Raw genomic sequence first — 57,671 nt, 5'->3', positions numbered from 1 at the left:
AACCTGCATTGGCTGATCCGAATTGCTCATCTGCTGGTGGGAATTGGAGCGATGGCTCTGGTGCAGGCAATGGAGAAGCGTTACCGACTCCGCAGGCAGGCCATCTCTGGAGAGACTTCCCCCCAGACAACGACGTTTCAAGCCACACGATAACATGGCGACCAAGAGCAGCGGATCGATGAAGGAACACCCTCCGGCCCGCTCTCCTGGTCGGTTCGCGATTGAGTCACTCATTTCCCATTCGATCGATCCTCAAAGCAGGGGGAGGCCAAGCAAGAGGAGAGAAACCATGAATCAGCAGTTGAGGTACAGCCTTGAAGGTAATTATATGAATCAGGGAGAATTGGATGCAGCCATCGCTATGGCAACCTCCAGTGGAGCTTTCCGAACAAGAGGAGCAGATCGTGAAACGGATACGACGAGCAAAATTGTTTGTATTTCTTCGCGCCCATCGGCACGAACTTCTGGGGGAGGCGTTCCAACAGGAATTGGCGAGTTTGTACCAGGCGAGTAAACGAGGTCAGCCACCCATTGCTCCAGCACAACTGGCGCTGGCAGTCATTGTGCAAGCCTACACGGGTGTTTCTGATGATGAGGTCATTGAGGCAACGTTGATGGATCGACGGTGGCAATTGGTGCTCGACTGTTTGGACACTGATCACGCACCATTCAGCAAAGGAACGTTCGTCGCTTTTCGGAAGCGCCTCATCAACGCCCAGATGGATCGACGACTCATTGAGCGAACCATCAAGCTTGCCAGTCAAAATCAGGAGTTCGGATCACGAGCCTTACGTGCGGCATTGGATAGCAGTCCGTTGTGGGGAGCGGGACGAGTCGAAGATACGTACAATTTGGTCGGCCATGCACTCAAAAAGGTCTTGCGTCTGGTGGCCGATCAGCAGGAGAGGGAACTGGTTGAAGTGGGACAAGAGGCTGGAGCAGAAGTGATCTGTGGATCAAGCTTGAAGGCGGCGCTCGATCGCGATTGGGATCAACCTGGACAGCGAGAAGAAACATTAAGCTTGGTTTTGAACGTGTTGCAGGCGGTAGAAAGCTGGGTGCAGACCCTGCCTCAAGATGAGATGGAAGTGGTAGAACCATCTCTAGAAATCGCCCGGCAGGTGAAGGAGCAGGATGTGCGAGTCGATGAGGAAGGGCGTGCGAACCTGATCAAAGGCGTGGCGAAAGATCGACGTATCAGCGTCGAAGACTCCGAGATGCGTCACGGACGCAAAAGCCGCAGTGTGCGCGTGGATGGGTACAAGCGGCACGTACTCCACGATCTGGACACCGGCCTCATCCGCGCAGTGGGTATTACTTCAGCGAATGTGCCCGAAGCCAGCGTGACCGAAGCCATCAGTGAAGATTTGGCTCAACAGGCGGCTTCCTTGAAGGAACTGCATATCGACCGGGCGTATTTGAGCAGCCATCTGGTTCGTGAGCGCGGCGGCGACCTGGAAATCTATTGCAAAGCTTGGCCAATTCGCCAGGGCAAGCGCTTCCACAAGCAAGCCTTCACCCTGGATTGGGAACGACAGATCATCCAGTGTCCCGCCAAGAGGGAAATGCCCTTTGTTCCTGGTGGCGTGGTCCATTTTCCCAAAGAGGCTTGTACGGAGTGCCCTCTGAAAGCCCAATGCACCACCAGCTCCAAGGGCCGCAGTGTCAGCATCCACCCTGATGAAGCCTTGCTCATCGAGTTACGAGAGCGCCAACAAACTCCGCAAGGACGAGCCCAACTGCGCGAACGGGTCGCGGTTGAGCATACGCTTGCTCATGTTGGTCGATGGCAAGGACGGCGCGCTCGGTATCGCGGACTGCGCAAGAACCTCTTCGATTTACGCAGGTGTGCCGTTGTCCACAATCTGCACGTCCTGGCCCGCTCCCAGTCGCTTCAAGCCGATCTTCAGGATGCAGCTTGAATTCTTGACCGAAGCTCTAGGAATGATCTTCGCGCAAGGTGACGTCGCGTCGCCAATGCAGCCGGTTTTGGTGAAGCGAAGCGGCGGAGGCGCCTCCGCCGCTTCGCTTCACCAATGAAATATCACGGGAGGACTAAGGATATGACTGAAGCGCGGACTATGCTGGAAATGGAAGGAGGGTCCGATTTGAGCTCTACAGATCAGTTCATTTTATCCTTTATTGGTGCGAGACAGAACATCGGGACTCTCTATTGATCCCAAGTAGAGCACAAAGGAGCGGAAACGTTCATTTCCTTGGGGTTGACCGTGATTCCCCGGTAGAAAGGCCGAAACGATGCTCAGAGCGAGATTTCTTTTCTTCCTTGCTACTGGTCTGCCATTCTAAACCTACTCAAAGGTGCTTACACACCATCGAACAGGCTCAATTGCTGCACGTGCCCCTCACAGGATGCCTCCATGGCATCTACGCCGCTTTGGGTCGCCTGCAGCACACCGCACTCGGTAAGCCGAGTGTGTGGCCCTCGCCGGGCAAGGAACCTCATCAAGATGTTGACGGCGCTATTGTCGTCTCGATCCATGCTGAGTCCACATTCCGCGCACTGATACGTTCTTTTCCACAGGGGCATGGCGTGCAGATTTCCACAGCCACTACACTGCTTGGACGTGTTGCGCTCATCTACGAACTGAAGCTCTTTCCCATACAGCTGGCATTTGTAGGTGAGCATCTGGACAAAGGCAGACAAGCCCCAGTCGTTATAGACTGCCCGATTGAGCGCCCTGTTGCGCTCCTGATGCTCTTTCATGACCATTTGCCGTTGAGAGAGATCCCCCACGACGACAGTTCTCTCAACCAATCGCCGTGCGATGAGATGCGACGCCTTGTGCAGGCTATCGCGCTGTTTGTTGCGCTTCTTCTGCGACACGCGCTTGTACACCTTGCTCAAGTGGATATACCGACGCGACTTCTTCTTGCACGTGCCGCGTTTCGAGCGAAGCCGATCCAACTGTTTGTTGTACCAACGCGAGCCTTTGAACCCACCGATGTGATAGATCCGACCCTCTTGCGTGACCCCAGTTGCCAGCGTCTTGATGCCCAGATCGAAAGCCACGGTGTCACCATCGCGTTTGGCTTGCTCGGGCTGTCGGTAGCTGAAAGAGGCGTAGTAGTTGCCCCTGCCATCGCGACTGATGGCCACCTCTCCAAAGCCTTCGGGAGGCAGTTCCGTGAGTGCGGCACGGATGGCAGGAAAGCGTTTGTGCTTGCCCTTGCCTCCTGTGGGCAAGATGAGCGTGTTTCCCTCACGCGTGAGATACATCGCCGGATAACACAGGGTAAAGAAGCCATGGCGAGGTCGCACGCGGGGAAAGCCTGGGGTTTCCCCATTGGCGACCCGACGAAAGAAGGCTTTCATGGCTGCATCCAGGCGATAGTAGACTTCGGCAAGCAACTTGCCATACACCTGATTGAGTTCAGGATCATAGGCACGACTCTCGGCCAGCGTTTTCTTGCAGGCGTTGAAGCGCCACGTCTCTCCGTCTCTGAGCCTCATGACCCACCAATTGTAGAGGCCTCTGCATTTGCCTTGCATGAACTCAAGGGTGGCCGTGTCTTGCTCGCTAAGGTCAAGCTTGATCTTTTTGCAGAGGAGCATGAAACCCCTTCTCTTTCAACACCACCCCGAAAGGCGGAAAACATCTTCTCTTGCCAGAAACAGAAGATGCCCTGATGTAGAACATTCTTTCTTATTTGATGGGTGTATCATACGATACTATCGTCTCTCTGTCAACGCATACGAATGTGTGCAACAAGCGCACGTTTGATCATGTTTGCGCATCGTTTTGATTGCTGTTCTTATGCTCCTTACCCTTTCGTTCCTCGCAGCTTGCGGCAGCCCTGCGCGTTCCCTTCGCACCCACCTCAACATCGCCTGCCTCGTTAGAGCAGGTCGATTGGAACAATTTTACCTATACCTTTCCCTGCTATTCGGATCATCCGATTGCCGTCAGAATCAGAAATGGCAGTGCAGAGCTGAACCATGTTCACTACTACATCCGCAAAACGGTTTTTGGCGATCTCACGGGCCATGGTCAGCCAGAAGCGGTGATCCTGTTCCAGTGCACGGCGGCTGACGCAGCCCCTGCTCAGGTCTTCGTCTATTCGGGCACAGCGCAACATCCCTCCCTCCTTGCAACGCTCCCCGCAGCAGGAAGGCCCTGGTTCGATGTTCAGCAAGTCAGGATCACCAACGGAACGCAGCAACTCTCCGGCTACGGCTATAAACTGCAAGACCCCCTCAGCAGTCCCAGCCTGTGAACCACGAGAATCTATCGATGGAATGGCTCCAGCTTTGTCGTTATCGCGACACACTCGTCGCCTCTTGCAATGCCAACACCGTGATAGGCATTCATGCCGGGGTTCTTGACTCTCCACCCACCTCAAAAAACAATACGCTCCTGGTATTGTTTGAAAAATGTTATGATACCGTTAAAGTGATTTTTGGGAGTCTCTCTTGCCTATGTCCCCCAACCAGCTTCTCGAGCGCGGATAATAGCCTGGGCGCGCGTGGCAACCTGGAGTTTGCTGAAGATATTAGAGACGTGATTGCGTACAGTTTTGGGGCTGAGCACGAGGCGCTCTGCGATCTCGCTGTTGGTAAGGTGCTGAGCAATCAAGGCGAGGATCTCTTGTTCGCGTTCGGTCAGTTCAGGGAAAGCCTGGGCAGGGGGCGCGGGCAGGGGTGCGGAAGGTTTGAGCGTGGCAAAGTAGGACATCAGGCGTTTGGCGATGGTAGGCCCGAAGATAGCCTCTCCCTGGCTCACGCCGCGAATGGCGCGCAGGATTTCGGCCTTGAGCGCGCCTTTGAGAAGGTAGCCACGCGCGCCAGCCTGCAGAGCGGCGAAAACGGAGTCATCGTCTTCAAACATGCTCAACACGAGGATGCTGATATGCGGGCTGGAAGCAAGGATGGAGTGTGTTGCCTCGATGCCGTTGCCATCGGGCATATGCAGGTCCATCAAAATAACGTCAGGCTGCAGGTCTGCAACCCTGGCAATGGCCTCTCTGCCTGTAGCGGCCTCGCCAACAGTTTCGATGTCGCCTTCCGAGCGCAAGAGCGCGCGCAACCCTTCGCGAAAGGGTGCGTGATCATCGGCAATCAGTACGCGAATTGGCTCCATAACTCGATTACTCCTGCTGTTTTGTTTCAAGTGGCAGAACCACGTTTACACGGGTTCCACCCGATGGCACGTTCTCCACGCTGCAAGAGCCGCCCAGCTCAGCAGCTCGCTCGCGCATAGAGCGGATGCCTACGCCCAGCGAGGGCTCGGCGGGCAGGCCGCGCCCATCGTCCCTGATCGCCAGGTTGAGCGCGTCGTCACAGTCCAGCTGGATCAGGCACGAGCGAGCGCCCGCATGGCGCATGACGTTGGTGAGCGCTTCCTGAATAATCCGATAGGCCGCGACCTCGACCGCGGCTGAAAGCTCCGGCAGGCGCGAAGGCGCGTCGATAGTCACACGCAGGCCGGTATGCTCGTAGTGCATGATCTGAGCACGCACAGCGGCGATCAGGCCGAGGTCATCGAGAGCTGGAGGGCGCAGATCATAGACCAGGCGGCGGATATCGCTAATGGCCGTCTGGGCCTGATTGATCAGGCCTTCCAGCAGGAATACGGCCTGGTCAGGTTCCGTTGAGATGGCATCGCGGGCCGCTTCGGCCTGGAGCGTGATCGTGGCGAGGGCGGGACCAAGCCCATCGTGAAGATCGCGGCGTAGGCGACGGCGTTCCTCTTCACGAGCCGTTACAAGTTGCGTGCGAGATTGCTGTAAATCGCCGGTCAGGAGCTGGAGGTCGGTGGTGAGGCGAATGGCGTGCGCGGCGATGCCCGCTTGGCGCGCCAGGTCATTCAACAACTGGCGATCAGCGGCTGAGAATGGTTCGGCCGGTCCACGAGGCGCGAGAATGAGTTCGCCAATCTGCTCACTTTGGTAGGTAAGCGACAGAGAAAGAGGCTTCTCTCTCAGTTCGCCATAGGATGCTGTGGTCAAGAGTTCGCTCCCCTCTTTCAAGGCGATCGCGACATAGGGCAACTTGAGCGCCTGGGCAACTGTCTCCACAATTGTTGGCAGAACTGTTTCGGGGGCCAGCGCCGCTTCCAGGCGGCTTCCCAGGCGCGAAATAACTTTGTACGGATCGGTGCGTTCCCCATACAGCAGGCGATTGACGACCTGCTGGAGACGTTCGCGCAGCGGCTGAAAGAGGACCGCGACCAAGCCGGTCGCCAGCAGCGAGATAAGCAGGTTGCCGCTGGCTTGCAGCAATGCGCCAAGCCCGACAACGACCAGGACATAGAGGGCGACCACGAAGGCAGTGAGTGCGCCATAGATTAGTGCGCGTTTGATGATGATATCGATATCCCACAGATGCGAACGCAGGATGGCAACGCCGATGGAGAGCGGGATAAGCGAGAGAAAGACGTAGAGCAGGCTACTCCCAATCAGGTCGGGAATGATCGGCAGCAGGATCACCGATGCCACGATCATCAACGAGAGAAAGCCCAGCAGGGCCAGGGAGAGACCGAAGACGACCCACTTCGTTTGCCGGCGCTGCTCAAAGGTGGAGACGCGCCGATAGCGATACACTTGGGTAACGACCATGCTCAGGAGTAGGCAAAGAAAGATCACGAAGTCGGGGCCGGAATTCGTGGTGATCATACCCAGAATCAGATTTTTGACGGCCCAGTACAGCACCCAGGCCAGCGCAATCCAGAACACCCAACGCGGTGCGAAATGTCCCGAGGGGAACAGGTAGAAAAAGAGGCCAATACAGCAGTTGCCGAAGAACGCCATCACGAGCGAGAGAATGTAGAGAACCAGCGAAAGCGATGGCTCCGGGTTGAAGCCGCGGAAGATCGCGCCAAAGGTCACCAGAGACAGGGAGCCTAAGAGCGCTATCCAATCGTCGGACCGGCGCCAGAAGATCACCACACCGACAGCAATATAGATACATTCAAGAAAGATCGACCACGCGACGCCCAGATAGGCATAAAAATCGAGAGAGAGGCCCAGGTTTTGCAATTCGCGCGCCTGGACCGCGGTAAGGCTGCTATTGTTGCTACAATCGGCGGCGGAACAGACGACGTGGGCATCGGCGAAGATGAAAGGGATGCTGGAGATGAAGAGGCCGACAGACAGTGCGAGCACGACCAGCCAGAGCGTCCTGGCCAGGATCAGCCAGCCTCCTCGCAGGCGCGCCTCAGCCTGACTCTGCGCGCGTTGAGGCGCGCCTGACTGCGTATGAGCTTGGTCCAGATTCATGTTGCCTACCCGCCTTTGCTGGAAATCGATTCAACGAGGCGATTGTTTGCTCTTCATTCTACCCAAAGATGGGCTGCATGTATAGTGTCAGGGCTACATATTCGTATCAGGTGTTCTTTTTGGATCGATTTTACAGAGCCAGAGAGAGATGCATTCAGGTTGCATAGTCTCCTCGATTACGGTTACCAGATGCTCGCTCAACTGATTTAGATCGACCTCGCTTTGCAGGGTAGTGCTAAACGTCTCCAGCGTCCTGGCCGCGTCGTACTTGCGGCGATAGAAGCGGCGATCAATCAGCGCCTGGATACGTCGGCGCAGAGGCTGGAAGAGGAGCGCGATCAACAGGGTAGAGCCGACAATGGCAAACTGGTTCCCGCTGAGAAAGATTTGCAAGATGGCCTGCAAGGCGAAGATACTGCCGCCATAAATCAGCGCCAGAGAGATGGTCAGAATACCGTAGACCAGTGCGCGATTGATAATAACATCGATGTCCCACAGGCGCGAACGCATGATGGCAACGCCGATAGAGAGTGGGATAAGCGAGAGAAAGACGTAGAGCAGGCTACTCCCGATCAGGTCAGGAATGATCGGCAGCGGGATCACCGATGCCACGATTATCAACGAAAGAAAGCCCAGCAGAGCCAGGGAGAGGCCAAAGACCACCCATTTCGTTTGCCGGCGCTGCTCAGGTGTTGAGACGCGCCGGTAGCGATAGATTTGCGTGGCTACTACGCTTAGCAGCAGGCCAAGAAAGAAGACAAAATCCAGGCCAGAGTTGGCGAGAACCGTACCCAGAATCAGAGTTTTGATAGCCCAGTAGACTCCCCAGATCAGTGCGAGCCAGCGTACCCAACGCGGAGCAAATGCTCCGCTGGGAAACAGGTAGAAAAAGAGACCGATGCAACAATTGCCGAAGAAGGCCATCACGAGGGCCAGAACATAGAGAAACAGAGAGGCCGAGGGGTCCGGATTGAAGCCGCGAAAGACCGAACCAAAGGTCACCAGCGTCAAGGAACCTAAGAGCGCCATCCAGTCATCAGCTTTGAGCCAGAAGATTATCACGCCGATTGTAACATAGACCACCTCAAGGAAAATCGAGAGCCCGACACCCAGATAGGCATAAAAATCGAGAGAGAGGCCCAGGTGTGCGAGCTGGCGCGCCTGGTTCAGCGTGAGACCGCTGCTGCTGCATTCGGCAGCGGAGGGACAGATGATATGGGCGGCAGCGAAAGCGTCCGGGATGCTCGCGGCAAAAGTGATCAGCGACGCAGCAACCAGGAGCAGCCAGAAGATTCTGGCAACCAGGAGCGGCCTGCCCTGCAAATGTGATATCGTTGTGCCAGGCTGCCTTGAAGGCAGGACCTGGCTCGATGATGGTTGAGTCATATTTATCCTCTTACGCTCGCTGGTAAACGGCAGCACTGACCGAGGTATCGGCCTGCTTCGGCCACAGACCAATGGTCAGCCAGATCAGTCCGATCAAGACGATCACTGTGCCCAGATCACCGATGGGGCCCTGGAGGAAGCCACCGGCGAAACTGACCAGAGCGCCGATGATGAGCACCAGGCCAGACCAGCGAGGTGGGACGGCGGAGCGCAGAATGGCGATGCCCAGCAGGACGCCACCTATGAGCAACATCAGGCCGTCAATCGTAAAGAAGATGAACAGTGGAGCCGGGGGCGGACCGCTCACGAGCGACGGGTCTTTGACAGCCAGGTAGGGAAAGACAAAGGCGAAGATGGGCTCCGTGGCCAGGGCCATGAGGAAAAAGAGCGACGTGCAAACAGATCCGATCAGCCCCAGAACTCCAATTCTCTGGTTGCCTCCAAGAGAAACGCCGGGCAGACCCAGCACTACCAGCATCGCGCCAATCAGGCGGATCAGGGCAGTGGCAACGCTGAGCGTATCAGCCGGGCCGGAGTCTACAAAAAATCCCGGCACAATGCCGACGATCACGATAACGCTGCCAGTGAGCAGGCTCAGCCCGCTCAAACGCTTTAAAGAAGTTGATGACATCGGTGATAGCCTCCTTGCAGGTTTTTCCTGCTTCCCATTGGTATGCAGACACGCTCTGCCGCATGCCTGCGAGAGCCGCGCCGGGTGCAAGAGCCGGTGCGACATTCACAGGTGAAACGTTTTTCATATCGATACTTCAATGGTACTGGAGAGGCTATTGCCTTGTCATGGGACAACGACCCAATTCTTGCGGGCTATTTGTCCTATGGAGAACACTCAATCGGGATAAATGTCCCAACGAGAGGGAGGCCCAGGATACGCATAAAATGTATCGCCAGAAGCGATTTTTACGCGTACCGATGAAGTACCCCTGTCAAGGGGAGATATTGTCAACTTATTCGTCGGAGCGCAGTGTATTGTCGAGTTAGAAGGAGGGAAAAGCTGGAGAGCAAGACGCGAATGGGGGCGAATGGGAAGTATGCTGCTTGATTTCCTCTGGTTACCTCGTTCCACACCAGAAAACGATCCTGTAAAATGGCACGATATTCCCCGGCGCTCAAATGGTGACGGCGAGGTTGGAAATGCCCTGAAATGGGACCAAAATGGGAACGGGTTGGAATGCACTCGCCCGTGTTCAATATCATTCACACCTATAGATTTATAGGTTTACCTGTGGCTCTCCACAATAACTGCCTACCAATCCCTTAGCGGAATTTAGAGGGGCTTTTCTGTCAGTGCCCCTGATTGATCACTTGGTTGCCACTATTGCCGGAGTTATCCTGGTTGTTGCCCCAGTTGTAGCCCGAGTTGCCATCATTTCCCTGAAAAGAGCCATAATAGTAATTGTTATTACTATTAATACCATCATCGTTTCCGCTGCTATATTGATTATTCTGTGGATACCATGCTGCTGTGCGCTTCGAATAAGCAAATGCAGTTAGAGGTAAACCTGTCAGAAGTATTATTGAGATGGTCAGGCTTATAATAATGAAGCATAAACTCTTTTTGGGGGAAGAAAGTATCATTATGCTCTCCTGTCTAACTCTCCCGAACAAAAAACCTTTGATAGAAGACTTCTACTCTCCGTTAAGAGCCCCCGCTTCTACCAGTGTATCGCGTGTAAGAAGAGGCTGATTTGTATGTGTTGGCGCAGAGCGTTACAGGTTGATCCGTGGCAGAAATGGGCATGGCTCCTTGACCAGGATCAGGGGAAGGTGAGTCGCTGGTAGGAACAGCTCACCACAGGATCCTCGGGCGCTGCCGTCGAGCTGCGATGCCGTACTTGCGCATCACGCGTTTGACTCGGTTTTTCCCGGTCGCAAGCATCACAGCGAGCTTGCGGTGCCCCATCGTGTCATCGACTTCATGCAATGCCTCGATGCGCACAGCCAGAACTTTGTCCATCCTGGGCCGCTTTGGCTACACGTAGAGGCTACTGCGAGCAATGCCCAGCGTACGGGCCAGCTGACTCTTGTTGATCGGACGGCGCGGCGCACACAGATCTGGCGAGCCAGTTCCGCCTTTTGATGTGCGCTCAATTGCCCAACAGACCGCGGGATTTTTTTAGCAGTTCGTTCTGCACCGTCAACTCGCCAATGATCTTTTTGAGTTCTTCGGGCGATTCTCCAGGAGCCGGAGGGCTTTGCTGCTTCTTCTTGCCCTCAAAGGCTCCTGGACCATTCTGCCGAAATTCCTGCCGCCATCGACTCAGGACAAAACCGGGTACATCGAATTTTCGGCACCCTGCCTCAATGGTGGTGTCTCGCTGGAAGCTTTCCATCACCACCTTAAACGTAAAACTCCGAGGTGTACTGTTTGCGCTTGCTTGCCATGATTCGTACCTGCTCTCTTCGATTAGTATCTATTTTACCAGGTACGCAACACATTATTCCCAATGCTCCTGAAGTAAGAAGGCCTCTGAGGAATAATGAACGGTTTTGCACGTTAAGGAAATTTTGAGCATGAGAGAGCACTTCCTCTTTTCTTCAAAGATCCATTAGCAGAAATAATCTCTGGCAAATGCCAGAGATTATTTCTGCTAATGCTCTCTACAACGCTGAAATTCGATTTCTGCTAAGGTCACTTTCTCTCAAACGTGCATTTTCGTTCCGCTGCACCTCAGAGGCCTATATAACCTCTTATAGCGCTGATTACTTCCCGCTTGTAGCAGTATGAGCAAGCCAAAACACATATTCCTATCTCAATTTTGCTGTGCTCATTGTCTCGCTCTTCCCGCTTTTTTCCTAGCTTGGCCCAATGCTACGCAAGCGGTCATGAAGTGCACAAGAACTCGCGATAGACAAGAACGATCCCGATCCCAAAGCGCTGGCGTGTTACGGGATGCTCTCGGCAGAGAGCGGTCGCATGCGCCTGTGTTTCGTGCCAGGACGCCCCGTGAGCCAGGTGACCACCGATTTTCTAGAGTGGGCAAGTCCATGCGCAGGGAAAACGCGTGCTGCTCCTCATTTGGGATAACGCTTCCTGGCATGTGAGCAAACGGGTCAAAACCTGGCTTCGTGAGCACAATTACCTGGTCCAGCAACAAGCTCACGCAGGTCAACCCGGAGTACATCTTATCCCATGCTGGCTCCCGATCAAAAGTCCGTGGCTCAACCGCATTGAGCCAGAGTGGGTTCACGGCAAGCGAGCGATCGTCGAACCTGCTCGGCTTTTGACGGCGGCGGAGCTTCGGCAACGGGTGTGTGACTACTTTGGCTGCGAACAAGCTGATCTTCTTACCCATAACCGCGTCTGAAAGCCCCTGGCTTCAGCCATGGGGATGAAAGACGCGTTCCTTTTTGGAGAGGGGAAGAAGAGCAACGCGTTGGGGTATTCTCCTCTTGACAGGAGATACAAAAGTGCTGTACACTGGAACTCATGTTCAAGAGCATCGAAGCAATCGGAACGTGGTTTTTGCGTGCCATTCTCATGTGGTCTGGTGTCCCAACTATCGACGCACACTGCTTGTCGGGACCATCGAAACCTGCTTCAAGCAGATCATTTGCCAGGTCTGCGAAGAGCTTCAAGCAGAGCGAGAGGTGATGCCAGATCATGTGCATCTCGCGGGTCAATATGGACCTCCTGTTTGGGATCCATCGGCTGGTGAAACGCATCACAGATCGTTCCTCTCGATGCTTGCGACAGGAGTTCCCGCAACTCAAGCGAGCATTGCCCACGTTGTGGACGAATTCCTCTTGTGTCAGCACATCAGGTGGTGCTTCCTTGAGCGTCATCAAGCAGTCTATTGAGCAACAAAACCATGTCTCACAAGACATTTCACTACCGGATCTATCCGACAAAAAAGCAAGAGACGACCCTCACCCACTGGCTACAACTGCTGTGTGAGACGTACAACGCCGCCTTGCAAGAACGCCGGGATGCCTATAGAATGGCGGGGAAATCGATCGGCTTTTCCCATCAGTGCGCCGAATTGCCCGAGTGCAGACACATGCGTCCCGATCTGGCTGAGGTGCCTTCCCAAGTTCTCCAAGATGCGGTCAAACGCGTGGATCTTGCCTTTGATCGATTTTTCCAGAGATGTGCGAGTGGAGAGAAGCCAGGCTATCCCAGATACAAGTCTCATGTTCGCTATGATAGCATGACGTTCAAGCAATACGGCAATAGTTTCGACGTTGCAGCGAGCGCTCAAAAGAACCGGGGAACGCTCGTGCTCGCCAAATTGGGCCAGGTGAAAATGGTGATGCATCGGCCCCTCGCCGGAACGCCAAAAACAGCGATTGTGAAGCGGACGCCTACAGGCAAATGGTTTGTCTCGATCTCGTGTGAAGATGTGCCAAAGGGAAACGTCCCTCAATCAGACAAAGAAGTCGGCATCGATGTCGGGCTCAAAACCTTTGCCTATCTCTCCGATGGCACGTCTCTTGAGAATCCACGCTTCTTCAGGCAAGAAGAAAAGAACCTGGCGAAGGCACAACGCAAGCGAGACAAAGCCCCGAAACAATCGCAAGAACGAAAGAAGCTCAAGAAACGCGTGGCACGCGTCCACGAACGGACAAAGCATCGCCGCAAGAACTTTGCGCACCAGCACTCGCGCAAGATTGTCAACACCTGCAACCTGATCGCCGTAGAGGCGCTGATCGTGCGCAACATGGTCAAGAATCCGAAACTGTCCGCATCCATCGCAGATGCAGCGTGGTCGCAGTTCTTTGCGTTTCTGTGCAGCAAAGCGGAAGAAGCTGGCCGCACAGTGGTCAAAGTCAACCCAGCCTACACCAGTCAGCGATGTTCCTGCTGCGGGCATGTGCAAGAGATGCCGCTCTCTGTACGGATCTACGAATGTCCCAACTGTGGACTCGTGATCGATCGCGATCACAATGGCAGCAAAAATATTTTAGATGAAGGTTTAAAGGCTGTGGGACGACACAGCCGCGTCATTCCAGAAGCCCCCGGCTTGTAGCCGTGGGGAGTCGTCACCTGAAGTGATAGCCCCCTGGAAAAGGAACGGTCAATTTCTTTCCTGAGGCAAGGAGACTCTTTATCGCAGAGGATAAACCATATTTGTGGCTGCCATTCTAAACCTACTCAAAAGTGCTCACGCACTCTCAAATAGATTCAATTGCTGCACTTGCCCCTCACAGGATGCCCTCGTGACATCTACGCCGCTTTGGGTCGCATGCAGCACACCGCACTCAGGACGAGCCTGAGCGTGTGGCTCTCGCCGAGCAAAGAACCTCGCCAGGATGTTATGAGCACTATTCTCATCTCGATCCATGACGAGTCCACATTCGACGCAACAATAGGTTCTCTTCCACAATGGCATGGCTTGTAGATTGCCACAGCCACTACACTGCTTAGAGGTGCTGCGCTCATCTAAAAAGTGAAGCTCTTTCCCGTACAACTGGCATTTGTAGATCAGCATTTGAATGAAGGCGTACAGCCCCCACTCGTTATAGACCGCTCTATTGAGATGCTTATTGCGCTCGACATGCTGTTTTGTGACCATCTGCCGTTGGGAAAGGTCTCCAACCACAACGGTTCTTTCAACCAGTTTGTGGCTTATCAGGTGGGATGCTTTATGCAAGCTATCCTGTTGTTTCTTGCGTTTCTTCTGCGAAACGCGCTTGTAGACTTTGCTCAGATGGAGGTACCGGCGTGACTTTTTCTTACATTTGTCACGTTTGGATCGAATTTTGTCCAGTTGTTTATTGTACCAGCGTGCGCCTTTGAAGCCACCAATGGTATAGATTCTCCCCTGTTCGTTGACGCCTGTTGCCAGTGTCTTGACGCCAAGGTCAAAGGCAACCGCTCCATCTGTCTCATGCTGTTTTTCGTCCCGCTCTCTTACAAATGAAGCAAAGTAGTTCCCTCTGCCATCGCGACTAATAGCCACTTCTCGAAAGTGTTCCGGTGGTGTTTCTGTCAGACGTGTAACGATATTGGGGTATTGTTTGTTTTTGCCCTTGCCTCCGGTGGGCAAAATGAGCTTATCGCCCTCAATTTCGAGATACATGGCAGGATAGCAAAGCGTAAAAAAGCAGTGCCGAGGGCGTACCCGTGGGAATCCGGGCGTTTCCCCTGCTTTGACCCGACGAAAGAAGGCTTTCATGGCTCCATGAAGGCGAAAGTATACCTCTTGAAGCAATTTGCCATACACCTGAACCAGTTCAGAATCATGCTGCTTACTTTCTTGCAAGCTCTTCTTGGCCTCGTAGAGATCCCACTTCTCGCCGTCTCTGAGCTTCATAACCCACCAGTTGTACAGCCCGCGACACTTGCCCTGCATGAATTCAAGGGTTGCGGCATCTTGCTCAGACACGTCAATTCTGATTTTTTTGCAAAGCAGCATCTTTAATCGCTTTCTTGTAGGAACGCAGGCCATGTAACCTGGCAGAGAAGACCGTCACTATGGCAATGAGGTCGCGTACCAATTCTTGCTCAGGGGAAAGATTTTCACCATTGATGACGAGAAGTTCGGTGTGGTGTCGTTCGCAAAAGGCTTCAAAGTATTCATACCCAAAGCGAACCAAGCGATCTCGATGAGCAAGAACAATACGTCGTACCTGACCAAGTTCAACCATCTCCATGAGGCGATTGAATTGCTGGCGTTTGTAGTTAAGCCCACTGCCGATATCCGACATCCATTCATCGACCTTGAGTGAATGTTGATGACAATAGGCTTCTAACGCTTTTGTTTGGTTGGCTAAATCAGGTTTTTGGGCAATCCCAGACACACGCGAATATGCAATGGTAAGTCCCTGCTCCGGTGCTTTTAACCCACGATACTCAAGGTACTGGTCATGAGTGTAATAGCGCCTATTCGATTGTGGGGAACGATGGGCAACCAACTTACCTTCGCGGTCCCATTTTTGCAGCGTTTTGGTGGACTTGCCAATAAGTTTCCCAAACGCCCGAATGTCATATATATTCCGAATAAGCACATTTTAACACAATTGAGTGCCTATGTCAAAACTGTTTTCTTTCTCCTTTGGCTGTCAACAGATTGACCATCTCGCACAGATGATCACTTGAACCTGCACTAGCCACCATCCGCACCAGCCGGCAGCGCTCCTGCGGTGTCGACTCCCGGCACGACATCGACACCGAGCACAATCACCATGAGTTGGCCGCCACGCTGCACGCCACCGCCGCGTCGATGCTGATCAAAAGGCTCACGGCTGGTTTTGGCAGTCGTGTGGGGCGGTGGCGGTGGCCTTGGTGCCCAGGTCGTCAGAGCGTCCAGCCGCAAGCCGGGACCATTGGGCAGTGGGACGTCCGTCCGTGCGGAACTGTTCGCCGGCGTTTTCCCACCGTTGCGGCCAGCCAGTGGGCGAGTCTTCCCAGGTTTCCTGCCGGCCGTACACGGTCATGTCCAACAGCCCGTAGCTGGGGGCCATCGCCTCCACGCCGCGGCCGCTGGTCCAGTAGGTTTCGAACACGCGGTCGCCGTGCCGCAGGTAGCACACCAGCATGCCGAACCAGCGCCCGGCGAGCAGGGCGTCGGCGGAGTCTTGCGCCGAGTACCACGGGACGTCCCACCCCATGAAGTCGCGATAACGAACGCTCTCCTCGTACGGACCTTGGCAGAACGTGGTATAAGTGACGTCGCGAGAATGCAGGTAGGACAGCTCGCGAACATGGCCATTGAAGAAGGTGCAGCCCTCACACTGGGCCCCGGAGGGTTGACCGGTGTGCCACATGTGAAAGTAGGTGATCAGCTGTCGGCGACCCTCGAAGACCTCCAGCAGCGTGACCGGTCCGTGCGGACCGATCAGCGTGATGGTGGGGTCCACCTCCACCATCGGCAGAAGCCTTCGAGCTGCCGCGATCTCATCCCCTTGGCGGGTGTGCGCCTTTTCCCGAACCAGCAGCGTGTCCAGTTCCGCCTGCCAGGTGGCCCGGTCGACCACCACAGGCAGCGCAGAGGTGTCGCTGTCTGTGATGAAATTGTGCTGATCAGATGTATTCATAGGTGTTTCCTTCTTTCATCTCCCTCTTGCATTCAGGATGACTGATGGGGAGAATAGATCTTCTTGCAATTTGCAAGTACATCTATTCTACTGGCAGAGAAAGAAAAAAACTTCTCCCATCTTGCTCAAATCCTCGTTCCGCTGCCGAAAGCCTAGCAAGCGTACTGCTCACTCGCCTTAAGCTGATCAACATGCTTCCTCGCCTCTTTTTCACCAGAAAAAAGTATGCTGAGAGAGCATGCTTTTTTCTGCTCCTTTCCCCAGGAGGTCGATGGGCCCGTCTTCTCTCTCTACCACCTTAGCATTTTCTGCCAATTGGCTACCTCACCATCTTAGCGACAACATGGGGCCATTTTATGAGTGAAGCACGTGTGCCAGTTGATGAACGCCAGCCTGAATCTCCTGCTCATTCACTGCCCCATAGCCGAGAACGAGACCGCCTCGTTGAGGTAAACCCAGCGCCAACTTGGAAAGAGGCACTACTTCGAGTCCACGTGCTCCTGCCCGTTGTGACATCCGCTGGTCATCTATTTCTGGTGGTAACCAGCACAGAAGATGCAAGCCTGCCTGAGGCGGCTGTACTTCCACCAGGTCTCCAAGTTCCCGCTGAAGCAATTCGATGAGTATGGCTCTTCTGGCCGCATAGATCTCTCGCATATGCCGGATGTGATGCAGAAAATACCCTTTGGCGATAAACGCTTCCAGGATCAGCTGCTCAAGAATAGGCACATGGGTGTGCGTACAACTGCACAGATTGGCAAAAGGTGATATAAGCTGAAGCGGCACGATCAGATACCCTATGCGTAATGCTGGAAAAAGAACTTTGCTGAATGTTCCAATGTAGATTACTCGCTGAGCGGTATCGAGTCCCTGTAATGCATCGAGCGGTCGACCACTAAAGCGGTAATCACTGTCATAGTCATCTTCGAGAATCCAGGCATTGGCCTGGTTCGCCCATTGGAGGAGGGCAACGCGTTGCGACAGATTCATGGTGACACTCGAAGGAAATTGATGAGATGGAGTGACATAGGCCAGGCGAGCTTGTGGGTAGAGCTTTTGTCCTACTTCGACATTCATCCCTTCTGACGTCACGGGGATAGGAGCCAGTTGTGCGCCAGCATTACGTAGGGCTTGTTGCGCTCCTGGATATCCTGGATCTTCAATCCAGGCAAGCTCCCCTGGATTGAGGAGGAGGCGAGCTGCCATATCTAACGCTGATTGCGCGCCTGGCACAAGAAGAACTTGCTCTGCCTGGCAATGCACGCCTCGTGTGATGCTCACATGAGAAGCGATCGCTTCGCGCAATGGATAGTAACCTACAACCTCCTGATAATCGGCCACGCTTCTGAGCGTCGATCGTGCGCAGTGGGCAGCAACCTGGCTCCACTGCTGAAAGGGAAATGCGCGCAGATCAGGGACGCCCTCGCGAAAAGCGCGTGGAGCATTCGGTCGAGGATGGGTCAGCGGAGAACGTACAGGTGCCTGGCGCGTTAAATCCTCTCCCAGGTGAGACAAGGAGAAGGGAGCGTGTATGCTCTCGTCAGGAGCTGTTTTCTTCTGGGGAGCTGCTCTTGGAATGAAAAAGGTCTCAGGAAGGTCACATGCCACCCTGGTCCCTTGGCCAACCTTCCTCTCAAGATATCCTTCAGCACAGAGTTGTTCGTAGGCATTACTTGCTGTATTACGAGAAATACCTAACTCACTCGCGAGAACCCGTGTTGATGGGAGGCGTTGGCCTAGCTGTAATTGACCACTGAGGATAGCATGGCGTAGTCGGTCGTACAACTGGCGGTGCAATGGCATCGTTAATGCGCGGTTGAGCGTGATGTCTGCTGTATTTTGAAGTGTGTGTTGTCTTTTCGACATGGCTGAAAAGGAAATCTCCACGAAATGGCTCCATCATGTTTGTAAAAATGACCCTTGAAAGGGCTCTCTTTCTAGACTATGCTTCTCTCACAAGCTACAAGCTACGACTGATCTTCTTTTAGAAAACTCATCTGAAAAATACACAAGCGACGCTTCTCTTCGTCCTGAATAGGGCATTTGACAGGCCTCCTACAAAGATATGGAGGAAAACCACTTGCCACCGATCCAGTCGCCTTCTATCGCCAGGTACAGCAACACTGGGACAGCCGTGCGAAGTAGAAGCACAAGATGGCTGGACAGTTCAAGCTGGCTTGGACTGTCCCCGACGAGGAGTCCGGCGTGGTCTAGAAAACTGAAGAAAAAAAGTACTCAGCGTCGTTCGTAGCATGGCAGATTTCCATCATAAAAGAGATGGGCCGTTAAAGAAGACAGAGGAAGATCAAAGATATGGAACCTCTCCCCTGCCGTTATCACACCTTTGGATCTGTTGAAAGCGATCGTCAAGAAGTGCAGCGTTTGCAAAAAGCGCAGCTGGAATATGGGGTCTATGCATGTATTCCCGGAACCCAGCATACCTATGAAGAGGTGATCCAATCGCTTGTCGGGCTCGATTTACGCCGGCAGTACGAAGAACGCAGGCAAAGAAACCACACGTACGAAACAAAGCGGCACATAACCATCAAGATGAAAAGGAGGAACCAAAAGGAGACTCCTGATGAAACAAGAGAACGAGCTATACAGCGGGACGTCTGGACCCACAACCATGGTGCTCAAGAAGACCATCGCTGAGAAGAAAAAATGCATAAACGGACTATAACATAAGTATACAGCAAGAGGAGATAAAACGAGAGAGGCCATGACCACAAAAAACATGTGCAGGCAATCGTTGGGTAATTGGGATTGATTGCTCTAGGAGAGGCTCAATTCTACTGGGGAAAGGAGAGAAAACAGATGACGACCATGCAAGAATTGCAAGAAATCGTCGAGCAATTGGGATTGATTGATCTAGGAGAGGCTCAATTCTACTGGGGAAAGGAAACAATGGAGAAAGACATGAACGACAACAAGCGAAAACAACGCCTTGACGCGAAGGCACCTATCGAGAGCCATTCTCTCTCTTTGCCGACCATGTCATGACTCCCCAACGGATTCGGCTTGCCCCCAGGGGAAAGCTGTCGGCTCCTCAGCAATGTGGGTCATCTCCGTTATTGGTTTGGGCTTCCTGTTGAAGGAAGGCTTGATCTCCAAACGCTCATGATGAGCCTTGATCTCATCCTCATGCGTTTCGAGAGAGGCATTGATAGCTTCTTTGCGACCACCCACCAATTTCTGGATAGCGAGGGTCGTAATATGCCAGCGCTCTGCTCTAACGGACGGTGCGTCTCATTCCATTGCATCAGCGTATACACGGCACGTCGATAGCGCTCATTACCCGCTTCAGGGGCCTTCATCTCTGCGAGTTTGGAGGTGGATAGCGGCATAGCGTTCGCTGTCATGTCGTCTGGCCTGGCTGCGCAGGTGGCGCGCCTCCCGCTCTCCTGCTACCAGGAGATAGGACAACAGATCGGAGGCTCCCGTCTGTGCCATGGCTTCTTGTAAAGAGAAACAGGCAAGAATCGATCTTCTCACCTGTTTCGTTGCGCCGACCTTGGGATTTACAAGACCGGCGATTGCTCCAGCAGACTGTCTCGTTCATGCTCCCTGGTTTCGGGCGCTTGCTCGGTGGTTCGCACAAAGGCCTTGTCGCGCCTGCCAGGCAGCACCAAGCCAGAGATGGCCCCCATGAGGGCGAGAGCAGAGGCGACGCTGATCGCAGAGGCGAAGCCGTTGCTGAACGCCTGGGCGGAGCTGAAGCTTCCGACCCCGGCAAACACCGCAGCCAGGATTGCGACCCCGAACACCCCGCTGAGCTGGCGCAGCATGCTGAACGTGCCGGACGCCTTGCCAATCTCGTGAGCTGCGACCGAGTTGATGACCGCGTTTTGGGTCGCAGGGATTGCCATCGAGGCACCACAGCCAGCAATGATAAGCGGCGCAACGAGTTCAGGGTAGGGAAGGTCGGGCCTGGCGATCAGTGCGATCCAGATCATTCCGGCTGCTTCTGCAAGCAGCCCAACGACAATGAGCACACGCTCACCCACCCGGTTGACCAGGGCCCCTGCGATCGGGGCGACCACGAACAGGGTGGCCGTCCAGGGGAGCAGGCGCAGCCCGGAAGCAAGGGGCCCGTAGCCCTGCGCGGTCTGCAAGAACTGCGCCATAAAGAACACGGCACCGTTCATTGACGCGAAGAGCAAGAAGTTCGCCGCGTTGCCCGAGGAGAAGGCGCGCGAACGGAAAAAGCGCATCGACACCATCGGCACGTGAACGCGTAGCTCCCAGGCCACGAAGGCCACCACAAGCCCTGTCCCGGCCAAGAGCGTTGCGACGACCTCAAAGCTCCCCCAGCCCGCCCGGTTTCCACGCACCAGCCCCCACGCCAACCCCAGGGCCGCGCCGCTCACCAGCAGCAAGCCACCGAGGTCGAGTACTGTGCGTGGGCCCCTGCTCTCCGGGACGCGAAGAGACACGAGGACAATGACCAGCAGGCCGATGGGGACATTGAGCCAGAAAATCCACCGCCAGGCAAGACCTCCGGCGATGGCGCCCCCCACTACTGGGCCAGCAATGAGGGCCAGCCCGGTCACGCTCCCGAAGATCCCCAGGGCTCGCCCTCGCTGCGCAGGCTCGAACGCCGCCGAGAGCAGCGTCAAGGCCAGCGGCAGCATCAGCGCCGCGCCACACCCCTGAACCGCGCGCGCGGTGATCAGGGCGCCGATGGTGGGTGCGAGCGCACAGGCTGCCGAGGCTGCCACGAACAGCAAGAGGCCTGCAACGAACAGGCGCCGACGCCCAAAGCGGTCGCCCAGGGCCGCGCCCGTCAACAGGAGTACCGCGAACGTCAGGATGTAAGCGTTCACCGTCCACTCCAGCTCCTCGATGGAGGCCCCCAAGTGCAGACGGATCGTGGAAAGCGCAGTCGAGACGACCTGTACGTCGAGCGAGATCATAAATGATGCCACCGATGTGAGCGCCAGAACCCAGATGCTCGCCGCTTTTTTGCTTTTTTCTTTCATCAATTTCCTCTTTTCAATTTCATACAAAGACTCCCCCTGGATGTCGAGCACAGGAGTAATTAAGACAAGATCATCATCAGAGAAGGTCAAAGGCTCGCGCCAGACCAAAGGAAGGTTGGTGCAGCACGCGCAGCGATGACTTGCTTCTCAATCGAGATAGACACTGGTGAGACTGTGAGGAAGAGCAAAACTGTGCGGCCTGATTGGGGAGAATTGCGGCTTTGCTCACACTGGGAGAGAGCAGAGAGAGGCGCACCGGTCGATCTTCGATACAATGGGTGAGTACTGAAATCATCAGATGCAGAAAACTCCTCGGTGAGACCGCACAGTTTTGCTCTTCACTCCAGTCTCATAAGTAGACATCCAGGCGGAGGCGACACGACAAGGTTGGGTGATCTGACACTTATCCTGCGTCTGCATCATCCAAGCAATCAGGTCGGGCTGATCAGAGGAGGGCCATGCTAAAGAACTTTGCCCTCAAACATCCCGCCTTCGTCGGTCGATCAGTCCGTGACGTAAAAGCCGAAGCCGACTTCTACGAGAAGACATGCAGGCACAATCCTGCAAACATACTATGGAAGCATCCATGTGTGATAGAATCGAGAACAGGCATGTGGTGTTCCAGACACGCCCCTGACTGATCACGCTTATGATCAGGGAAGGATCAAGACAGAGATGAGGGAAGCAGTGTGACATCTGAACAGAGGAAGAGAGAGAGCCTCTCTGGCAAGGCAAACCGCGTGGATGAAGCCCTGGTCACGGGTCTGGTGACTCAGAGCCCATCTGACATCAGCTCCCTGATTGAACCCTATCGCCGGGAACTGCACCTGCACTGTTACCGTCTCCTGGGATCCCTGCACGATGCCGAGGATGCAGTGCAGGAAACCATGCTGCGTGCCTGGCGGCACTTTGACAGCTTCAAGGGCTCTGCCTCGCTACGCACCTGGCTCTATACAATTGCGACCAACGCTAGCCTCGATGCCCTCAAGAAACGCTCGCGGCGCACGCTACCAACCGCAGCCTCTCCTGCCTCCGACCCGTTGATTCCAGTTGCGCCCAGGAGTGCCGAGACGCTCTGGCTTGAGCCTTTCCCTGACAGTTGGCTGGCATCGGTGGAAGAGCAGGCGGAGAACCCAGAAGCACGCTATACCAGATCCGAGAGCGTCTCGCTGGCCTTCCTCACCGCCCTTCAGTTGCTCCCACCCCGCCAGCGGGCCATCTTGATCCTCTCGGATGTGCTGGACTGGCGTGCTATCGAGATTGCGCACTTGCTAGAGCTCTCGGTGTCAGCCGTCAACAGTGCCTTGCACCGCGCCCGTGTGACCCTTGCGAAAAACTATCATCCCGGTAAACGAGAGCAGGTGCGGGTTCATCAGGCTGATGCGGAGACGAACGCGCTGCTCTCTCGCTATCTGCAAGCATGGGAGACAGATGACGTCGCCGGGCTCGTGGCGCTCCTGAAAGAAGATGCCATATTGAGTATGCCACCGATCCCTTCGTGGTATCAGGGTCGAGAAGCGATTCGCGTCTTTCTTCTTGCGAGATTTGGAGTGCAGAACCGGTGGCGGATGGTAGCGACGCATGCCAATACACAGCCAGCATTTATCTTGTATCGAGCTGACGAAGCGAAGAGTCTCTACCAAGCTTTCGGGGTCCAAGTCGTCACCCTCGGTAGTTCGCGACTGAAGAGGCAGATCGCCGAGGTGACGATCTTTCGTAGCCCAGCGCTCGTGACCGCTTTCGGATTCCCGCTTCAACTTCCTCAAGAAAGTTAATCTCCCGCGCTCGCAGCCCTTCCCCCCAACCTCCAGGTCTCCCATATTGACACATGAAGATTATTAGTATTCGTGCATATAGCATATATTGCCTTATTATTTACCAATCCCTGTAAAATTAAATAAAGAGCATATTATTTATTACAAGGAAAATGAGCATATGTTGATACACAAGCATGTGGCTGCGCAGCTTTTTCTATGTGCGGCGCTTCTAATGCTGCTTGCCGGACAATCGGCTTTGACATACGCCAAAGTGGCACATCCATGGCGTTCTGACACGCCTCCCAACTGGCCCCTGGTGCTAAACGAAAAGCAAACGCTTGACCAGGCTCTGGCCAGGGGGTTACAGATCTCGACGGAGACCCTGAGTACGGCTGATGGGTCTCAGCATGCCAGTCTGTTGAATGTCGACCTCTCCGATCCTTATCTACGCCTGGGGGTCGTGCAGGCCAACGATCAACTGTTGAGCCGGGGCGAGACGGTTGGCTCGATGGCGAACCGCTCGCAGGCGATAGCTGGCATCAATGGCGACTTCTTCGAGATCAACACGACAAGCGCTCCAATCAATATGGTGATGATCGATGGCGAACTCTGGCAGAGCCCGACCCCGCCGTCACGCAATGCCAATGATTTCGCCGTCTTTGGCATCAATAGCGATGGGAATATGGTCATCGATCATGAACAGTTCGGCGGGACCGTCAGCACTGGCAGTGTCAGTCACCCCCTCAACGCGGTCAACCGCTACGCAATTCCCAGAGATGGCGGCATGCTGCTGGTAACCTCCCGCCTCGGCGCTATGAGTGTGAGTGGATACACGGTAGCGCTTCTCAAGCCGGTTGATGGCTCTCGATACATTGTTACCTCGCTCCAAACGAATATGACAACGCTAAACAAGCTTACGGGCGATCAGCAGGCCCTGGTAGGCGGCGGTGAGTCGGGTCGGTGGCTCCAGGCCAATATCCACCAGGGAGAGACACTGGACATCACCCAGCAGCTTATGCCCGATAGTGATCTGCGATACGCCCTGGGTGGGGGTCCACAATTGGTCAAAGACGGGCAGATCCCCAATGCCAGCGAGCTTGGAGATAGCGCCGCCGTCAATCCGTTGACCGCCGTGGGCATCTCGCGAGATGGCAGGCACGCCTTCTTCGTCGTCTTCGATGGGCGCGAGGCGGGAGCAGACCACAGCCACGGCCTGACGCGTTCACAGATGGCAGGTTACCTGCTAGAGCATGGAGCCTACCAGGCCCTCCTCTTTGATGGTGGTGGCTCTGCCGAGATGGTCGCGCGCCTGCCGGGGCAGGACAGGGTATCAGTCATCAATACGCCTTCGGACGGTCATGAGCGCCTGGTCGCCAATAGTCTGCTGATCTATAAAACAGAGCAGCAGGCCAGCCAGCCATCAACACGCCGCTACCGTTGACACTCCCCCAGATAAATCCCTGTCACTTCTACACATGCAACAATGGCAAATGGGAGGCAGCATCAGATGCGGAACGGGAAAGCTTGAGCTTTTCTATCTCTATCTGTCAGCTCTTCTTTCCAATACAGCTTCTTCAGCCACGTTGCAAAATCACGTTGTTACTTCGAGTGAGAGTGGTCTGTGACTGACTGCTCTTCTCGAGGTAAAAGATATTCTTCCCCGGTCGCGCCTTCGGCTTTCCGCTGCTCCAATGGGCAGATCCATAAAGAGAGCGAGGTTGGCTGTATGGTCTCTTGCACCACGGCCAGCAACTGCTCGCAGAGCTGATCCAGGTTCACCTCTTGGCGCAGATTCGCACTAAAGGCTTCCACCGTCCTGGCAGCATCATATCTGCTGCGATAGAAGCGCAGGTCGATGTTCCGTTGAATGCCATGGCGCAGCGGTTGGAAGAGGATAAAAATGACGAGAGTCGAGCCGACCAGAATGAGTGGAGACTGCGCTGCCTGCGGGCTGAAGGACGCGAACGCAAACTGTAAGCCGAGGATCAGGCCCACATACACCGCAGCCAGAGTGGCGGTGAGCAGCGCATAGACCAGCGTACGCCTGACAAAGACATCGATGTCGAAGGCATTGGCGTACAAGACAGCCATCAGAAACCCCGCAATATTGATGCCACAGCCAAAGAACCCCGCGATATTGATAATGAGCAAGGCGGGCGCGTCTGCTGGGGCGAAAGCAGGGACAAGGAAAAAAAACAGAAGAAGGAAGAGGATGAAGAGGCTCAAACTCGCAATAATCCACTTGGTAGCAGCTTGCTCACGGGCGGTCAAGAGGCGACGGGAGCGATAGATCAGGATTCCCACCAGAAGAGGAAAGCTGAGCATGGTGAACACCGTGTTGATCAAGGCAAAGACCGGAGTTGTGAGGAAGGCAGAGAGCACGACGACCAGGCAGTTGATCAGATAAAACCCGAGCACCCAACGAGAGCCAAATCGGCCATTGGGAAAGGTGACAAGTGCATACATGCCGAGCAGGCCCATTCCCAGACCGATCAAGAATTGTGTGGGTGTATACAGGACAGTATAAGCAGCAGCAAGGGCTGGATAGTCGGCTCCCTCATAGGCCGATAAACCGACGAGAAAAGCGCTCATGCCCAATGGGACCCATTGGCCAGGCTTCTTGAAGACGATGAGCAGCGCGATCCCGACACTGACCAGGATATAGAGCACCTGGATCACTGTATAGAGGGTGGCATAGGACGGGATGGAGAGGCCCAACTGCTCCAGGGCGCGCATATTGCCGGGGGTGAGCGCACACCCATCGAGGCAAACCGTGTGCAAGTAGGCGTAGCCCAGCGGGAATCCAATGAGATGGCCAGCCAGGATGAGCAGCGTATAGATGAGAAAGCCAATCGTCATGAGCCGAACTGTGCCTGGACGATGGGGGGTATCTAATACCTTACGCACAGAGCTATCGAGTGCAGCCGTCATAATCATCTCCTGTTGAACACGGCTATGGCTAGCAATCGCTCTATCCAGCCAAACGTAGACGGTAACTGCTTTGAGTATAGCATGGCATCGTCTGAAAAACGTTACGATCGCTCGGATGCATAAGAGCCACGATATCCTTCACAGAGTCATTTTGAGTCGATGCGCAGCATTCCCGCTGTGCGCGCTCGCGAGCCGCGTGGGAAAGCAGCCAAGCTCTTGCTCTGTGAACCATGTGATATTCATGTGTAGCATATGTTGGTCGCGAAAAGCAGAGGCAGGAGCGCCGAAAGTTGCGCAAGAGACAGGACACGACGGGCCTCTTTCGTATTGAGCCGCTTCAGGCCACGAATAGTCCAGGTGAGACAAGAATGTTCTTGAGATCGAGTTGCATGTCAATAACCCCATGCATAAATGCAGGGGCTTGCCCACATCCTAGGACTGGGCTTCAGGGCTGATTGACAGCAGCCCACTACCCCGAAAGGCAGTATAGCGGTTGCGAATGTTTACCGCCGCATTGACGTCAGCATGGTCCCTGTGACCACAGTGAGGGCAGGAGAAGGCATGACGTTTGCGCACCCCACGCAAACCACAGCGAGAACAATTCTTACTCGTGTAGGCAGGATTCACCTGAGTCACACTCAGCCCACATTCCTGGGCTTTGTTCTCCACACAGGTACGAATGAGGTGCCGTTGCCACAGCGACATTCGACGTCGAAGTGCCTTGCCTTTGAGCGTGCCCTTCTCTGGTTTGGGCAGATGCAAGTCCTCAAAGACAAGCACGGCATTCTCAGGGGCAAAGGTGATCAGTTGCCTGGCTGTTTGTTGGGCAAAGGTGCGGGTACGATTGCGTTGGGTGCGACCAAGCCGTTTGAGAAGACGCCGAATACTGCGTGTATCCTTCTTCTCTGCCTTACGGATCGCATGTTTGCGCTGGAGGCGAGCGCGGGTCTTGGCGGTACGTCGATTCTTGACTTTGACGTCTTTCCCTCTCACAAAGAGGGTGCGCCCATCGGGGTCAACGGCGACAAGGGCATTGGTTTCATTGAGGTCAATGCCTACTGGGAGAATCCCTTGAGGCTCTGGGGCGTCAAGGGTAAGCGTCACACGCCCAATGAGCTTGCCATGGCGCTTGATAACGGTGAGGCTATCAATCTCAATGGCTTTCATAAAGGTCGTCTCAAAGTCTTGAGGGAGCGTATACGTGAGGTGTTTCCGTCCTGCTACCGTCCAGAGAGAAAGGGTGCCATCTTTGCGAAAGTCAGCGTCACGCCCACGCTTGCCGACCAGGAACAACGCACGAGCCTTCTTGAAGAGAAAGGGGCGTTGTGCAGGTTTCTTGTTGGATTTGGCGCTGGCATAGGCAGCGGAGACAAGACGAATAGCAGATATCGTCATTTGTGCCGAGAGCGAACCTTTCACCTGATGGTAACACGCCCGTTGCAACGCGAGAGCACCAAGAGGTTTCCCACCATTGAAACACGGTTCAGAGAGGGCATGTTGCACCTCCCGAAACACATCAATGGTGTGCTCAAGGTCGCTGTCAGGCTCTATGACGATGGGAACGGTTCGTTGTATCTGCATACACCCATTTTACCACTAAACAACAGTAGTGTCAATTTCGCATGTGGTATCTGCGGCAATTCCTCCCTACGGCTCAAGCCGAGGGCACCCTTGCCGCAATCCTGGTGGTAATAAGCGCTAAGAGTGGTTCTTACACCGGAGCCCTTTGTTTCCCTTCTAAGTGTTGATGAGTGGCCTTCCTTTCCCATCAGAGGCGTAGACCTATGGCAAGACCTTTGACAGGCTGCCTCAATCGAGGTAGAATGGGTTTAAAGATAAATAAAGGGTAAGGCACCCCTGGCTCTGTCCCGCGTGCTTCACGAAAGCTCACGAAAGACGTACCGGAGGTGTTATGCTACCACGACTCTCAAGACTCTTACAACTATCAGGAATCCCCAGGATACAAGGGCGCGAGGCCCTTGTTCTTGCATTTCTCATAGACGCGCTTGGCACCGGACTCTACCAGCCCTTCTCGCTGCTGTACTTCCAGAAGATTGTGCAACTCGACCTTCCGGCCATCGGAGTCGCGCTCACCGTCGCCACCATCCTGACCTTGCCGATAAACCCAATCACCGGCAGCCTTGTTGACCGCTTTGGGGCCAGGCAGTTCGTTGTGATAAGCCAGCTTCTTCAGGCGATAGGCTTCCTGGGCTACCTCTTCGTTCGCACCATCCCCCTGCTATTTGCAATGGCATTTCTTGTCACTGCTGGCAATCGCATCTTCTACGCGGCCGCCACGACGCTGATCGCCGAAGTCGCGGGCCACGATGAGCGAGACCGCTGGTTTGGATTTGTAGGGGCAACACAGAACATCGGGCTGATTGTGGGCGGCCTGCTGGCGGGCCTCATTGTGACGTTTGGCGGCTCCAATGGCTATCGGGCGCTCATCCTGGCGAACGTATGTAGCTTCCTCCTGATGGCTCTTGCGCTCTGCTGGCGTAGAGATGCCCATCAATCCAACAACCAGGTTGAAGACCTGTCCAGGGATCGGGTTGAGGGCCTGCCCGATGATTCGCTTCGTGGGAGTGCTCTCGCTGACGAGCGGATTGGATATCGCGCCGTCCTGGCGGATCGTCCGTTCCTTGTGCTGGTTGCGTGCAACGTCGTCTTCGCACTCTGCTCCCTGATGATGTCGCTTGGGCTGCCAATCTACGCGACGGAGACCCTGAAGCTTTCAACGGCGACGGTGGGCGCACTGTTCGCCTTCAACAGCCTGCTGGTGATCTGCACGCAGACGGTGACGGTGCGGTTCCTGGAGTCCTTTCGTCGCACACGCTCCCTGCTCGTTGCCTGCCTGCTATGGGTTGCAGGCTGCATGTTATTTGCGCTAGCCCCGCTGATACCAAGCATTCTACTCATCCCCTACCTGTTTGGCACGGTCGCCATCTATACCTTCGCAGGTATGATCGCTGGCACCATATCGGCGGCTCTGGCAGCAGCCAGCAGCCCCGCGCATACGCTGGGGCGTTACATGGCTCTCTTTGAGCTTGCGTGGGGAATCGCCGGTGCCATCGCTCCGGCAATGTTCGCGTGGCTCAACGTTGCCGGCCCATCGCGCACGTGGATAGCGCTGATAGGACCGATGCTTATCGTCGGCCCGCTTCTGCTCTGGCTCGAAGCGCATCTTTCGGTGCGTGCTCTCTATGTTCGCCGCTCGGTCGAGATGCGTTCCGACAAGCAAGTCGCCCGGCGCTCGGAGCGTGCGCCGAGGTGAAGCCCGCCGAAAAACACAAGCAGGCCCAGACCCTCTATCAAAGGAATCAAGGAAACTCCAGGAACTCAGGCTTATGACGTTTCAAAATTGGGGATGACTCATAGATACAAAAATGTCACACCCGAGCCGCGCTCGCCTGGCGCATAATTTCACGCAGTTGATCAAGGTGGTCTGCATCGTGATACAGACCCAGGATAAAGCGGCCAACGGCGTTGAGTTCGCCAGCTTGCGGGAAAGGTGAATAGGTGATATCCAGGTGAGGCTCGTCAGGCCACGCATCGAGCATGGCTTGACGCATCCGACGGCTCTCCTCAAGACGCTGGCGCACCTGGGCGATACTTGTCACGCTCTCCCATGGCGTCTCGTAACGCGAACGACCCTCAACCGGCAGGCCACGAGCCAGTACGAGAGCCAGCGCAGCTGCCTCTTCGGACGAAGCGGTGGCATGAACCACCACGTGGCCCAGAGTCCACGCCAGGGTGGACTCTTCGGGTTTACCAAAGGTATCGTTCGCGTTGGGGTCTACCGGCACGAATGCCACGTCCGCGTCAACTGCGTCAATGACGATCCCCTGCATTACATCGATCATTTCATTGGTAAGTTGATAAAGATCGGCCTTTGTCAGACCAGCAGCCACATCTGCAAAGCTCTGAGAGCCGCTTTTTACTGCATTGAAATCGAGCATAGGGGTTTTCTCCTTAAATGACATTTGTTGAAAAATAAAAGAATCTTAGGTCTTATCCTAGCCTGTTTTTTTGAGCAAGCTGAGATTGTTCATCTCTCTACAAAACACTTTATCAAAGCAGCCTATTCCATCCAGAATGGGGCTACGTCTCAAGGAGATGGTGAGCACATATGAGGGTAGATACTGACCGCTTTTGGTGGTAGCATGTCGAGAAAAGAAGCAGAAAGGAACACATGTTATGGCTGAACAACCGATGGAGACGACGTTGCGTACCGCTCTGTGGTGGCAGTTCGGCGCGGCTATCGATGTGCTTAAAAATGCCCTGGTAGCCTGCCCTGCCTCGCTGTGGAAAGAGCGCCTCTGGAGCGCGCCCTCGGACCACTCCCTCCCGCCGTGGCTCCCACCGGAATTCGCTCATTTCTGGTATATCGTGTATCATACGCTCTTCTGGCTCGACTTGTATCTCTCGGGCTCCCGGGAGGAGGACTTCGCTCCCCCCGCTCCCTTTATCTGGACTGAGGGCAACCCCGCCGTGTCGCCCGAACGGCCCTATACGAAGGAGGAGCTGCTCGTCTACCTGGTGCAGATACGCCAGAAATGCCAGACAACGATTGCTGATTTGTCAGACGAGAAAGCGCATCAACAGGTCGATTACCCTTGGACCGAGGGAAAGCTGGTGAGCTATTTAGAACTCCTGTTGTACACCATGCGCCATGTCCAGGAACATGCGGCCCAACTGAGCCTCTTTCTCGGACAACACGGCATCCCAGACGAGGCACTCGACTCGGTCGCGCGAGCGAAGGATGCACCTAGCATCTGAGGCGCGCAAGGCGAGAGTGGGTGTGGTCGTCGGGACGACGCGCCCAATCCCAAACACACGTCTTCCAACGGAGAAGATAGGAATGGTTTGATGATTTCAACAGAAGGAGCATAAGAACAGCAATCAAAACGATGCGCAAACATGATCAAACGTGCGCTTGTTGCACACATTCGTATACGTTGACAGAGAGACGATAGTATCGTATGATACACCCATCAAATAAGAAAGAATGTTCTACATCAGGGCATCTTCTGTTTCTGGCAAGAGAAGATGTTTTCCGCCTTTCGGGGTGGTGTTGAAAGAGAAGGGGTTTCATGCTCCTCTGCAAAAAGATCAAGCTTGACCTTAGCGAGCAAGACACGGCCACCCTTGAGTTCATGCAAGGCAAATGCAGAGGCCTCTACAATTGGTGGGTCATGAGGCTCAGAGACGGAGAGACGTGGCGCTTCAACGCCTGCAAGAAAACGCTGGCCGAGAGTCGTGCCTATGATCCTGAACTCAATCAGGTATATGGCAAGTTGCTTGCCGAAGTCTACTATCGCCTGGATGCAGCCATGAAAGCCTTCTTTCGTCGGGTCGCCAATGGGGAAACCCCAGGCTTTCCCCGCGTGCGACCTCGCCATGGCTTCTTTACCCTGTGTTATCCGGCGATGTATCTCACGCGTGAGGGAAACACGCTCATCTTGCCCACAGGAGGCAAGGGCAAGCACAAACGCTTTCCTGCCATCCGTGCCGCACTCACGGAACTGCCTCCCGAAGGCTTTGGAGAGGTGGCCATCAGTCGCGATGGCAGGGGCAACTACTACGCCTCTTTCAGCTACCGACAGCCCGAGCAAGCCAAACGCGATGGTGACACCGTGGCTTTCGATCTGGGCATCAAGACGCTGGCAACTGGCGTCACGCAAGAGGGCCGGATCTATCACATCGGTGGGTTCAAAGGCTCGCGTTGGTACAACAGACAACGAGATAAGCTACGTTCGAAACGTAGCAAGTGCAAGAAGAAATCCCGTCGCTCTCTTCATCTGAGCAAGGTGTACAAGCGCGTTTCACAGAGGAAGCGCAACAAACAGCGCGATAGCCTGCACAAGGCGTCGCATCTCATCGCACGGCGATTGGTTGAGAGAACTGTCGTCGTGGGGGATCTCTCTCAACGGCAAATGGTCATGAAAGAGCATCAGGAGCGCAACAGGGCGCTCAATCGGGCAGTCTATAACGACTGGGGCTTGTCTGCCTTTGTCCAGATGCTCACCTACAAATGCCAGCTGTATGGGAAAGAGCTTCAGTTCGTAGATGAGCGCAACACGTCCAAGCAGTGTAGTGGCTGTGGAAATCTGCACGCCATGCCCCTGTGGAAAAGAACGTATCAGTGCGCGGAATGTGGACTCAGCATGGATCGAGACGACAATAGCGCCGTCAACATCTTGATGAGGTTCCTTGCCCGGCGAGGGCCACACACTCGGCTTACCGAGTGCGGTGTGCTGCAGGCGACCCAAAGCGGCGTAGATGCCATGGAGGCATCCTGTGAGGGGCACGTGCAGCAATTGAGCCTGTTCGATGGTGTGTAAGCACCTTTGAGTAGGTTTAGAATGGCAGTCAGGAACAGAAAGCAAACAGAGAGAAGTATAGGGATACATATCAATTTTTTGCAAGCACAGCCATTCATTTCTACCGGAGGCGCGCCTCCGGTAGAAATGAATGGCTGTGCAAAGACATGACGCGCACCCGAAGTTGGGTGGAGATAGTGACCGGTGCTTTCTCGCCACGATCTCTGTAACAGAAGCAGAACTATACCTGTTTGCGCCAGGAATATTTGGGATTGTAGCCTAGTAGTTTGCGGGCTTTGTCGATCGAGAGCAGTGTCTCATGCTCGCCGACTCCCTCACGTAGTGGCACGCTGGGGTAGACTTCGGCCATTAACTCGCTGTTGGTCTGATTCTGTGTAGTATCCGCAGCGGCAATAATAAAGGTTTCAGCGCCAGTGATATCGGCTTCGAGACCCAGGCGGCAACTCTGTGCGACATCACGGGCATCGACGTATCCCCACAAATTCCATTTGCGCGTCAGTACGTCCTCTGAAAACGATGGAAAGCGAGCGTAGTCGTGTGGCTCCATGATATTAGAGAAGCGCAAACCTACAAAAGGGATGCCACTCCAGCGGTTGAATTGCCGTGCCATCTCTTCACTAATGACTTTGGAGAGCGCATAGCTGGACTCTGGATAGAGAGGATGCTGTTCATCGATAGGAGCATAACTGGGTTTCTCACGGTCGAAAGGCAGGCCCAGTGTGGTCTCACTTGATGCCCATACAACGCGCTTCAGGCCTAATGAAACAGCTGCGCTAAAAATATTGTATGTACTGAGCGTATTATTGCGAAAGGTTGTGCCCTCTGTCTGCCTGCCAGGTGCCGGGATCGCGCCGAGATGCACGACGCCATAGGCTCCTTGAAGCACCTCGATGGTCTGCCCCAAATCTGTCAGGTCAACTTTAAGGAATGGTGAAATCTCTTCACGAGGTGGCACCAGATCGACATTGAGTACTTCATAATTATGATCTATGAGCTCGCGAATCACGGCTCTCCCGGCCTTGCCACTACCGCCGGTAACAACAATCTTTTTCATCAGACCTCCCGCTTCTGGATACCCCTGCCTAGAGGCATGGGAAGGAAAGAAGCGTTCCTTCCTCGGGGAGAGGAGTAGCGTTGCCGGTTGCTCCGTATGCCTTCAACGCAACAAATGTCGTCCGCCTTTGGGAAGAGTCGACCCGCCTCCTTGCCTCAGCGGATCGGCGTACCGGGCAAGACCACTGATAATCACCAGAGTGGGTTGTGCCATCTCCCAAACAGGCCACGTGATCATGCACTAGGAACCGGCAAAGGGTTTCGCTCGACGAACTGGTGCTGATGCCAGTATGGATAGATACCCACGGATCTCTCCTCTGGTACCTCCCTCTTATGAGGATGACACTCTTATGGGACATTATGGTGGTACTGGTAAATTGGGCAAAACTTGAGTCTGGCACACATTTGGTGATTCGACTTTCCCAACGCTCTCCTCTTTCAGGCCAGCGGATGCAAGATCACCACAGGAATCTTGCGGGTGGTGCGTCTGGCATACGCTTCCCATGGAGGATTCTGGGCAATTAGCCGCGGCCACAGTTGAGCGTACTCCTCCGGTCCGGCCACGGTGGCCTGCGCGGCCTGCCGGTGGCGTCCAATCTGGATGCGCACGTGAGGATTGCTGAGTACGTTGTGATACCAGCCTGGATGACGATCTTGACCGTTATTACTGGCCACGATCACATAATTGGCTCCATCAGGCATATACTGCAAGGTGTGACTGCGCTTCTCGCCGCTTTTGCGCCCGGTTGTATGGAGTACTAACATTCCCATTTTCCCCAGGCGACTTCCCAGCCGCCCGTCGCTCTTTTCATAGACCCAGGTCATCGTGCGATCAACCAGGGTCACCACAAAGTGAGAGATAGCCATCAGCATAAAAACCTTCCTTCCCAGTCGTAACTCAGGCTTACTATAGCACATGGCTGCTCATTTCAGCATGGCATGGGACCCTGGCCAGGGACGGCAGAGATCATTTTCAGAGCCCTGAATCGAATCACCAAATGTCATACTGCTGGCGAACCTCACAGAGAGTGATGAGACAGCCAAGCAACAGAGACACTGTGACCGGCTCGGATCAACGAAGACATATGAACCAGGCAAATGGGCAGCAAAAGATGCATATGTTGATCTCTGATACATGATGCTGAAGATCCAAGGGCCTTCAGTGTGATTGAAATCCAGACGCGCTTTTTACGATGCCTTCCTGATGCGATAGGGAGGGATTCGCCAGCAGTGAGTCGTACCAAGAACCAAGTTTTACCTAATTTACCAGTACCACAAGAGGGAACGTCCTACGCGTGAGCAACACGGCGAATCGCCTCGAACTCGTCCTGGCTCAGTCTGATCTTGGCAGCCTCGACGTTCTCTTCAAAGTGCTTGACCGAAGCGGTGCCGGGGATGGGCAGGATCGTTGGTGAGCGTTTCAGCAACCATGCCAGGGCAATCTGGCTGGATTGTGCGTTGTAGCGCCTGGCAATCTGATCCAGGACACTCCCTGGACGTGCCAAGTCACCGACCGACCGAGGATGCCAGGGAATAAAGCCGATGTTCTCTTGTGCGCACAGATCGATCAATGCTGCGGTTTGCTGGATGTCTATCCCCACAGCCTGTGGTTGCTCCAGATTGTAGTGGTTTTGCACCGTCACAATGGGTACAATCTTCTGCGCCGCCGTAAGCTGATCAATGGTCACATTGGAGAGACCGACATGGCGGATCTTGCCCTCAGCTTTCATCTTGGCGATCTCACCTACAGAGTCTTCAAACGGCACGTTCGGATCAGGATAATGCAATTGATACACGTCGATCTGATCAACGCGCAGACGTCGCAAGCTGCCTTCCAGATCCTGGCGCAGGCGCTGTGGACGTCCATCAGGTCGAAACTGGTTAGGGCCAGTACGTAGCAAACCACCCTTCGTGGCAATAACCAGGCCCTTTGGATAGGGGTAGAGAGCTTCGGCAATCAAGGACTCACTGATCTCGGGTCCATATGCTTCGGCGGTATCAATGAGGGTGATCCCCAGGTCCCATGCGCGCTTCAAGACAGCGATTGCCGCATCCTTATCCTTTGGCGGTCCCCAGATGCCCTCACCAGTGAGGCGCATTGCCCCAAAGCCGAGACGAGAGACCGGCAAATCACCACCAATCGCAAAGACACCGCTTGCTGCCGCGATTTGCTCGTTTCTGTTCTCCATCATATTCTTTTCCCTTTCTGGAAATAGAATTACATCATAAAAACGTGCATAGTAGTCGAAAAAGGCAAATCAGATGCGTATCTGTCACACAATAGATGACGTATCTGACTGGCTGCGTTCCTTCTCCACATGTTCATAGATCGAAGCCTACACCTTTGAGTGCACTCTTAGTCAAGGGGTCTGGCACTCTTGCTTGCCTTCGTTAAGAGACAAAAAACTCCACTTTCCTCTTGACTGAGAGTGCACTCAAAGATGTATGTTTAATGCAGACAGTATTGCGTCTTCCTCTCTGAAGAGGTCAAAAGTGACAGCAGGAAAGGGAAAACAGCGGAAAAGCGTCTCAAACGGTTGCAACGTCGCCTCTCCAAGAAACAGAAGAAATCAGCTAATCGCAAGAAAGCCCGTCAAGCCGTCGCCAAAGCGCATTTAAAAGTCCAAAGGCAGCGTGAAGATTTCGCCCGTAAGGCAGCGAACGCGCTCGTCTCGTCTCACGACCTGATTGCCTTTGAAGACTTGCAGATTCGCAATATGGTGAGAAACAGGCACCTTGCGAAAAGCATCAGCGATGCTGGATGGGGACGGTTTCTCGCCTGGGTGAACTACTACGCCGCTTTGCATGGTATCCCTGTGATTGCCGTTTCACCTCACTACACCAGTCAAAACTGTTCGGCGTGCGGTACGCTCGTCAAGAAGAGTTTGAGCGTGCGTACCCATGTCTGTACTGGCTGTGGTGTGGTACTAAACAGGGACCACAATGCGGCTTGTAACATTTTGCAAAAAGCTCTCAGTACCGTAGGGCATATGGGAACTGATGCACCTTTGAGTGCTTGAAACGCTTCTGGACAGGATGGCCTCTACAAGCTTTTAGCAATGGGAGTTTGCAAGTTGCCTGGGTGAAGGAAGAATCCCCCTGGATGTATCCGGGGGAGTGTCAATACACAAGTGGATCAACCTCAAAAACCCTCTACGAAAAGCTCGGTTTTATCGAGAAAGAGCAGAAGTTGGTATACATGGTCTTCTCGTGGAACCACAGTCAGAGATTTTCGAATAATGGCTATCTCATTCCAACTCATAATGGCTCTTTTTCACAAGCCACTTTCATGATAAAGTCTCCCTTAAACGATACGATAGAGACAATGAAGGAAAGTTAGAGATGAAGATATTACTTGTGGGTGCTGCAGGAGTTATTGGGCGCAGGCTCATCCCTTTACTGGTCGAGTCAGGCCATGAAGTGATCGGAACGACACGCGCAATCGAGAAGAGAGAGATGCTTCAGAAACTAGGCGCGTTTCCCGTAATTGTTGACGTGTTTGATCGCGAGGAACTCTTCAAAACTATGCGCGAGGTACAGCCGGACGTGGTCATCCACCAACTTACAGACCTTGGTATGCGGGATCTCGCGGCAAATGCCCGTATACGACGGGAAGGGACGCGGAACCTGGTTGACGCTGCCCATGAGGCGGGAGTGCGCCATCTCATCGCACAAAGTATCGCCTGGGCTTACACGCCCGGCAAGGGGCCAGCTGATGAGGGTGTTCCCCTAGACATCGAAGCCCCGGAACCGCGCTGCACAACTGTTGAAGGGGTCCAGGCGCTTGAACAGGCGGTTGGCGAGATGGAGCGAGGTATCGTGCTGCGCTACGGACTACTCTACGGGCCTGGAACATGGTATGCTCCTGACGGCTCTATTGCAGAGCAGGTAAGACAGGGCCAGGTGACCGCCGATGAGGGTATAACCTCCTTCCTCCACGTCGATGACGCCGCACGTGCTACCTTGCTCGCTTTGGGCTGGCCTAGGGGCGTCTTCAATGTCGTGGACGATGTGCCAGCCCCCGGCACTGCCTGGCTCCCAATCTACGCAGCGACCCTTCATGCCCCACCCCCGCCCATAAGCACAACCCAACCCCGTGCCGCTCGCGGAGCAACAAACGCCAAAGCCCGCCGCCTCTGTAACTGGCAACCCTCCTATCCGGACTGGCACGAAGGCTTTACTCGCGCCGCGCAGGAGTAATGCGGCAACAGACAAAGCCAGCCTGAATGAAAGGATACAACGCATGAACTATTTTTCGCGAAGCAACGTTGCCTGTTCTTGCGTCCAGGTCAGTGCCGCCTGAACAAACAATTGCGCTCCCGGAGAGGCCGTGTCCCGCGAGCGAACGGCGAGTCCAATTGGGACATATTGTGGAGGATCAAGCGAAAGAGCAAGCACTCCTTCAAGCTTCTGTGGAAGCATCATACGCGGCATAAGCGTAATCCCAAGGCCCTCTCGAACCATAGCAACGATCGTGGTGCTGTCGCTGGCTTGATAACGCACATGTGGCCTGGCTCCGCCTGACTCAAAGTTTACCATCTCCATTAACTGAGATACGCATCCAGTCTTTGCCATAATCAGCTCTTCGTCGCGCAACGTTCCTGGAGGCACGGCGGTCTCCGTGTGAAAACGATGTCCCGGTGGAACGATCACACACAACTCGTCCGTCGTAATCAGCTTACTCTCAAGTCCACACGCAGAATGAAACACGAAACCGACATCAATGACGCTGTTCCCAAGCCACTCACTCACTTCTTGCATGGCGCCTTCAAAGAGCACTACTTCAATATCAGGATACAAGGCTCGAAAACGCTTCAATACACTGGCGAGTACCTCTGGACACATCGAGTGAACCGTGCCCAGCCGGAGTTTTCCTGAAACCTCGCCACGAAGAGCCTTTGCTTCTTGTTCAATTGCCTCCGCCTGTGCCAGGAGCGCGCGCACACGCGGAATGACCCTTTGACCAGCAATAGTTAGCGCGACCACCCCTTTGCGGTTGCGTTCCAGGAGAGTGACCCCTAGCTCGCTTTCAAGGGCTGCCAGGGCATGACTTACCGTTGATTGCGTTAAATCAAGCGAATAGGCAGCTTCAGTGAAGCTCCCCGTTTCGACCAGAGCGACAAAACACTGGAGTTGTGAGAAGTTCATATGGTTAATTTTCATAATATTATGGTTAATATGATTTGCGTTCATTATATCAGATCCAGTATACTCCTGGCAATTGACCGTCTTGCATAGAGGCTGAACAGGAGAAAGAAAAGCATTATGCCTATCCTTGACCTTTCTATTGACGAAGTGCTGAGCACAACCCGCGCGGTACGCCGGCGCCTGGACCTCACGCGCTCGGTAGAGCCAGAGGTAATCCGAGAATGTCTGTCTCTCGCCGTGCAGGCTCCGACTCCAGGCGGTATGCAGAACTGGCACTTTATCGTTGTCACCGATCCGTCCCAAAGGGAAGCCTTAGCTGCGCTCTATCGCAAAAGCGCCTCTGCTCCCGGTGGGCAGGAGGATATGCTCAAACAGGTAATCGCCTCCGCGAACTCAGAAAAGGAGGCAGCAGACCTGATCAGGAAAGTAGCCCCGGCACGGTATCTGACCGAGCACATACACGAGGTTCCCGTGTATGTCATCCCCTGCATCGAAGGGCGAGCCGAGCACCTCTCTGCCGTTGAGCAAGCTGCCCACTGGGGTGGCATCTGGCCTGCGACCTGGAGCTTTATGCTGGCCGCACGGTCACGTGGTCTGGGTACCGTTTTGACAACGCTTCACCTCGCATTTGAGCAAGAGGCAGCGGACATACTGGGCATTCCTTATGAGCAGGTGATGCAAGTAGGGCTCATCCCCGTCGCGTATACACTGGGAACAACATTCAAGCCAGCAGCACGCAAACCCCTGGATACCGTGCTGCATTGGGAACGGTGGACACCAGAACAGGAAATGAGCATATCCAAGAGCGATGAAAACCGATGATAGAGCAAAGTGGTTTAGATGGGCTTCGTGATATCAGTACAGAGAAGACGCATGCTTGGGAATGTGAATGTTGTCGCATTTTTGCCCTCCAGAAAACAGATGCGAGAGAAGCATCTGTGATGCATCGGTTCTGGCCCAATGGCAAAGGGCGCGAGCAAGATGAGCGAGAGTGGTTGTATTGCTTACAATAATGCCTCCTCATTTCTTTCGCTCCATTACATTTGCATGGAGAGGTTTTTGGTTAAGAAGTCATGCGCCAAAGGCGCATCACCCAGAATGAAAACGGGGTAGAGTGAGGGGGTGAAGGTCCTGGCGAAAGGACGGGCTTAGGTTAAGGCCATCGAGCTTGGTGTTGTTAAGATGTCCCAAGGTGCCTGGGTGAACCACCCTTTGTCGCTCGCGATCCGAAGCACGCAGAAGAAAATACGCAGAAATGGCACCTCGCAAGGAACCTTCGAGAAGCGTTAAATGTGAGAAAGAAAGCAAAGGAGGAAACGCCATGGAAGTGCTTTATCCACGCTGCTGTGGGATTGACGTCCATGATGACTTCGTTGTGGCTTGTTTTAGCCGGGTAGAGCGGGGACAACGGAAGAAAGAATTGCAACGCTTTCGGGCAGTGACAAGGGATCTGATTGCCCTGCGAAACTGGCTCCTGGAAAGAGGCTGTACCCACGTGGCCATGGAGTCAACGGGTGTGTACACGCCTCCCCCAATGTTGCCAATTGAGGGAGGCCCCGTTACCAGAGGAAGCAGGAGATATCGGGCTCACACGGAAAACGACGCGGATCTGCTGCTCATCAACCTCAATCCGTTTGACCAGAGCACGAATAACCTCCCGGCGCGTCTGAAAATCAGCGTCTTGTAGCTCGTCTTTGACTTTGGCGGCAAACGTTTCCAGACGTCCCAAAATCACACGCACCTCCTCTTCCACCTCGGCTTCTTCTTTGAGGCGTTGCAGTTGTTCATCAAAGTGCTGGAGCCGTTCACGCATGCGCATCACTCTCGGCTCAAATTCCTGTTTGTCAATCAACCCATCAGCATAGCTATCAATGAGGCGTGCCATTCCTCGGCGGAGCTTGCCCATCTGAGCTTCCAGACTTTCCTGCTCACTAGGCGTCTGTTGCGGTTGCAGCCGTTGCCGATATTCCTGCTCTAGCCGGTCTGGGTCCTCCAGCAGTTGGCAGACCTCTTGCCAGACCGCAGCATCGGCTTGGTCCATGCGTACCTCCTTGTTCCAACACACGCGCTCGAAGCCCTGTCGCGGGACGTTCATTGCTCCCCCACAGCGATAATACGCGTTACGCTCATCGTTGGTTCGTCCACAATACGCATACCCACACCTTGCACAGACGAGCAAGCCCTGCAACAAGTAGCGAGAGCCTTTCGCAGGAATGCGAGCTCGCAGCCGATTCTCTTCCAATTGTTCTTGCACGGCATCAAACAAGGCAGAAGCGACCAGCGCAGGCACAGGGATGGGAATCCACTCGTCCTTGGGTGCATCGTTTCCTGCGTATCCACGCCGGGATTGCTCCGGCCTGCCTCGTGGAGCCCGCAAACGCGGCCCAACAGGGCGCCAACGGGTTTTGCCAAAGGCCGCTTCGCCTTTGTAGGCGGGATTTTTCAACATATCCCAAATGGTCTTGTGATCCCAGTGTTCTTTGCCGGTCTGCGTATGGATACCAGCTTGGTGAAGACGACGACACACTTCATTGATCGTGCAACGTTCCTGCCCTACCCACGCATACACCTGTTGCACGATGCGAGCTTCCTCAAACACGATTTCAAAGCGAGCTTCTCCGCCTCCTTCCTGTTTATGCACATAGCGGTACCCATAGGGCGCATGACAGAGGATACCAACCCGTCCCTCTTGAGCAGCATGGCGCTTGCCCCGTCGGCTGCGTTCGAGAAATTTCGCCCGCTCATACTCAGCAATCACGCCTTGTACTTGCAACAACAACTGATCTTCTGGCGTCTGCCCAAGCGGTCGATTCAGGAAGATCACCTCGACACCCCGTTGGCTGAGTTCTTCGACCAGTAAGACCTGGTAGGCATAATTGCGTGCGAAACGGTCAGGGCAATGGATATACAATCGGTCCATTCCTCCCGCTGCTGCCACATCGCGTAAACGCTCCAGCGCTGGTCGGACCAGCGTCGAGCCACTGTAGCCATCATCGACAAACTCGAGAATCGTGGAGAGATCAAAGCCATCGGCAATGATCCTCGCACGGATCTCCGCCAGTTGGCTCTCAATGGTTTTAGCCTCTGCTTGTTGCTCGCAAGACACACGGGCGTAGAGGGCGACTTGCATCTCATTCATGGCTCACTCCTTTCTCGGCAATGAGGAGACTTCGGCTCCCGTTCCATGGAATGGGAACTGGCTGCTGCACGATGGTGAGACGTCTTCGAGACAAAGGAACCAGAGACGCATAGGCAGCCTGGAGGAACTCGTGTTGAAGTCGATGGGGCTCAAACATCACTATTACCTCCAGCGCTTTGTTGGGGCAAGACAACACCTTGGACATGGGCCACTCCCGGACCCTGTGGATAGGAGCCTTCGTGAGACGATGCTGGGCTGTGAGGTGGAGCTTGTGGCTGGTCTCCAGTGTGAGCGCGAAGGTGGACTCGCAGGATCTCTCTTGTATACTCCCAGTCTAGCACTCCCTTGGTAACATTAGGGGTGGCGTGTACTGGCGTCCGGTGTATGATCGGCTCTTTGGCTTCTTCGAGTTGACGGTGGCGAATGCCCAGCATATGAAAGCGGTTCCGGGACACAAAACGGATAAACAGGATGCGGAATGGATTGCTGACTTGTTGCAACACGGCCTGCTCAAGAACAGTTTTGTGCCGCATCGTGAGCAGCAAAACCTGCGTGGCTTGACGCGATTGCGCACGACGCTTGTCCAGGAACGGGCTCGGTTAGTCAATCGACTCCACAAGACCCTCCAAGAGGCCAATATTAAGTTGAGCGGCGTCTTGAGCGATATCGTGGGGGTTTCCGGCAAAGCGATCTTGCATGCCTTGGCGGCAGGAGAGACTGATGGTCATCGGTTAGCTCGCCTTGCTCATCCCAGCGTACGATGTCCCCACGATCAACTGGCAGATGCGCTGGAGAGTGAGATCGGAGAACATCATCAGTTCTTACTCCAAGAGCTGCTGACCTTGATTGAAGGGTTGGATCACTCAATCACCCATTTGGAGCACAAGATTGAAGAGCGGTTGCAGCCTTTTGAGAAGACGCTTGAACGTCTTGAGGGGATCACCGGAGTCAGTCGGCTGGTTTTGCAGGTCCTGTTTGCCGAGGTGGGAACAGATATGAGTCGCTTTCCCGACGATGCTCATCTGGCCTCTTGGGCCGGAATGTGTCCAGGTCAACACGAAAGTGCAGGCAAGCGGCTCAGCGGTCGGACACGCAAAGGCAATCGCTGGCTGCGAGCCGCGTTGATTCAGGCGGCGCATGCAGCAGGCCGCACCCAGACGTACTTGGGCGAACAATATCGACGGATCAGCAAACGGCGCGGCAAGAAGCGGGCAGCAGTAGCAGTCGGGCATAGTATTCTCGTCATTTACTCTCACATGATGCTCACCGGAGAGCATTACCAGGAAAAAGGAGTGGAACTCTTTCGGCAGAGAGACAAACAACAACATGAGCGTCGTCTGATCCAACGGCTAGAGCACATGGGCTATCAGGTCATCTTACAACCACGCCCGGCGGCTTAAGAACTGCAGGTAGCTGAACAAGAAAAGCTGGCGGAGGGGATGAAGGGGGAGTTTTGTGCCTTTTTGGCTGGGTTTTCAGAAGAACCTAAGCGGTGGGGGTGACCCATCGCTTAGGTTAACCCTTATCTAAGATGCTACCCAGTTTCGCTCCTTGTTATCTCCCGAAGAAGCGCTGGGTAAAGGTCGCCACAAAGCTGATCTCGATAAAGAGGCCGATGACCGCCTCACAGGCCGCCAGAGTCGTTTCAGGACTGGCAAGCAGGAAGGGGCCGGGGAGAAAGCCTCGGCCATGAAACGACGTTATACTAAAGACTAGCGCTTCTCTCAAGGAAAGGCCGCCGGTAAGCAGGTAGAGACCGGCAAAGCCGAGAACTGTGAAGAGATACAGCCCCAGGCTGCGTTCAGGTTTGTAGCCGTAGCCCGCCAGGATATCAAGAAACCATGAGAAGAGATACGAGGCACCCGCATGTATTCGCCCCCATAGAGCATGCACCCACCGACGAATCCCTGTGTGTGCTGACTCTTCCTCAAAGAAGATGCTGGTTCCCCAGAGCAAATAGCGCCAGAGGAGCGCCCGTTGTAGGATTAGGGCGTGATAGGCAAAAGGAATAGCTTCATCACTCATCCCTTGTGAACGCATGGCATTGGCAAGTTGCCGGTTAGCACGAACAGCGCCTCGGTACATATCAAGATGGCGCCGTTTCTCTTTGTCTGATCCCTTGCTATCCGCGCGTGTTGAGAGAACGCGTACCATGGTTTCGTCGCCCAGGGGAGAGATACGTCGCCAGTTGATCAGCGAGAGGTTACAATCATTCCAGTGTATATCTGCAAGTCGCACACAACCCCATTGTTTATCGGAAAGCGTCACCTTTTCAAGCGTTGTGGCACTGTCAAAATAGGCATTGCGCAGGTCTGCCCCTGTGAGCTGAGCTTTGCGGAGATACGTTCCTTCAAGGTTGGCATACATCATATTCGCCCCTTCAAGGTGCACACTACGCAGATATGCCTGCTCCAGGTGCGCATTAAAGAGGACAGCTTTCTCCATATGTGCCAGGCGTAGTGAGGCATTTTGTAGAAACGCACCGCGCAGGATTGCGCCCTCTAAATGCACCTCGCTGGCGTCCGCATGCTCCAGGTGGACCCCCGCCAACCCTCGTTGCTCAGGTGTGGTCGCAACCCATTCCTCCTGTGTCAGACCACCCCGCAGGCAGGCAAGTGGCAGACCACGCAGGTTGACGCACCGCAGGTCTGCCCCACGCAGGTCGAGCCCCTCTCGTGTACACTGTGAAGGATCGCTCCAATCGATGGGTCCACGCCCCTGCTCATGAGTTGCAAGCAGCCATTCAATATCGGCACGCGTGAGTTGCACATCTTTAAATGGATAGATACTGCGCTGAATATCAGGTCTCATGGCCAGACGCTGGCGCAAAAACTCCTGTCGGGCATGATCGATCTCCGGCTCGCTACGCCAGGCTGGAGCCACAAGCGTTGCTTTCGCTCCTTCTAATAGCTGATTCTGATTATTCTCCACAGACATTATTCATCCCGCATAGATTACACTAGCAATTTTTGCCCACTATCGCATGTATTAAACCCGTCCATAGTATATACTCAATAGCGATATCCAGCCAGTACAAAACGACATAAGCATAAGCCATCCGATGGCAACCTTGCCCTATCTGATATACCCGCTTGCCCCACCATTGGAAAATCCCAGTCTCGGTCCGTTTGTGTTATTACAGTAAACGAGCCAGAAATCCCCTATTGCTCGTCTCATCAAAGGACGAAGTTCGCATGCGTTGCGGGAAGAATACCCCCATTTGATGCGGATGCCTTCGCTGTGGACGCGTTCCACTTTCTCCAGCACGATGGGCCATGTCAGTGCTGAGACCATTCGTGCCTATATTGAAAGGCAAAGCACGTCATGAGCAAAAGAGCAAAGGGGGTACAAACGACGCTCCAAGTTCGCTTGCACCCTACACCTGAGCAATCACGTTTGTTGATGGCCCATTGCCAGGAGTACATCAGTGCGGTCAATGTGTTAGTGTCGGCTTTGGATGCTGGCATCTTGCCTGAGAAAGCCAATACCAAAGACTTTGCTGCCAGGCTCCCAAGTGCAGTAAAAAATCAGGCATTGCGCGATGCTCACTCTCTCTTCAAGCGTTCTTTTGAGTTGGGCCGTCTTCCGCTCCTCAAGAAACCGTTGTCTGGGGTGTGGACATCTAGGACACCCACGGTCCAGTTCTTGCTTCAACCGGGAGAGTTTCACTGAGTGGTGCCACTCAGCCAGCGCTCCGCCCGTCCACAAGCATTTTACGTCCGGTGCAACTCACCGTTGACAATATTCTTTAAAGCGCTTGATTCTTCTTTTGCCAGTTTCTCAAGGTTCTGTGAGGCGTTGCTATCCCGATCTTGAGGAACCTGATGCAGCGAACAGGCGGGGTTCTGGCAAAGAAAGATGCGATCTGAAAGCTGCATGTCTTCCCATTTCCAGCCACAAGCATGACATTGCTTGGAGGATGGGAAAAAGCGATCTGCAAAGATGAGGTGCTCCCCATTCCATGCACTTTTGTACTTCATTTGCCTACGAAATTCACCCATGCCCACATCGCTGATAGCGCGGGCAAGCTTTCGATTGTGCTTCATGCCCTCTACGTTAAGATCCTCCAGGCAGATCACCTGAGGACGGCGTGGGGCATTCGCCTCGGTAGCTCGGTGCAGCACCTTTTTCACCTGCTTTTTGACTTTCTTTTGCTCTGGCTTGGTTTTCGCTTCGGGGAGAAGAGAAGTCAGCGAGGTCTGCAGGGTGCTCCGCTCTTCTTTGGTAAGTGGGGCATGTGCAATCGAACTGGTGGCTTTGTGCAGGGCATCTTCACGAATATTGGCAATACGAGCGTGCAGCTTTGCTACCCGGTGGCGAGCCTTCTCACGATTGTTTGATCCTTTTTTGCAACGCGACAGATGACGTTGCGCACGCTTGAGGCATTTGAGGGAGGCGTTAAGGGCTTTGGGGCTTTTGATGGGTGGGCGACCGTCCGAGCAGACCGCGAGCGACGTGATACCGAGATCGACACCCAGAGGTGCCCCGAGAGCCGAAACCGGCTCAGGCACATGCTCTTCTACCAGCACCGCAACATACCACCTGCCTGCTCGTTCACTGATGGTCGCGGAGAGGACTTTCACTTCAGAAGTCGGGATATAACTGTGTTCTTTGAGGCGAATGGTTCCGAGTTTGGGCAGTTGGATACTGTCTTCAAAGACGTAAATAGGCTTATCGAGACGGAAGGAGCCAATTCCCTCGCTCTTCTTCTTGAAGGTCGGGAAGCCCAGACTTTGGTGCTTCTTCCCGGCTTTGCGCTCCCCGAGACGCCGAAAGAAGCTGTCAAAGGCTTGATCCAGGTCACGCAGGGCATTTTGATAAATCCACTTGGAAACCTTTTTGAGCCAGGGGAGATCGGTGTGTTTGTGGGCGGTCAGTTCCTTCTGAAGATCAATCGCAGAGATGCGCTTCCCTGTCGTCGCGTAGACTTCTTTTTTCCGAGCAAGACCGTAGTTGTAGGCATAACGAGCTACCCCCGCGCATTGAGAGAGAAGGATCTGTTGCTTCACCGTCGGATCGAGTTCCGTCTTGTATCCCCTGGTGATCTTCATACAGGCTTTATTCCTCTTTCTCCCACTCCACATACTGCTCCCACTCTTCAGGTGTCATTTGGCGACAGATATAGGTTTTCTTCATGGCCTGGAAATCCAGTTCCACATCCAGATAATAGCCGTTACGTTCTGCTTCGTTTTGAAGCTCTCGAATGGAGTAATCAGCATCCACCGTGAAATTGTAATGGCCTCGATCCATCAAGCGCTGAAGATCAGGCCGCTGATCAATTTCTCGATCGCGTCTGTCGTGAAGTTCAATAAACTGTCTCTTGGCTTGCTCCGGGTCAAAAACTGTCATGAGGCTGGCTCCTGTTTCATGACCTGTTCCACGCACTGCTGAATTTTCTCCGCTCGTTCTTTGGAGTGTCTTCGCCCATAGATGCGACTGGCCATCGAAGCGATCACCGCGATAAAGTCGTCAACGAGATCGGGCTGGGTCTCTGTGGGAAACATCACCTCAACAGTACGCCCTTGCATCTGGAAAAGCTGGTCAATGTAGACAAAACCGAATCGGGTTAAACGATCTCGATGCTCAATGATAATCTTACCAATCTGCGGGTCAGTCAAGAGCTTGAGCAGCTTGGGGCGCGAATCGTTCATGCCTGAAGCAATTTCCTGCACGATTTTGGTCACCTGATAGCCACGGCTGGCAGCATAGGTCTTCAGCCGCTCCACCTGGCGCTCCAGGTCCGCTTTTTGTCCTGTGGTGGAGACGCGAGCATACAAAGCAATGCCTTGGGGAGTCTCTTGTTCGGGTTTCGGGTCACGAACAATGATCGTGCCTGTATCCAGTTGATAGGCATCCAATCGCCCAGCTTGCCACCACCGGAAAGCCGTCTTGTAGCTCACAGACATTTTTTTCGCATATTGGCTCAGTCTCATGGGATAATTTTATCATGAATAGGGATAAATGTCCATGTAATATGTTGCTATAGATAGCCCATTGTTCAGTGGAATAACCAGAATTGGCAGATGAGCGCGACCACCTTGCCTCTTCCCATGTGTATGGATGGCAAGACCCAACAAGTGCATATTTCTTGTGAAGGTATCGTCTATGCGGATACGCCTGGGATCTTGCGCATCAAGAAGAAACGAGGGAAGTGGGTTGCTGATATCACACTCACTATCGAGAAGTCTTTGCCTGTCGAACACAATGGGGTGATGGGTGTTGATCTTGGCGTAAAAGTGCCAGCCGTGGTCTACATTCAGGGGAAAGGAACGCGTTTCTTTGGCAACGGGCGAAACCTTCGATATATGCGGCGCCGATTCTATGCCCGCCGTAAGCAATTGCAACAAGCCAAGAAGGTCCGAGCAATCAAGAAAAGCAAGGGGAAAGAAGCTCGGTGGATGAAGACTATCAATCATCAGCTTTCCAGGCAAATCGTGAATCACGCGAAAGAGCAAGGGGTTGGCACCATTAAAGTAGAGACCCTTGCGGGTATCCGACAAAACACGGCACGTACAAGCCGTGGTGCATCCGCACGCAAAAACAACCGTATGATGGCAACATGGTCTTTCTATCAACTCACCCAATTAGGGCTCTTCAGAAGCTCTTTTCGATGGGGAGAGCCTCAAGGCACTCGTTGGCCAAAGAAAATTTTGTACAAAGTCGAGTTGAGGAGTTTGCGAAAAAAGCGTCTGGCTGCTTTTTTGTTGCGTTGACTCTGTACCAGAATATCCAGTACAACTCCGTTTTGATCCACCGCTCGCCATAAATAGTGCCTTTTGCCATGAATCGTGAGAAACATCTCGTCCAGATGCCATTTGTCGCCGCAACAGGGGTGACGACGTCGCAATTCATGAGCGTACGTTTGCCCAAATCTCAGACACCAGTGACGCACTGTTTCATACGTCACGCCAATCCCGCGTTGTGCGAGAAGTTCCTCAACATCGCGGAAACTGAGTGAGAAGCGGAAATACAGCCACACGGCGTGGCTGATGATTTCGGGTGGGAAGCGAAAGCCCTTATAGCTCGGAGCAGCGGAGTTTGTTTTCGTGAAGCCAGAGTGGCACACTGTTCAGTTCTCTACCAAGTTGACAATACCCAATCGATGCACATGAGCGATCTGGCCGTGGGAAAAGCGGTTTTCTCCTTACCGGAAGGACTGCGTGCGAACTGGTTGGAACATCTGCTCCTTCTCTTTTAAAGAGGCTATTATAACCAGACGACATAGAGAGGGGAATATTCGTGGTTGATTGTAACACGTGTGCTTGTCGATTTTTCAGATGAAGAGGCTGATAGGATTTTCTGGGTCACCTGAAGGAGATCCTGAAAGCCAAAAGGAATCGCGAGGCAGCCTTTCGCTCCGGCAAGTCGCGCTTTCAAACGATCCACAACGCTATTTTGATATAAGAGCATGATGATGGCAGTATGAGTGAACTGGGGCTTCGACTTTAGTGAGCGTGCCACTCCATATCCACTTTCATGAGGAAGAACACTATTAAGAAACATGAGGTCGGGAGCCAGTGTGTCAGATTGCTTCAACCATTGCATTGCCTCCTTTGCATTGGAAAAACTTTGGACCACGAAGCCTTCACAATTCAGGCATGTCTCAATGACCCCACGAATCGTGGGGGAGTCATCGATGATCATTACCCGGCCAGTCCACCGAGATGTTTTCGCCTTGTCACAAAGATAAGGCATTATTTCGTACTCCTCCTCACTATTACTGTTTATGCTCCTCTTCTCGCCGCCATATGCTGCGCGATGAAATGGGTTGTATCCATCTCATGCCCACCCATCACACAGCAGCAATACTCTGAGGTATTTGATCGCAATACCTATCCTCTCAGGTTTTGTCACAACGCCCCTTCTTCCCCCATCTAATGTGCATTCACTATTACGCTCTGAAGCAGCACGCATGGTGTGCTCTATAGTGCCGCAGAAGCATCTCTGCATGCCGTGGGCAAATCCCATGCGAGCCATTTCCTAATTCCAGACCCTGCTCACACAGGCACCAGGCACAATGTGGACACTGCCATTCTGCTACACCATCTTTAGATAGTTCTTCATTGATCAGAGCACTTCGCTGCTGCCCTTCCATCATCACTTGACTGCCTATCATCTCTTGTTCTTCAACTAATATTTTACTGTTTATCATCTCCTGCTCCTCTTCTGGCATGACCAAGCATGCTCTATTTCTCAGTCCCCCTTGGTAAGGAGCACCGTCCAGCAATTATGAGCTCAAGCGGATTTCGTCGCGTCGCTCTGGTTTGTCCCCTTCCTCCAAGAGAGTATAGAAGGGGGAGCAGGAGAAGTCACTTCTTTTTGGGTGTCACCTCGCTTCATCTCGCTTCATGTTTTTACAGTTGCCTGAAGAACTTTAGAAGAGCTTGACAAAGGATGCTATCACTAGCCCCAAGAACACAAAGGGCATGACGACTATTGAGGGGCTATCCAGAAGAGCAGGAAATGGGAGACAAAGAACTCTTTTGGCTCCTCATGCCTAGCATTGTGAAAGTGGATGTGCTTTCGGTCGATCCTCATTGTTCGCGAGGCAATCTGCTATGATAAAAAGAGAGGAAAGAAGCAGGGATTGTAGAGGTTCTCCCGTCATTGTTCTCTACAATCCCAGATAGGTGTTGGCCTGTTGGAAGGTCCACGTATCACAATAAGCCTACCAATGTTTTGCTATGAAGTCACCGCTCATTAGATGGCATATTACTTCACATTACTTCACATTGCGCTGCTCCAATGAATCACGTAGAAAGGAGAGCGCCGATGGCAAAATCCTTCTACCGTGAGCGAGACTATGCGTTCGGCCAAATGATGCTCACGCTCCGGACAACCATCGGTTTCACCCAGGCGGGGCTTGCCGAAGTCCTCGGGGTCTCTCGACGTGCAGTGGCAGAATGGGAAGCAGGTAGTAGCTATCCGAAAGCTGAGCACCTCAAACATTTCATTGAGCTCGGGGTACAACAGCAAGCCTTTCCTGCTGATCAGGAAGCCGAGGTGATTCGCGCATTCTGGAAAGCAGCACACCAGAAGGTGCTGCTTGATGAGCAATGGCTCTCCCTGTTGCTGACCAAGCAACATCTTTCGTATCATCATAAAATCCCGGCACCGATTACCCCGATCAATGCCGATGAGGAAAGCATCCCTCAATACGTCGCTGGACCGCGAGTGGATTGGGGTGAAGCTTTTGCGATCCCCGCCTTCTACGGGCGCGAGCAGGAACTAGCCCTCCTGACACAATGGATTGTGCAAGAACGTTGTCGTGTCGTGAGTTTGCTAGGCATGGGAGGTATTGGCAAGTCGGCGCTGGCCGTCAACTTCATGCGCCAGGTGGCCGAGCATTTTGAAGTGGCGCTCTTTCGTTCGCTACGCGATGCTCCCTCGTGCGAAGCACTGCTCGATGACTGTCTGCAAGTACTCTCATCACAGCGTCTGAGAACAGTGCCTGACAGTCTTGAACAACGGATCACCCTCCTGATTGAGCACTTACGAAAGGGACGTGTGCTCATGATCCTGGACAATCTAGAGACCATTTTGCAAGAAAGAGAGACCAAGGGGCATTTCCGTTCTAACTTTGAAGACTACGGGAGGCTACTACGCCGGGTCGCGGAGACAGAGCACCAGGGGTGCCTGCTACTCACTTCGCGGGAGAAACCAGCAGAACTGAGGCCACTAGAGGGCAAACACGCCCCAGTACGCTCGCTACGCCTTTCTGGCTTAGATCTTACCGCATGTGAACAGGTACTGACAGAAAAAGGGATAGAGGGAACTTCGCAAGAGCAGACGCACCTCATCGAGGTATATGGAGGCAATCCTTTGGCCTTGAAAATTGTCTCCGAGACCATTACCGACCTTTTCGGCGGTGAAATCGGGCCGTTCCTCGCAGAAGGCACGATAATCTTTGGTACCATTGCCAACCTGCTCGATGAACAATTCGCTCGGCTCTCGGTTCTTGAGCAAACCCTACTGCGCTGGCTGGCAATTGCCCGTGAGCCTGTGACTATTGAGGAGGTGCTGACGATGCTGGCTGTTCCTCTACCGCGTGTCCAGTTGCTGGAAGCCGCCGATGGTTTGCGCCGCCGCTCACTGATTGAGCCGGGACAACGGCGAGGTAGCTTCACGTTGCAATCTGTCGTACTGGAATATATGACCTCTGAGCTGATTATGGAGGCAACAAATGAGATTCAGCAGGGCAAACACGATTGTCTCATCCGCCATGGATTTGAACAGGCGCATGCGAAGGAATATGTACGACAGACCCAGAAACAGTTGTTGGTGGCACCGCTGTTAGAACGTCTGCAAAGCGTGTACCATGGGCAGGCGGAAGTCGAAGAGCGCTTGCTTTTGTTGCTCAATCAATTTCGCGCATGTGACTATGCTACCCAAGGGTACGGACCGACAAATGTGATCGCGCTGCTGCGTTTGCAGCGGGGGCATCTACGTGGGCTCGATCTCTCGCACCTCTCCCTTCGAGGTGCCTATCTGCAAGACTGCGAGATGCAAGATACGTCACTTGCCGAGTCGGTTATCTGTGATGCCGTCTTTACGGAGGCGCTCGATGCTATCTGGGCAGTGGCTATCAGTAGCAAGGGAACGTTCTGGGCGGCGGGCAGCAGGGGAGGGGAGGTGCGCGTGTGGAAGGAGGAGGGAAGGGCCCTTCATCTGATCTGGCGGGCACATACCGACACGATTTATACCCTGGCATTCAGCCCAGACGAGCGGATTCTGGCAACCGGAAGTTGGGATGGTACCGTCAAGCTGTGGGATCTGGAGCAGGGAGCGTTGCTCTGGATGGGGTGGCACACGAATAGCGTTAACTGTGTCGCTTTTGCCGCCGATGGCAGCTTGCTCGCGAGTGGGGGAGATGATGGAACAATCCAACTCTGGGATGTGTCATCTGGCCGACGTGTACAAACGCTCGCTGGTCAGGACAAAGCAGTACATGCCGTGAGCTGGAGTCCCACTAGCCGTCTGCTGGGCAGTGGCAGTGTCGATGGAAATATTTCGCTGTGGCAAGTGCAAGGAGGACAGGGAGCGCAGCCAGCGACGTGTATAGAGATCCTCACAGGACATACTAATTGGGTAATGGGCCTGGCCTTCGCGCCCGATGGGAGGTACCTGGCTAGTGCGAGCTGGGATCACACCGTCAAGCTGTGGGATGTAGCTAGTGGACGCATGCTTCAGACACTCACAGGGCAAACGCATCGAATACATTGTATGGCCTGGAGTCCCGATGGACGCCTTTTGGCCAGTGCCGGCCTTGAGACAACAATCTGGCTCTGGGATGTTGAACAAGGCCGGTATCGAGCGGTCCTCCATGGACATAGTGCTGGTGTGCTTGCGCTTGCCTTTACCCCTGACAGCAGCAGCCTGCTCAGTAGCAGTGAAGATGGGACGTTACGTGTATGGGATGTAACAGATGGGAGATGTATACGCCTTATGGGGGGGTACGCAGGCTCCCTCTTCGACGTTGCGTGGAATCCTGCTGGCACGCAGTTGGCAAGTGCCAGTACTAACACGTGTGTCACAATTTGGGAGGTGGGCGGCAGAACAGTGCCTAGAGTCTTACGCGGGCATCACTGGATCGTCCATGGAGTGACTTGGAGCCCGGATGGGAGGTGCCTCGCCAGTAGTGGATGGGATAATGCCATCCGGTTGTGGAACCCGGCGACAGGGACCTGCCTCCACGTGTTTCAGGACCCTGACTCTGTTGACACTATCTTCCAGGGCATCGCGTGGGAGCCAGATGGGCAGCTTCTGGCCATCGGAAGCTATATGCGTGGGGTGCAAGTATGGGATATGCAGATGTACGAGTGCCGCTGGATTGGGTTCCCATCTCCGACCAAGCTCCGTGGTGTGGCGTGGAGTCCAGATGGGAGCCAATTGGCTAGCTGCGGCGACGATGGTAGCATTTACCTTTGGAAGTCCTCCAATGGGTCATTGCTCAAGAAGCTTCAGAGGCATCATGGCAGGGCCGCGAGCGTGGCGTGGAATCCCGATGGGAGCCAATTGGCTAGCGGAGGAGGAAGCGAAGATGGGGAAGTCCTAGTCTGGGAGGTCGCCAGTGGAAAGGTCGTACACGCCTTGGGCCCATCCAGTGGAGGAGTATCTGCGGTGACGTGGAGTCCGAGTGGAGAGGCAGTGATAAGTGGTGATTGCTATGGGAAGCTGCGATGGTGGGAGGTAGCATCGGGGAAATGCCTGGCGACCTGGGAGGGGCATGAAGGAACGGTGCAGGCGCTGAGGGTGAGTCCAGATAGGCGCCTGCTGGCCAGTTGTGGTGATGACAGCGCCATCCGGTTATGGAATCTGGAGACGGGTGAAGTGGTGCGGACGTTGCGGCAAGATCGCCCCTATGAGCGACTCAATATCACAGGTATCAGAGGGATGACCGTGGCACAGAAATCTGCACTACGAGCATTGGGGGCGATTGATAATTTATCGTAGCAGGGTGTTTTCTTTCTTGTTATGTGATTCTTAATATACATCGTATTCCGAGCATTGGTCAGTCTCTGTCTCGCTGATCAAAATCCTTCCCATACAGAGGCTGCTCTTGCTCAGAATGACTTGCATTTCCCAGAAACCAGCCTTCGTACCTCTGCGCGAAGCAAGGAGGGAAGATGAAACATTCACATTCCGATCAACACACAGGTAAGAGCTCCTTTGGGTACTTCTGCATGACGCTGCGCAAGCACATGAACCTGACTCAACGAGAACTAGGGATATTTCTTGAGATAAGCGAGCAGGCTATTCATCGATGGGAACGAAGCAAGCACTCACCTACGCGAGAACACCTCACACAGTTGATTGCATTTGCTCTCCAGCGCCACGCCTTTACGCCAGGACAAGAGCGCGAGGCGGCGAAACAACTCTGGCTGGCAGCAGGACAGCAGGATGACTTTACTGCCTTCTGGATTCAGGCGCAGCTCGCTTCAGCAGCATATGCGTCCTCTGCTCTTGCGGTGCGCGAACCAAGGGTCGCTCAGAGCGAAAAGAGGAGGTACTCCCAGAAACCTCCTCTTCCCTCATCGCGCTTTGATTGGGGAGATGCCCTCGATGTGTCTGATTTTTATGGGCGCCAGACCGAGCTCTTGCAGCTTGAGCGATGGGTACTTCAGGAGCACTGCCAGGTGGTGAGCGTGCTGGGGATGGGAGGTATCGGCAAGTCAGCACTCTCGGTCTCCCTGATGCGTCAGGTGGCTCCCACCTTCCAGATGGGGGTCTTTCGCTCCATACGCAATGCTCTCCCCTGCCAGGACCTCCTCACCGACTGTCTGCAGGTCCTTTCGCCTCAACCGCTACCAGCACTGCCATCCACAAGTGATCAATGTATCGACTTGCTGCTGGAGTGCTTCCAGACGCGGCGCTGTTTGCTCGTGTTGGACAACCTGGAAATATTGCTGCAAGAGCATGATCCAGAGGGACGCTATCGTCCGGGCTACGAAGACTACGCTACCCTGCTCCGCCGGGTGGCTGAAACACCACACCAGAGCTGTTTGCTCATCACGAGCCGGGAGGCCTCACCCGAACTCGAGCAATTGGAGCGTCGCCAGGTTGGCGTGTATGGGTTGCGCCTCGGAGGGCTGGAGTTGGACGCTTGCAAGAACCTCTTCGAGGAAAAAGGCCTTGCTGGCACCGTTCAGGACCAAGCACAGCTCGCCCAGCTCTATGCGGGAAACCCACTGGCCTTGAAGATTGTTGCGGAGATCATCGTTGAGCTCTTTGGGGGCGAGATCAGCGCCTTCTTGGAGCAGGAGACGGTCATCTTTAGCACTATTCGCGACGTGCTTGCAGAGCAATATAGCCGACTCTCGGCTCTAGAACAAGCACTATTGATCTGGTTGGCAATTGGACGCGAGCCATTGCATATTGTCGAGCTGCACATGATGTTGATTCCCCCGGTTGCAGAGGGAGAAGTGCGTGAGGCACTGGAAGCGCTCCAACGCCGCTCACTGGTCGAGCGGAGCAAGCAGCAGGCGACGTTTACCTTACAATCGGTGATCCTGGAATATGTGACGGAGGTGCTGGTGGAGCAGGTGAGTGAGCAGATCCAGCATGCACTGTGGGAGCATCTGATCAGGTATGCACTCGAGCAGGCAAGGGCCAAGGAATATGTGCGGCAAGCACAAGAGCGGTTGATTGTCTCTCCAATCCTCGTGCATCTCCAAGCCATCTATCAAGGGACAAAAGCAGTTGAGGAACTACTATTGCAGTTGCTCAGCCAATTGCGTACGCGAGAACAGGAGGAGCAGGGCTATGGGCCAGCCAACCTCATCACGCTCTTGCGAGGGTTACGTGGACACCTACGCGGACTTGATCTTTCAGGGCTTGCCATTCGGGGAGCGTATTTGCAGAGTGTCGAGATGCAAGATACGACCTTGTCTGGAGCGTTGATCCAAGACAGCGTCTTTACCGAAGCTTTTGACGCGACCTTAGCGGTTGCCACAAGCTCCAACGGGCAGTACTGGGCAGCAGGTAGCAAGCGGGGGGAAGTGAGAGTGTGGTATGGAGGTGGTCAGACCTTGCATCTCGTCAGGCAAGCACATACCGCCAATACATATGCCCTCGCCTTCAGTCCGGATGCGCACCTGCTCGCTAGTGGGAGCTTTGATGGCAGTATTACGCTCTGGGATGTAGCAAGTGGGGCTCCTCTCTGGTCGGTTTGGCATACGAAAGGGACCAATTGTCTGGCCTTTGCTCCCCATGGAGAGATGCTTGCCAGCGGAGGACATGATGCAACGGTCCGGCTCTGGGATACTCAGCAAGGCATCCATCTGCAGGATTTGTCGCACCCTGGCCCGATCTTCTCTCTCGCCTGGAGCCCGAATGGGACGCTCCTGGTCAGCGGTGACTTTGAGGGAACACTTCGCTGGTGGGAGATGCGAACACCGCAAGCCGCTACTTGCCTGCGGAGGCGCTTAGAGCATTCCAATTGGGTGCGGGGACTGGCCTTTGCCCCCAACGGCAGCGCCTTAGCCAGCGGGAGTTGGGATGGCACCGTCAAGCTCTGGGACGTGAAAAGCCAACGTGTGCGCCAGACACTGGTCGGGCACACGGAGCGGGTGCAATCATTAGCCTGGAGTCCCGATGGGCAGACGCTGGCTAGTGGTGGATTTGACCACATGATCTGGCTATGGGATGCTAAGGAGGGGAGAACTCGGATGGTGCTGCGTGGGCATACCGCTGTGGTGAATGGCCTGGCCTTCACCCCCGACAGCCGCCACCTGCTTAGCGGTAGTGAAGATGGGACCTTGCGTCTCTGGGAGGTTGCCAGTGGGCAATGCATTCGTATCATACAGGGCTACGCAGCCACTCTGTATGATATTGACTGGAGTCCCGATGGCACCCAACTTGCTAGTGCAGGCTCTGATACCCTGGTGACTATTTGGGATATGAGCAGTGGGATGCCGAGTGTATTGCGGGGACATCGTTGGACAGTCTACGGAGTCGGGTGGAGTCCCGATGGGGGATTGCTGGCCAGTAGCGGATGGGACAATACCATCCGCTTGTGGGATCCGACCACGAGGACGTGTATTCACGTCTTACACGACATCGATCACCCTGACACTCTTTTCTCCGGTGTGGCCTGGAGCCCCGATGGGCATCAACTGGCAAGTGGAACCTTTCTCCGGGGGGTGCTGGTATGGGATGGGGCAACGCGCACGCAACGTTGGATGAAACACGCACAGGC

General features: G+C 54.2%; 49 protein-coding genes and 3 pseudogenes (2 of these 52 only partly in view). 22 read left to right on the top strand and 30 right to left on the bottom strand.

Going from position 1 to position 57,671, the window contains the following annotated elements; genetic code table 11:
• Together KTE_RS22760 and KTE_RS22755 are read left to right on the top strand one after the other, a co-directional pair.
• Positions 1–153, top strand: the 3' end of a protein-coding gene (locus KTE_RS22760; RefSeq protein WP_201384932.1) for a hypothetical protein. Its footprint begins 300 nt before the window's first position; only the last 153 of its 453 coding nucleotides appear in the window; its start codon lies beyond the left edge, outside the window; it ends in the stop codon at positions 151–153.
• Positions 154–347: 194 nt separating this feature from the next.
• A complete protein-coding gene (locus KTE_RS22755) occupies positions 348–1,922 on the top strand; it encodes an IS1182 family transposase (RefSeq protein WP_201384930.1) in 1,575 nt (524 codons plus the stop codon).
• A 401-nt stretch (positions 1,923–2,323) separates the two neighbouring features.
• On the opposite strand, the gene KTE_RS22750 is transcribed toward KTE_RS22755, so the two are convergent.
• Complete coding sequence (locus KTE_RS22750; RefSeq protein ID WP_201384929.1) at positions 2,324–3,574, bottom strand: RNA-guided endonuclease TnpB family protein; 1,251 nt, start codon at positions 3,572–3,574, stop codon at positions 2,324–2,326.
• Between the two features lie 191 nt (positions 3,575–3,765).
• Here KTE_RS22750 and KTE_RS22745 point away from each other — a divergent pair, with 191 nt between their 5' ends.
• On the top strand, positions 3,766–4,236 hold the full coding sequence (locus KTE_RS22745) for a hypothetical protein (RefSeq protein WP_201384927.1): 471 nt from the start codon (positions 3,766–3,768) through the stop codon (positions 4,234–4,236).
• Positions 4,237–4,436: 200 nt separating this feature from the next.
• Here the strand turns inward: KTE_RS22745 and KTE_RS22740 are convergent, their stop codons facing one another.
• The 7 genes from KTE_RS22740 to KTE_RS22710 all read right to left on the bottom strand — a co-directional run bounded on the left by KTE_RS22740 (position 4,437) and on the right by KTE_RS22710 (position 10,979).
• Positions 4,437–5,099 (bottom strand): response regulator transcription factor, encoded by a 663-nt coding sequence (locus tag KTE_RS22740; protein ID WP_201384925.1) that lies wholly within the window; start codon positions 5,097–5,099, stop codon positions 4,437–4,439.
• A gap of 7 nt (positions 5,100–5,106) precedes the next feature.
• Positions 5,107–7,236 carry a GAF domain-containing sensor histidine kinase gene (locus KTE_RS22735; protein WP_201384923.1) on the bottom strand — a complete coding sequence of 710 codons (2,130 nt, stop codon included), beginning with the start codon at positions 7,234–7,236 and terminating at the stop codon, positions 5,107–5,109.
• A gap of 93 nt (positions 7,237–7,329) precedes the next feature.
• Positions 7,330–8,622, bottom strand: a complete 1,293-nt coding sequence (locus KTE_RS22730) for a hypothetical protein (protein ID WP_201384921.1) — start codon at positions 8,620–8,622, stop codon at positions 7,330–7,332.
• 10 nt (positions 8,623–8,632) lie between these two features.
• Positions 8,633–9,253 carry a hypothetical protein gene (locus tag KTE_RS22725; RefSeq protein WP_236600527.1) on the bottom strand — a complete coding sequence of 207 codons (621 nt, stop codon included), beginning with the start codon at positions 9,251–9,253 and terminating at the stop codon, positions 8,633–8,635.
• Between the two features lie 671 nt (positions 9,254–9,924).
• Positions 9,925–10,218: a hypothetical protein gene (locus KTE_RS22720; protein ID WP_201384919.1), complete on the bottom strand. Its 294-nt coding sequence runs from the start codon at positions 10,216–10,218 to the stop codon at positions 9,925–9,927.
• Between the two features lie 211 nt (positions 10,219–10,429).
• A complete protein-coding gene (locus tag KTE_RS22715; protein WP_201384917.1) occupies positions 10,430–10,597 on the bottom strand; it encodes a hypothetical protein in 168 nt (55 codons plus the stop codon).
• Between the two features lie 130 nt (positions 10,598–10,727).
• Positions 10,728–10,979 carry a transposase gene (locus KTE_RS22710; RefSeq protein ID WP_255552927.1) on the bottom strand — a complete coding sequence of 84 codons (252 nt, stop codon included), beginning with the start codon at positions 10,977–10,979 and terminating at the stop codon, positions 10,728–10,730.
• A 666-nt stretch (positions 10,980–11,645) separates the two neighbouring features.
• Here KTE_RS22710 and KTE_RS22705 point away from each other — a divergent pair.
• From KTE_RS22705 to KTE_RS22695, 3 genes and pseudogenes are all read left to right on the top strand, one after another.
• Complete coding sequence (locus KTE_RS22705) at positions 11,646–11,948, top strand: transposase (protein WP_236600526.1); 303 nt, start codon at positions 11,646–11,648, stop codon at positions 11,946–11,948.
• A gap of 106 nt (positions 11,949–12,054) precedes the next feature.
• Positions 12,055–12,448, top strand: a pseudogene (gene tnpA / locus KTE_RS22700) (IS200/IS605 family transposase); the annotation flags it as partial.
• A 4-nt stretch (positions 12,449–12,452) separates the two neighbouring features.
• A complete protein-coding gene (locus KTE_RS22695) occupies positions 12,453–13,610 on the top strand; it encodes an RNA-guided endonuclease TnpB family protein (protein WP_201384913.1) in 1,158 nt (385 codons plus the stop codon).
• Positions 13,611–13,745: 135 nt separating this feature from the next.
• On the opposite strand, the gene KTE_RS22690 is transcribed toward KTE_RS22695, so the two are convergent.
• The 4 genes from KTE_RS22690 to KTE_RS22675 all read right to left on the bottom strand — a co-directional run bounded on the left by KTE_RS22690 (position 13,746) and on the right by KTE_RS22675 (position 18,507).
• Positions 13,746–14,999 carry an RNA-guided endonuclease TnpB family protein gene (locus KTE_RS22690; RefSeq protein WP_201384911.1) on the bottom strand — a complete coding sequence of 418 codons (1,254 nt, stop codon included), beginning with the start codon at positions 14,997–14,999 and terminating at the stop codon, positions 13,746–13,748.
• Complete coding sequence (locus tag KTE_RS22685; protein WP_201387182.1) at positions 14,971–15,585, bottom strand: IS607 family transposase; 615 nt, start codon at positions 15,583–15,585, stop codon at positions 14,971–14,973. Before KTE_RS22685 ends, KTE_RS22690 begins: the two co-directional genes overlap by 29 nt.
• A 237-nt stretch (positions 15,586–15,822) precedes the next feature.
• Positions 15,823–16,620 (bottom strand): DUF899 family protein, encoded by a 798-nt coding sequence (locus KTE_RS22680; protein ID WP_201384909.1) that lies wholly within the window; start codon positions 16,618–16,620, stop codon positions 15,823–15,825.
• A gap of 354 nt (positions 16,621–16,974) precedes the next feature.
• Positions 16,975–18,507, bottom strand: a complete 1,533-nt coding sequence (locus tag KTE_RS22675) for a PLP-dependent aminotransferase family protein (RefSeq protein ID WP_236600525.1) — start codon at positions 18,505–18,507, stop codon at positions 16,975–16,977.
• A 426-nt stretch (positions 18,508–18,933) separates the two neighbouring features.
• On the opposite strand from KTE_RS22675, the gene KTE_RS22670 reads away from it, so the two are divergent.
• Positions 18,934–19,275 carry a hypothetical protein gene (locus tag KTE_RS22670; RefSeq protein WP_201384907.1) on the top strand — a complete coding sequence of 114 codons (342 nt, stop codon included), beginning with the start codon at positions 18,934–18,936 and terminating at the stop codon, positions 19,273–19,275.
• 162 nt (positions 19,276–19,437) lie between these two features.
• Positions 19,438–19,623, top strand: coding sequence for a hypothetical protein (locus tag KTE_RS22665; protein ID WP_201384905.1), 186 nt, complete (start codon positions 19,438–19,440; stop codon positions 19,621–19,623).
• 300 nt (positions 19,624–19,923) lie between these two features.
• On the opposite strand, the gene KTE_RS22660 is transcribed toward KTE_RS22665, so the two are convergent.
• The 3 genes from KTE_RS22660 to KTE_RS22650 form a co-directional block, all read right to left on the bottom strand.
• Entirely contained in the window at positions 19,924–20,073 is a 150-nt protein-coding gene (locus KTE_RS22660; RefSeq protein ID WP_201384903.1) for a hypothetical protein, read from the bottom strand.
• A gap of 68 nt (positions 20,074–20,141) precedes the next feature.
• A complete protein-coding gene (locus KTE_RS22655; protein WP_374226821.1) occupies positions 20,142–21,602 on the bottom strand; it encodes a DHA2 family efflux MFS transporter permease subunit in 1,461 nt (486 codons plus the stop codon).
• A gap of 76 nt (positions 21,603–21,678) precedes the next feature.
• The gene (locus tag KTE_RS22650) at positions 21,679–21,897 is read right to left on the bottom strand and encodes a hypothetical protein (protein WP_201384898.1); all 219 of its coding nucleotides are present in this window, start codon (positions 21,895–21,897) and stop codon (positions 21,679–21,681) included.
• Between the two features lie 394 nt (positions 21,898–22,291).
• Here KTE_RS22650 and KTE_RS22645 point away from each other — a divergent pair, with 394 nt between their 5' ends.
• The gene (locus tag KTE_RS22645; protein ID WP_201384896.1) at positions 22,292–23,377 is read left to right on the top strand and encodes a sigma-70 family RNA polymerase sigma factor; all 1,086 of its coding nucleotides are present in this window, start codon (positions 22,292–22,294) and stop codon (positions 23,375–23,377) included.
• 160 nt (positions 23,378–23,537) lie between these two features.
• Positions 23,538–24,800 carry a phosphodiester glycosidase family protein gene (locus KTE_RS22640; protein ID WP_201384894.1) on the top strand — a complete coding sequence of 421 codons (1,263 nt, stop codon included), beginning with the start codon at positions 23,538–23,540 and terminating at the stop codon, positions 24,798–24,800.
• Between the two features lie 158 nt (positions 24,801–24,958).
• Here the strand turns inward: KTE_RS22640 and KTE_RS22635 are convergent, their stop codons facing one another.
• On the bottom strand, positions 24,959–26,290 hold the full coding sequence (locus KTE_RS22635) for a hypothetical protein (protein WP_201384892.1): 1,332 nt from the start codon (positions 26,288–26,290) through the stop codon (positions 24,959–24,961).
• 432 nt (positions 26,291–26,722) lie between these two features.
• Positions 26,723–27,871 carry an RNA-guided endonuclease TnpB family protein gene (locus KTE_RS22630; RefSeq protein WP_201384890.1) on the bottom strand — a complete coding sequence of 383 codons (1,149 nt, stop codon included), beginning with the start codon at positions 27,869–27,871 and terminating at the stop codon, positions 26,723–26,725.
• A gap of 331 nt (positions 27,872–28,202) precedes the next feature.
• On the opposite strand from KTE_RS22630, the gene KTE_RS22625 reads away from it, so the two are divergent.
• Positions 28,203–29,564, top strand: coding sequence for an MFS transporter (locus tag KTE_RS22625; protein ID WP_236600524.1), 1,362 nt, complete (start codon positions 28,203–28,205; stop codon positions 29,562–29,564).
• A gap of 115 nt (positions 29,565–29,679) precedes the next feature.
• Here KTE_RS22625 and KTE_RS22620 read toward each other — a convergent pair whose 3' ends face one another.
• A complete protein-coding gene (locus KTE_RS22620) occupies positions 29,680–30,249 on the bottom strand; it encodes a DinB family protein (protein WP_201384888.1) in 570 nt (189 codons plus the stop codon).
• A 238-nt stretch (positions 30,250–30,487) separates the two neighbouring features.
• Between KTE_RS22620 and KTE_RS22615 the strand changes: the two genes are divergently transcribed.
• Together KTE_RS22615 and KTE_RS22610 are read left to right on the top strand one after the other, a co-directional pair.
• Positions 30,488–31,069 carry a DinB family protein gene (locus tag KTE_RS22615; protein ID WP_201384886.1) on the top strand — a complete coding sequence of 194 codons (582 nt, stop codon included), beginning with the start codon at positions 30,488–30,490 and terminating at the stop codon, positions 31,067–31,069.
• Positions 31,070–31,383: 314 nt separating this feature from the next.
• On the top strand, positions 31,384–32,634 hold the full coding sequence (locus KTE_RS22610) for an RNA-guided endonuclease TnpB family protein (protein ID WP_201384884.1): 1,251 nt from the start codon (positions 31,384–31,386) through the stop codon (positions 32,632–32,634).
• 220 nt (positions 32,635–32,854) lie between these two features.
• Here the strand turns inward: KTE_RS22610 and KTE_RS22605 are convergent, their stop codons facing one another.
• The 3 genes from KTE_RS22605 to KTE_RS22595 form a co-directional block, all read right to left on the bottom strand.
• Complete coding sequence (locus KTE_RS22605; RefSeq protein ID WP_201384882.1) at positions 32,855–33,688, bottom strand: NAD(P)-dependent oxidoreductase; 834 nt, start codon at positions 33,686–33,688, stop codon at positions 32,855–32,857.
• Positions 33,689–34,125: 437 nt separating this feature from the next.
• Positions 34,126–34,560, bottom strand: a complete 435-nt coding sequence (locus KTE_RS22600; protein ID WP_201384880.1) for a nitroreductase family deazaflavin-dependent oxidoreductase — start codon at positions 34,558–34,560, stop codon at positions 34,126–34,128.
• Between the two features lie 416 nt (positions 34,561–34,976).
• Positions 34,977–35,879, bottom strand: coding sequence for an aldo/keto reductase (locus KTE_RS22595; RefSeq protein WP_236600523.1), 903 nt, complete (start codon positions 35,877–35,879; stop codon positions 34,977–34,979).
• 300 nt (positions 35,880–36,179) lie between these two features.
• On the opposite strand from KTE_RS22595, the pseudogene KTE_RS22590 reads away from it, so the two are divergent.
• Positions 36,180–36,707: pseudogene (locus KTE_RS22590) on the top strand (RNA-guided endonuclease InsQ/TnpB family protein); the annotation flags it as partial.
• 322 nt (positions 36,708–37,029) lie between these two features.
• Complete coding sequence (locus KTE_RS22585; RefSeq protein ID WP_201384878.1) at positions 37,030–37,887, top strand: NAD(P)-dependent oxidoreductase; 858 nt, start codon at positions 37,030–37,032, stop codon at positions 37,885–37,887.
• A 48-nt stretch (positions 37,888–37,935) separates the two neighbouring features.
• Here KTE_RS22585 and KTE_RS22580 read toward each other — a convergent pair whose 3' ends face one another.
• Entirely contained in the window at positions 37,936–38,835 is a 900-nt protein-coding gene (locus KTE_RS22580) for a LysR family transcriptional regulator (RefSeq protein ID WP_201384876.1), read from the bottom strand.
• 117 nt (positions 38,836–38,952) lie between these two features.
• Here KTE_RS22580 and KTE_RS22575 point away from each other — a divergent pair, with 117 nt between their 5' ends.
• On the top strand, positions 38,953–39,657 hold the full coding sequence (locus tag KTE_RS22575; RefSeq protein WP_201384874.1) for a nitroreductase family protein: 705 nt from the start codon (positions 38,953–38,955) through the stop codon (positions 39,655–39,657).
• Between the two features lie 685 nt (positions 39,658–40,342).
• Here the strand turns inward: KTE_RS22575 and KTE_RS22570 are convergent.
• Positions 40,343–41,974 (bottom strand): recombinase family protein, encoded by a 1,632-nt coding sequence (locus KTE_RS22570; protein WP_201384872.1) that lies wholly within the window; start codon positions 41,972–41,974, stop codon positions 40,343–40,345.
• A gap of 365 nt (positions 41,975–42,339) precedes the next feature.
• Between KTE_RS22570 and KTE_RS22565 the strand changes: the two genes are divergently transcribed.
• The gene (locus tag KTE_RS22565; RefSeq protein WP_201384870.1) at positions 42,340–43,374 is read left to right on the top strand and encodes an IS110 family transposase; all 1,035 of its coding nucleotides are present in this window, start codon (positions 42,340–42,342) and stop codon (positions 43,372–43,374) included.
• Positions 43,375–43,528: 154 nt separating this feature from the next.
• Here KTE_RS22565 and KTE_RS22560 read toward each other — a convergent pair whose 3' ends face one another.
• Complete coding sequence (locus KTE_RS22560) at positions 43,529–44,911, bottom strand: pentapeptide repeat-containing protein (RefSeq protein WP_201384868.1); 1,383 nt, start codon at positions 44,909–44,911, stop codon at positions 43,529–43,531.
• Positions 44,912–45,137: 226 nt separating this feature from the next.
• Here KTE_RS22560 and KTE_RS22555 point away from each other — a divergent pair, with 226 nt between their 5' ends.
• Positions 45,138–45,302: a transposase gene (locus tag KTE_RS22555; protein ID WP_201387175.1), complete on the top strand. Its 165-nt coding sequence runs from the start codon at positions 45,138–45,140 to the stop codon at positions 45,300–45,302.
• Positions 45,299–45,646 carry a hypothetical protein gene (locus KTE_RS22550; protein ID WP_201384866.1) on the top strand — a complete coding sequence of 116 codons (348 nt, stop codon included), beginning with the start codon at positions 45,299–45,301 and terminating at the stop codon, positions 45,644–45,646. Before KTE_RS22555 ends, KTE_RS22550 begins: the two co-directional genes overlap by 4 nt.
• Before the next feature lie 41 nt (positions 45,647–45,687).
• Here the strand turns inward: KTE_RS22550 and KTE_RS22545 are convergent, their stop codons facing one another.
• From KTE_RS22545 to KTE_RS22535, 3 genes are read right to left on the bottom strand one after another with little or no spacing between them, the layout of a single operon-like run.
• A complete protein-coding gene (locus KTE_RS22545; protein WP_201384864.1) occupies positions 45,688–47,025 on the bottom strand; it encodes an RNA-guided endonuclease TnpB family protein in 1,338 nt (445 codons plus the stop codon).
• 7 nt (positions 47,026–47,032) lie between these two features.
• Complete coding sequence (locus KTE_RS22540) at positions 47,033–47,323, bottom strand: hypothetical protein (protein WP_201384355.1); 291 nt, start codon at positions 47,321–47,323, stop codon at positions 47,033–47,035.
• A complete protein-coding gene (locus KTE_RS22535; protein WP_201384353.1) occupies positions 47,320–47,907 on the bottom strand; it encodes an IS607 family transposase in 588 nt (195 codons plus the stop codon). The genes KTE_RS22540 and KTE_RS22535 overlap by 4 nt, the downstream gene beginning before the upstream one ends.
• Before the next feature lie 90 nt (positions 47,908–47,997).
• On the opposite strand from KTE_RS22535, the gene KTE_RS22530 reads away from it, so the two are divergent.
• Positions 47,998–48,687, top strand: coding sequence for a transposase (locus KTE_RS22530; RefSeq protein ID WP_307811952.1), 690 nt, complete (start codon positions 47,998–48,000; stop codon positions 48,685–48,687).
• Here KTE_RS22530 and KTE_RS22525 read toward each other — a convergent pair.
• The 3 genes and pseudogenes from KTE_RS22525 to KTE_RS22515 all read right to left on the bottom strand — a co-directional run.
• Positions 48,636–49,040, bottom strand: a pseudogene (locus tag KTE_RS22525) (IS6 family transposase); the annotation flags it as partial. The gene KTE_RS22530 and the pseudogene KTE_RS22525 overlap by 52 nt on opposite strands.
• 140 nt (positions 49,041–49,180) lie before the next feature.
• A complete protein-coding gene (locus tag KTE_RS22520; RefSeq protein WP_236600522.1) occupies positions 49,181–49,618 on the bottom strand; it encodes a PleD family two-component system response regulator in 438 nt (145 codons plus the stop codon).
• A 247-nt stretch (positions 49,619–49,865) separates the two neighbouring features.
• Positions 49,866–50,147, bottom strand: coding sequence for a hypothetical protein (locus KTE_RS22515; RefSeq protein ID WP_201384859.1), 282 nt, complete (start codon positions 50,145–50,147; stop codon positions 49,866–49,868).
• Positions 50,148–50,746: 599 nt separating this feature from the next.
• Here KTE_RS22515 and KTE_RS22510 point away from each other — a divergent pair.
• Complete coding sequence (locus KTE_RS22510) at positions 50,747–54,427, top strand: NB-ARC domain-containing protein (protein ID WP_201384857.1); 3,681 nt, start codon at positions 50,747–50,749, stop codon at positions 54,425–54,427.
• A 173-nt stretch (positions 54,428–54,600) separates the two neighbouring features.
• Positions 54,601–57,671, top strand: the 5' portion of a protein-coding gene (locus KTE_RS22505) for an NB-ARC domain-containing protein (RefSeq protein WP_201384855.1). 616 nt of this gene lie beyond the right edge of the window; the window shows 3,071 of its 3,687 coding nt (coding positions 1–3,071); its start codon is at positions 54,601–54,603; the stop codon falls past the right edge of the window.

The organism is Ktedonobacter sp. SOSP1-85, assembly GCF_016587415.1.
GTDB lineage: Bacteria > Chloroflexota > Ktedonobacteria > Ktedonobacterales > Ktedonobacteraceae > Ktedonobacter.
This window is presented reverse-complemented; position numbering and strand designations above follow the sequence as displayed.

Excerpts from the sequence above, each read along its gene's own strand:
- KTE_RS22755 (WP_201384930.1), top strand. The coding sequence starts at position 348 with ATGCAGCCATCGCTATGGCAACCTCCAGTGGAGCTTTCCGAACAAGAG.
- KTE_RS22750 (WP_201384929.1), bottom strand. The coding sequence starts at position 3,574 with ATGCTCCTCTGCAAAAAGATCAAGCTTGACCTTAGCGAGCAAGACACG.
- KTE_RS22740 (WP_201384925.1), bottom strand. The coding sequence starts at position 5,099 with ATGGAGCCAATTCGCGTACTGATTGCCGATGATCACGCACCCTTTCGC.
- KTE_RS22735 (WP_201384923.1), bottom strand. The coding sequence starts at position 7,236 with ATGAATCTGGACCAAGCTCATACGCAGTCAGGCGCGCCTCAACGCGCG.
- KTE_RS22730 (WP_201384921.1), bottom strand. The coding sequence starts at position 8,622 with ATGACTCAACCATCATCGAGCCAGGTCCTGCCTTCAAGGCAGCCTGGC.
- KTE_RS22725 (WP_236600527.1), bottom strand. The coding sequence starts at position 9,253 with ATGTCATCAACTTCTTTAAAGCGTTTGAGCGGGCTGAGCCTGCTCACT.
- KTE_RS22720 (WP_201384919.1), bottom strand. The coding sequence starts at position 10,218 with ATGATACTTTCTTCCCCCAAAAAGAGTTTATGCTTCATTATTATAAGC.
- KTE_RS22715 (WP_201384917.1), bottom strand. The coding sequence starts at position 10,597 with ATGGACAAAGTTCTGGCTGTGCGCATCGAGGCATTGCATGAAGTCGAT.
- KTE_RS22695 (WP_201384913.1), top strand. The coding sequence starts at position 12,453 with ATGTCTCACAAGACATTTCACTACCGGATCTATCCGACAAAAAAGCAA.
- KTE_RS22690 (WP_201384911.1), bottom strand. The coding sequence starts at position 14,999 with ATGCTGCTTTGCAAAAAAATCAGAATTGACGTGTCTGAGCAAGATGCC.
- KTE_RS22680 (WP_201384909.1), bottom strand. The coding sequence starts at position 16,620 with ATGAATACATCTGATCAGCACAATTTCATCACAGACAGCGACACCTCT.
- KTE_RS22670 (WP_201384907.1), top strand. The coding sequence starts at position 18,934 with ATGGAACCTCTCCCCTGCCGTTATCACACCTTTGGATCTGTTGAAAGC.
- KTE_RS22665 (WP_201384905.1), top strand. The coding sequence starts at position 19,438 with ATGACGACCATGCAAGAATTGCAAGAAATCGTCGAGCAATTGGGATTG.
- KTE_RS22660 (WP_201384903.1), bottom strand. The coding sequence starts at position 20,073 with ATGGCACAGACGGGAGCCTCCGATCTGTTGTCCTATCTCCTGGTAGCA.
- KTE_RS22655 (WP_374226821.1), bottom strand. The coding sequence starts at position 21,602 with ATGAAAGAAAAAAGCAAAAAAGCGGCGAGCATCTGGGTTCTGGCGCTC.
- KTE_RS22650 (WP_201384898.1), bottom strand. The coding sequence starts at position 21,897 with ATGATTTCAGTACTCACCCATTGTATCGAAGATCGACCGGTGCGCCTC.
- KTE_RS22640 (WP_201384894.1), top strand. The coding sequence starts at position 23,538 with ATGTTGATACACAAGCATGTGGCTGCGCAGCTTTTTCTATGTGCGGCG.
- KTE_RS22635 (WP_201384892.1), bottom strand. The coding sequence starts at position 26,290 with ATGACGGCTGCACTCGATAGCTCTGTGCGTAAGGTATTAGATACCCCC.
- KTE_RS22630 (WP_201384890.1), bottom strand. The coding sequence starts at position 27,871 with ATGCAGATACAACGAACCGTTCCCATCGTCATAGAGCCTGACAGCGAC.
- KTE_RS22625 (WP_236600524.1), top strand. The coding sequence starts at position 28,203 with ATGCTACCACGACTCTCAAGACTCTTACAACTATCAGGAATCCCCAGG.
- KTE_RS22620 (WP_201384888.1), bottom strand. The coding sequence starts at position 30,249 with ATGCTCGATTTCAATGCAGTAAAAAGCGGCTCTCAGAGCTTTGCAGAT.
- KTE_RS22615 (WP_201384886.1), top strand. The coding sequence starts at position 30,488 with ATGGCTGAACAACCGATGGAGACGACGTTGCGTACCGCTCTGTGGTGG.
- KTE_RS22610 (WP_201384884.1), top strand. The coding sequence starts at position 31,384 with ATGCTCCTCTGCAAAAAGATCAAGCTTGACCTTAGCGAGCAAGACACG.
- KTE_RS22605 (WP_201384882.1), bottom strand. The coding sequence starts at position 33,688 with ATGAAAAAGATTGTTGTTACCGGCGGTAGTGGCAAGGCCGGGAGAGCC.
- KTE_RS22600 (WP_201384880.1), bottom strand. The coding sequence starts at position 34,560 with ATGCTGATGGCTATCTCTCACTTTGTGGTGACCCTGGTTGATCGCACG.
- KTE_RS22595 (WP_236600523.1), bottom strand. The coding sequence starts at position 35,879 with ATGATGGAGAACAGAAACGAGCAAATCGCGGCAGCAAGCGGTGTCTTT.
- KTE_RS22585 (WP_201384878.1), top strand. The coding sequence starts at position 37,030 with ATGAAGATATTACTTGTGGGTGCTGCAGGAGTTATTGGGCGCAGGCTC.
- KTE_RS22580 (WP_201384876.1), bottom strand. The coding sequence starts at position 38,835 with ATGAACTTCTCACAACTCCAGTGTTTTGTCGCTCTGGTCGAAACGGGG.
- KTE_RS22575 (WP_201384874.1), top strand. The coding sequence starts at position 38,953 with ATGCCTATCCTTGACCTTTCTATTGACGAAGTGCTGAGCACAACCCGC.
- KTE_RS22570 (WP_201384872.1), bottom strand. The coding sequence starts at position 41,974 with ATGAATGAGATGCAAGTCGCCCTCTACGCCCGTGTGTCTTGCGAGCAA.
- KTE_RS22560 (WP_201384868.1), bottom strand. The coding sequence starts at position 44,911 with ATGTCTGTGGAGAATAATCAGAATCAGCTATTAGAAGGAGCGAAAGCA.
- KTE_RS22550 (WP_201384866.1), top strand. The coding sequence starts at position 45,299 with ATGAGCAAAAGAGCAAAGGGGGTACAAACGACGCTCCAAGTTCGCTTG.
- KTE_RS22545 (WP_201384864.1), bottom strand. The coding sequence starts at position 47,025 with ATGAAGATCACCAGGGGATACAAGACGGAACTCGATCCGACGGTGAAG.
- KTE_RS22540 (WP_201384355.1), bottom strand. The coding sequence starts at position 47,323 with ATGACAGTTTTTGACCCGGAGCAAGCCAAGAGACAGTTTATTGAACTT.
- KTE_RS22535 (WP_201384353.1), bottom strand. The coding sequence starts at position 47,907 with ATGAGACTGAGCCAATATGCGAAAAAAATGTCTGTGAGCTACAAGACG.
- KTE_RS22530 (WP_307811952.1), top strand. The coding sequence starts at position 47,998 with ATGAGCGCGACCACCTTGCCTCTTCCCATGTGTATGGATGGCAAGACC.
- KTE_RS22520 (WP_236600522.1), bottom strand. The coding sequence starts at position 49,618 with ATGATCATCGATGACTCCCCCACGATTCGTGGGGTCATTGAGACATGC.
- KTE_RS22515 (WP_201384859.1), bottom strand. The coding sequence starts at position 50,147 with ATGCCAGAAGAGGAGCAGGAGATGATAAACAGTAAAATATTAGTTGAA.
- KTE_RS22510 (WP_201384857.1), top strand. The coding sequence starts at position 50,747 with ATGGCAAAATCCTTCTACCGTGAGCGAGACTATGCGTTCGGCCAAATG.